General features: G+C 36.1%; 52 protein-coding genes, 2 pseudogenes and 1 other annotated feature (2 of these 55 running past the window's edge). Of the genes and pseudogenes, 10 read left to right on the top strand and 44 right to left on the bottom strand.

Features of this window, described 5'->3' with window-relative positions:
• The 21 genes and pseudogenes from MOC86_RS14735 to MOC86_RS14635 form a co-directional block, all read right to left on the bottom strand.
• Positions 1 to 130, bottom strand: the start of a protein-coding gene (locus tag MOC86_RS14735) for a LacI family DNA-binding transcriptional regulator (RefSeq protein WP_061805114.1). 887 nt of this gene lie to the left of the window's left edge; only the first 130 of its 1,017 coding nucleotides appear in the window; the start codon lies at positions 128 to 130; the stop codon falls past the left edge of the window.
• A 630-nt stretch (positions 131 to 760) separates the two neighbouring features.
• A complete protein-coding gene (locus MOC86_RS14730; protein ID WP_268584832.1) occupies positions 761 to 1,798 on the bottom strand; it encodes a Gfo/Idh/MocA family protein in 1,038 nt (345 codons plus the stop codon).
• Between the two features lie 35 nt (positions 1,799 to 1,833).
• Positions 1,834 to 3,021, bottom strand: coding sequence for an MFS transporter (locus MOC86_RS14725; protein WP_268584831.1), 1,188 nt, complete (start codon positions 3,019 to 3,021; stop codon positions 1,834 to 1,836).
• Between the two features lie 114 nt (positions 3,022 to 3,135).
• Positions 3,136 to 4,593 carry a CoA-acylating methylmalonate-semialdehyde dehydrogenase gene (locus MOC86_RS14720; RefSeq protein ID WP_268584830.1) on the bottom strand — a complete coding sequence of 486 codons (1,458 nt, stop codon included), beginning with the start codon at positions 4,591 to 4,593 and terminating at the stop codon, positions 3,136 to 3,138.
• A gap of 40 nt (positions 4,594 to 4,633) precedes the next feature.
• Complete coding sequence (gene iolC, locus MOC86_RS14715; protein WP_268584829.1) at positions 4,634 to 5,641, bottom strand: 5-dehydro-2-deoxygluconokinase; 1,008 nt, start codon at positions 5,639 to 5,641, stop codon at positions 4,634 to 4,636.
• A 12-nt stretch (positions 5,642 to 5,653) separates the two neighbouring features.
• The gene (gene iolB, locus MOC86_RS14710) at positions 5,654 to 6,472 is read right to left on the bottom strand and encodes a 5-deoxy-glucuronate isomerase (RefSeq protein ID WP_019395393.1); all 819 of its coding nucleotides are present in this window, start codon (positions 6,470 to 6,472) and stop codon (positions 5,654 to 5,656) included.
• A 39-nt stretch (positions 6,473 to 6,511) separates the two neighbouring features.
• Positions 6,512 to 8,446, bottom strand: coding sequence for a 3D-(3,5/4)-trihydroxycyclohexane-1,2-dione acylhydrolase (decyclizing) (gene iolD / locus MOC86_RS14705; protein WP_268584828.1), 1,935 nt, complete (start codon positions 8,444 to 8,446; stop codon positions 6,512 to 6,514).
• A 496-nt stretch (positions 8,447 to 8,942) separates the two neighbouring features.
• A complete protein-coding gene (locus MOC86_RS14700) occupies positions 8,943 to 9,704 on the bottom strand; it encodes a DeoR/GlpR family DNA-binding transcription regulator (protein WP_268584827.1) in 762 nt (253 codons plus the stop codon).
• A gap of 54 nt (positions 9,705 to 9,758) precedes the next feature.
• Positions 9,759 to 10,628 carry a class II fructose-1,6-bisphosphate aldolase gene (fba, locus tag MOC86_RS14695; protein WP_268584826.1) on the bottom strand — a complete coding sequence of 290 codons (870 nt, stop codon included), beginning with the start codon at positions 10,626 to 10,628 and terminating at the stop codon, positions 9,759 to 9,761.
• A gap of 287 nt (positions 10,629 to 10,915) precedes the next feature.
• Positions 10,916 to 11,251: a hypothetical protein gene (locus MOC86_RS14690; protein WP_268584825.1), complete on the bottom strand. Its 336-nt coding sequence runs from the start codon at positions 11,249 to 11,251 to the stop codon at positions 10,916 to 10,918.
• A 12-nt stretch (positions 11,252 to 11,263) separates the two neighbouring features.
• Positions 11,264 to 11,395 carry a hypothetical protein gene (locus MOC86_RS14685; RefSeq protein ID WP_268584824.1) on the bottom strand — a complete coding sequence of 44 codons (132 nt, stop codon included), beginning with the start codon at positions 11,393 to 11,395 and terminating at the stop codon, positions 11,264 to 11,266.
• On the bottom strand, positions 11,392 to 11,523 hold the full coding sequence (locus MOC86_RS14680) for a hypothetical protein (protein ID WP_268584823.1): 132 nt from the start codon (positions 11,521 to 11,523) through the stop codon (positions 11,392 to 11,394). Before MOC86_RS14680 ends, MOC86_RS14685 begins: the two co-directional genes overlap by 4 nt.
• A gap of 263 nt (positions 11,524 to 11,786) precedes the next feature.
• Positions 11,787 to 13,193: a sugar porter family MFS transporter gene (locus tag MOC86_RS14675; protein WP_268584822.1), complete on the bottom strand. Its 1,407-nt coding sequence runs from the start codon at positions 13,191 to 13,193 to the stop codon at positions 11,787 to 11,789.
• 11 nt (positions 13,194 to 13,204) lie between these two features.
• Positions 13,205 to 14,104 (bottom strand): myo-inosose-2 dehydratase, encoded by a 900-nt coding sequence (gene iolE / locus MOC86_RS14670; RefSeq protein ID WP_268584821.1) that lies wholly within the window; start codon positions 14,102 to 14,104, stop codon positions 13,205 to 13,207.
• 615 nt (positions 14,105 to 14,719) lie between these two features.
• Positions 14,720 to 15,643 (bottom strand): TIM barrel protein, encoded by a 924-nt coding sequence (locus MOC86_RS14665; protein ID WP_268584820.1) that lies wholly within the window; start codon positions 15,641 to 15,643, stop codon positions 14,720 to 14,722.
• A gap of 782 nt (positions 15,644 to 16,425) precedes the next feature.
• Positions 16,426 to 17,286, bottom strand: a complete 861-nt coding sequence (locus MOC86_RS14660; protein ID WP_268584819.1) for an AraC family transcriptional regulator — start codon at positions 17,284 to 17,286, stop codon at positions 16,426 to 16,428.
• Positions 17,287 to 17,408: 122 nt separating this feature from the next.
• A complete protein-coding gene (locus MOC86_RS14655) occupies positions 17,409 to 18,362 on the bottom strand; it encodes a siderophore ABC transporter substrate-binding protein (RefSeq protein WP_268584818.1) in 954 nt (317 codons plus the stop codon).
• Between the two features lie 87 nt (positions 18,363 to 18,449).
• Positions 18,450 to 19,211 carry an ABC transporter ATP-binding protein gene (locus MOC86_RS14650; RefSeq protein ID WP_268584817.1) on the bottom strand — a complete coding sequence of 254 codons (762 nt, stop codon included), beginning with the start codon at positions 19,209 to 19,211 and terminating at the stop codon, positions 18,450 to 18,452.
• Positions 19,208 to 20,158 (bottom strand): iron chelate uptake ABC transporter family permease subunit, encoded by a 951-nt coding sequence (locus MOC86_RS14645; RefSeq protein WP_268584816.1) that lies wholly within the window; start codon positions 20,156 to 20,158, stop codon positions 19,208 to 19,210. Before MOC86_RS14645 ends, MOC86_RS14650 begins: the two co-directional genes overlap by 4 nt.
• Complete coding sequence (locus MOC86_RS14640) at positions 20,151 to 21,101, bottom strand: ABC transporter permease (RefSeq protein ID WP_019395381.1); 951 nt, start codon at positions 21,099 to 21,101, stop codon at positions 20,151 to 20,153. Before MOC86_RS14640 ends, MOC86_RS14645 begins: the two co-directional genes overlap by 8 nt.
• 481 nt (positions 21,102 to 21,582) lie before the next feature.
• Positions 21,583 to 22,448, bottom strand: a pseudogene (locus MOC86_RS14635) (MFS transporter); the annotation flags it as partial.
• Between the two features lie 472 nt (positions 22,449 to 22,920).
• Between MOC86_RS14635 and MOC86_RS14630 the strand changes: the two are divergent.
• The gene (locus MOC86_RS14630) at positions 22,921 to 23,121 is read left to right on the top strand and encodes a cold-shock protein (RefSeq protein ID WP_019395379.1); all 201 of its coding nucleotides are present in this window, start codon (positions 22,921 to 22,923) and stop codon (positions 23,119 to 23,121) included.
• A gap of 174 nt (positions 23,122 to 23,295) precedes the next feature.
• Here MOC86_RS14630 and MOC86_RS14625 read toward each other — a convergent pair whose 3' ends face one another.
• Entirely contained in the window at positions 23,296 to 23,589 is a 294-nt protein-coding gene (locus MOC86_RS14625) for a hypothetical protein (RefSeq protein WP_268584815.1), read from the bottom strand.
• Between the two features lie 127 nt (positions 23,590 to 23,716).
• Here MOC86_RS14625 and MOC86_RS14620 point away from each other — a divergent pair, with 127 nt between their 5' ends.
• On the top strand, positions 23,717 to 24,157 hold the full coding sequence (locus MOC86_RS14620) for a DMT family transporter (protein WP_040057914.1): 441 nt from the start codon (positions 23,717 to 23,719) through the stop codon (positions 24,155 to 24,157).
• Positions 24,158 to 24,178: 21 nt separating this feature from the next.
• Here MOC86_RS14620 and thrS read toward each other — a convergent pair whose 3' ends face one another.
• Positions 24,179 to 25,375 (bottom strand): threonine--tRNA ligase, encoded by a 1,197-nt coding sequence (gene thrS / locus MOC86_RS14615; RefSeq protein WP_268584814.1) that lies wholly within the window; start codon positions 25,373 to 25,375, stop codon positions 24,179 to 24,181.
• A gap of 43 nt (positions 25,376 to 25,418) precedes the next feature.
• Positions 25,419 to 25,650, bottom strand: a binding site (T-box leader).
• A gap of 416 nt (positions 25,651 to 26,066) precedes the next feature.
• Here thrS and MOC86_RS14610 point away from each other — a divergent pair.
• Positions 26,067 to 26,579, top strand: a complete 513-nt coding sequence (locus MOC86_RS14610; RefSeq protein WP_268584813.1) for a hypothetical protein — start codon at positions 26,067 to 26,069, stop codon at positions 26,577 to 26,579.
• Between the two features lie 242 nt (positions 26,580 to 26,821).
• On the opposite strand, the gene MOC86_RS14605 is transcribed toward MOC86_RS14610, so the two are convergent.
• Positions 26,822 to 27,604 (bottom strand): hypothetical protein, encoded by a 783-nt coding sequence (locus MOC86_RS14605; protein ID WP_268584812.1) that lies wholly within the window; start codon positions 27,602 to 27,604, stop codon positions 26,822 to 26,824.
• 340 nt (positions 27,605 to 27,944) lie between these two features.
• On the opposite strand from MOC86_RS14605, the gene MOC86_RS14600 reads away from it, so the two are divergent.
• Positions 27,945 to 29,141, top strand: coding sequence for a macrolide family glycosyltransferase (locus MOC86_RS14600; RefSeq protein WP_268584811.1), 1,197 nt, complete (start codon positions 27,945 to 27,947; stop codon positions 29,139 to 29,141).
• Between the two features lie 37 nt (positions 29,142 to 29,178).
• Here MOC86_RS14600 and MOC86_RS14595 read toward each other — a convergent pair whose 3' ends face one another.
• The 5 genes from MOC86_RS14595 to MOC86_RS14575 form a co-directional block, all read right to left on the bottom strand.
• Positions 29,179 to 30,351 (bottom strand): iron-containing alcohol dehydrogenase, encoded by a 1,173-nt coding sequence (locus tag MOC86_RS14595; protein ID WP_268584810.1) that lies wholly within the window; start codon positions 30,349 to 30,351, stop codon positions 29,179 to 29,181.
• Positions 30,352 to 30,521: 170 nt separating this feature from the next.
• Positions 30,522 to 31,853 (bottom strand): D-serine ammonia-lyase, encoded by a 1,332-nt coding sequence (locus tag MOC86_RS14590; RefSeq protein WP_268584809.1) that lies wholly within the window; start codon positions 31,851 to 31,853, stop codon positions 30,522 to 30,524.
• 30 nt (positions 31,854 to 31,883) lie between these two features.
• The gene (menC, locus tag MOC86_RS14585) at positions 31,884 to 32,996 is read right to left on the bottom strand and encodes an o-succinylbenzoate synthase (RefSeq protein WP_268584808.1); all 1,113 of its coding nucleotides are present in this window, start codon (positions 32,994 to 32,996) and stop codon (positions 31,884 to 31,886) included.
• 78 nt (positions 32,997 to 33,074) lie between these two features.
• On the bottom strand, positions 33,075 to 34,316 hold the full coding sequence (locus MOC86_RS14580; RefSeq protein ID WP_268584807.1) for an MFS transporter: 1,242 nt from the start codon (positions 34,314 to 34,316) through the stop codon (positions 33,075 to 33,077).
• Entirely contained in the window at positions 34,316 to 35,719 is a 1,404-nt protein-coding gene (locus MOC86_RS14575) for a M20/M25/M40 family metallo-hydrolase (RefSeq protein WP_268584806.1), read from the bottom strand. Before MOC86_RS14575 ends, MOC86_RS14580 begins: the two co-directional genes overlap by 1 nt.
• Before the next feature lie 272 nt (positions 35,720 to 35,991).
• Here MOC86_RS14575 and MOC86_RS14570 point away from each other — a divergent pair, with 272 nt between their 5' ends.
• On the top strand, positions 35,992 to 37,284 hold the full coding sequence (locus tag MOC86_RS14570; RefSeq protein WP_268584805.1) for a transcriptional regulator: 1,293 nt from the start codon (positions 35,992 to 35,994) through the stop codon (positions 37,282 to 37,284).
• A 73-nt stretch (positions 37,285 to 37,357) separates the two neighbouring features.
• Here MOC86_RS14570 and MOC86_RS14565 read toward each other — a convergent pair whose 3' ends face one another.
• On the bottom strand, positions 37,358 to 38,797 hold the full coding sequence (locus tag MOC86_RS14565; protein ID WP_268584804.1) for an aldehyde dehydrogenase family protein: 1,440 nt from the start codon (positions 38,795 to 38,797) through the stop codon (positions 37,358 to 37,360).
• Between the two features lie 196 nt (positions 38,798 to 38,993).
• Entirely contained in the window at positions 38,994 to 39,296 is a 303-nt protein-coding gene (locus tag MOC86_RS14560) for a hypothetical protein (RefSeq protein WP_268584803.1), read from the bottom strand.
• A gap of 182 nt (positions 39,297 to 39,478) precedes the next feature.
• Between MOC86_RS14560 and MOC86_RS14555 the strand changes: the two genes are divergently transcribed.
• A complete protein-coding gene (locus MOC86_RS14555; protein ID WP_268584802.1) occupies positions 39,479 to 41,056 on the top strand; it encodes a PTS sugar transporter in 1,578 nt (525 codons plus the stop codon).
• A 16-nt stretch (positions 41,057 to 41,072) separates the two neighbouring features.
• Here the strand turns inward: MOC86_RS14555 and MOC86_RS14550 are convergent, their stop codons facing one another.
• Complete coding sequence (locus MOC86_RS14550) at positions 41,073 to 41,513, bottom strand: Lrp/AsnC family transcriptional regulator (RefSeq protein WP_243511461.1); 441 nt, start codon at positions 41,511 to 41,513, stop codon at positions 41,073 to 41,075.
• A gap of 177 nt (positions 41,514 to 41,690) precedes the next feature.
• Between MOC86_RS14550 and MOC86_RS14545 the strand changes: the two genes are divergently transcribed.
• On the top strand, positions 41,691 to 42,317 hold the full coding sequence (locus tag MOC86_RS14545) for a YitT family protein (RefSeq protein ID WP_268584801.1): 627 nt from the start codon (positions 41,691 to 41,693) through the stop codon (positions 42,315 to 42,317).
• 33 nt (positions 42,318 to 42,350) lie between these two features.
• On the opposite strand, the gene MOC86_RS14540 is transcribed toward MOC86_RS14545, so the two are convergent.
• On the bottom strand, positions 42,351 to 42,722 hold the full coding sequence (locus MOC86_RS14540; RefSeq protein ID WP_268584800.1) for a hypothetical protein: 372 nt from the start codon (positions 42,720 to 42,722) through the stop codon (positions 42,351 to 42,353).
• Positions 42,723 to 43,031: 309 nt separating this feature from the next.
• Complete coding sequence (gene cspD / locus MOC86_RS14535) at positions 43,032 to 43,232, bottom strand: cold-shock protein CspD (RefSeq protein WP_019395360.1); 201 nt, start codon at positions 43,230 to 43,232, stop codon at positions 43,032 to 43,034.
• A 322-nt stretch (positions 43,233 to 43,554) separates the two neighbouring features.
• Here cspD and MOC86_RS14530 point away from each other — a divergent pair, with 322 nt between their 5' ends.
• Complete coding sequence (locus tag MOC86_RS14530) at positions 43,555 to 43,983, top strand: cell wall hydrolase (RefSeq protein ID WP_268584799.1); 429 nt, start codon at positions 43,555 to 43,557, stop codon at positions 43,981 to 43,983.
• A 52-nt stretch (positions 43,984 to 44,035) separates the two neighbouring features.
• Here MOC86_RS14530 and helD read toward each other — a convergent pair whose 3' ends face one another.
• The gene (helD, locus tag MOC86_RS14525) at positions 44,036 to 46,351 is read right to left on the bottom strand and encodes an RNA polymerase recycling motor HelD (RefSeq protein WP_268584798.1); all 2,316 of its coding nucleotides are present in this window, start codon (positions 46,349 to 46,351) and stop codon (positions 44,036 to 44,038) included.
• A gap of 551 nt (positions 46,352 to 46,902) precedes the next feature.
• Between helD and MOC86_RS14520 the strand changes: the two genes are divergently transcribed.
• A complete protein-coding gene (locus MOC86_RS14520; protein ID WP_268584797.1) occupies positions 46,903 to 48,201 on the top strand; it encodes an MFS transporter in 1,299 nt (432 codons plus the stop codon).
• A 41-nt stretch (positions 48,202 to 48,242) separates the two neighbouring features.
• On the opposite strand, the pseudogene MOC86_RS14515 reads toward MOC86_RS14520, so the two are convergent.
• A pseudogene (locus MOC86_RS14515) lies at positions 48,243 to 48,867 on the bottom strand (pyridoxamine 5'-phosphate oxidase family protein).
• A gap of 64 nt (positions 48,868 to 48,931) precedes the next feature.
• Positions 48,932 to 49,681, bottom strand: a complete 750-nt coding sequence (map, locus tag MOC86_RS14510; RefSeq protein WP_019395355.1) for a type I methionyl aminopeptidase — start codon at positions 49,679 to 49,681, stop codon at positions 48,932 to 48,934.
• A gap of 334 nt (positions 49,682 to 50,015) precedes the next feature.
• Here map and MOC86_RS14505 point away from each other — a divergent pair, with 334 nt between their 5' ends.
• On the top strand, positions 50,016 to 51,068 hold the full coding sequence (locus MOC86_RS14505; protein WP_268584796.1) for a sulfotransferase: 1,053 nt from the start codon (positions 50,016 to 50,018) through the stop codon (positions 51,066 to 51,068).
• A 41-nt stretch (positions 51,069 to 51,109) separates the two neighbouring features.
• Here MOC86_RS14505 and MOC86_RS14500 read toward each other — a convergent pair whose 3' ends face one another.
• The 7 genes from MOC86_RS14500 to MOC86_RS14470 form a co-directional block, all read right to left on the bottom strand.
• Positions 51,110 to 51,907: a transporter substrate-binding domain-containing protein gene (locus tag MOC86_RS14500; protein WP_268584795.1), complete on the bottom strand. Its 798-nt coding sequence runs from the start codon at positions 51,905 to 51,907 to the stop codon at positions 51,110 to 51,112.
• Positions 51,908 to 51,987: 80 nt separating this feature from the next.
• The gene (locus tag MOC86_RS14495; protein ID WP_268584794.1) at positions 51,988 to 53,331 is read right to left on the bottom strand and encodes an MmgE/PrpD family protein; all 1,344 of its coding nucleotides are present in this window, start codon (positions 53,329 to 53,331) and stop codon (positions 51,988 to 51,990) included.
• Positions 53,322 to 54,488, bottom strand: coding sequence for a M20 peptidase aminoacylase family protein (locus MOC86_RS14490; protein ID WP_268584793.1), 1,167 nt, complete (start codon positions 54,486 to 54,488; stop codon positions 53,322 to 53,324). The genes MOC86_RS14495 and MOC86_RS14490 overlap by 10 nt, the downstream gene beginning before the upstream one ends.
• 15 nt (positions 54,489 to 54,503) lie before the next feature.
• Positions 54,504 to 55,241, bottom strand: a complete 738-nt coding sequence (locus MOC86_RS14485) for an amino acid ABC transporter ATP-binding protein (protein ID WP_268584792.1) — start codon at positions 55,239 to 55,241, stop codon at positions 54,504 to 54,506.
• Positions 55,242 to 55,253: 12 nt separating this feature from the next.
• Positions 55,254 to 55,925: an amino acid ABC transporter permease gene (locus MOC86_RS14480; RefSeq protein WP_268584791.1), complete on the bottom strand. Its 672-nt coding sequence runs from the start codon at positions 55,923 to 55,925 to the stop codon at positions 55,254 to 55,256.
• A 58-nt stretch (positions 55,926 to 55,983) separates the two neighbouring features.
• Entirely contained in the window at positions 55,984 to 56,481 is a 498-nt protein-coding gene (locus tag MOC86_RS14475; RefSeq protein WP_243511545.1) for a GNAT family N-acetyltransferase, read from the bottom strand.
• A gap of 25 nt (positions 56,482 to 56,506) precedes the next feature.
• A protein-coding gene (locus MOC86_RS14470; RefSeq protein ID WP_268584790.1) for an LLM class flavin-dependent oxidoreductase crosses the window boundary here: on the bottom strand, positions 56,507 to 57,671 show its 3' portion. It continues 161 nt past the right edge of the window; 1,165 of the gene's 1,326 nt are visible here — the last part of the coding sequence; its start codon lies beyond the right edge, outside the window; the stop codon is at positions 56,507 to 56,509.

The raw sequence follows: 57,671 nt of genomic DNA, 5'->3' as shown, positions 1-57,671 counted from the left end.
TTAGCTCGTGGATTGCCTTTTGAACTTTCTCTCTTGTTTCATCACTCACTAAATGTGGGTGTCTTAAAACGCGGGAAACAGTCGCAGGCGCTACTTTAGCTAGCTTGGCCACATCGCTCATTTTCGTCATACGTTCACTCACCTTTGTATTTGTAGCACATAGTTTTTTATAATGTTCACGTTCACTTTCAACTATTCTATTTTAGCACGTTCATCAAGGACAAAAAACAAGGAAAGCTTTCTTTTCCCCAAAGATGCATGACGGATTAATGGCTTTTGGCTCTATATCCCTCTTCTTATTTTCAACAGAGAAAAGCTATTTTGATATAAAAATTGGTGTGAAACATTATTCAAAAAACGTTTCACACCAGCTGCTTTTAAAGATTAACTATTTGAACTAAACGCTAGCTCTTCTGAAGCTCTTTCAAGCATATAGCGACTAGATTCATCTGCTCGATCTTCTTCAATATGGCTACTGTTGTGATGCCGTCAAACTCCATTTTACGAACCTTTGAGAAAAGAATGTTCTCATAGATCTCTTCTTTGCCAATCTTCATACGCTGACGAAAGTATTAGCAAAAGAATATGTGTAAGCTTTCATGTTATAGTAGAAATATCTAATAAGATCTTTACAAGGATCATTATAAGTTACCATATCATTTTTACGCTATTAAAACTTAGTATATACATAGCCTTGTTATTTTATCTTTCTTCAAAATAGGTGGATGATACGGATACAAATCTAGCACATATTATATGCTTATGCTTCTCCTACGATGCTTAAATTACCCTTATAAAATTCAGGAATATCACCTGTTGCAATTGAAACAATTTCTCCTGAATTTCTTGCTTCAACACAAGCATCTGATACAACTGCGACAACATAACCATCCCATGCTGTTGGACCACTTACAATGCCTTTTTTCGTAGAATTAATCCAGTCTTGAAGCTCTATGTCATAAGACTCAATGAAGCGATCTTTCCAGTCTACTAAAATTTCCGTTGAAAGCTTAGCTTCGCTTCGCATAATGACGCTAGAAGGCTCAGGTAAATTAGCTGTGCCTGTTTCTCCCACAACTTGGCACTGAATATCGTAACCAAATTGGCAATTCACAAATACTTCAACATCAATTCGAATCCCTTTTTTCGTTTCTAATAGAACCATAATAGGATCTTTTAATCCGTTTTTAGCAAGAGACGAAGTTCTTGGGGTAACAATTTGCACAGAAGCATAGTCGTCATTTAGCAACCAGCGTAGAACATCGATTTCATGAACAAGCGTATCTGTAATCGCCATGTCACCGATGTATGTATCAGGAACCGTTGGATTGCGGTGTGCGCAGTGAACCATTAGCGGTTCTCCAATTTTTTGATAATCAAGCACATTTTTTAGCGCCTGATATCCTTTGTCATAGCGACGCATATACCCAACTTGAACAAGTGGTTTTCCGTAAGCCATTTCTGTATCTACAATCTTTTTGCATCCTTCTGCTGTTGTTGCAAGAGGTTTTTCACAGAAAACCGGCTTTCCTGCCTTAATCGCAGCAAGCACGAACTCTTCATGTGTTGGTCCCCATGATGTTACAATGATAGCATCAACATCTTCTGACTGAATAAGCGCATGACCGTCCTCGTATACTTTAGCATTTAACTTTTCTACTTCTACAATTTGTTTCGCTTGTTCTTGATTTACATCTGTTACAGCAACGATTTCTCCCCCGGATAAAACGTTCGTAATTCTGCGAATATGATCTTGTCCAATTGCTCCTGTCCCAATTACACCAATTTTCAACGTCATATTTTTTCCTCCTTTAAGATAAAGCGCCCTCTGCTTTATTTGGCTCTAGAAACTTCATATGAAGATGTTTTCTTTCTCCATAAAACAACGGCTAATGTAGCCACTATCCCTAAACTTCCTGCAAAGTAAAACCCTGCTTCAATCCCTAGATGCGAATTTAACAAGCCTGCAAAAAAAGGGCCTGCAAAGATTCCTATTGCATATAGAGCTTGATACGCTCCCATTGCTGTTGCTTTTTTCTGTTCTGGAATGGACTTAACACTCATTCCAAGCATAAGTGGAAAAATGATTCCTAATGAAAAACCGTTAACACTTTGAATAATACACAACAAAAGCTTCGTATCAGTGAACGGAATAAGACATGTAAAGCATCCAGCGGTAAGGAAAGCTAGCTTTAAAACTGTCCATTCTCTAAACCTTGAAAGAAATACCTTTTCAATAACAAGCGGCGCAATAGCATGTGGAATCATAAAAGAAAAAACAATAAAAGTGAGTTCGTTTTCTGTTAGACCTATATTCAGCGCATAGTTTGGAGTGAAACCAAACATAGTTGAGAAGATAATGCTATGTGCCAAAATTGATAAAAATGATATTTTCAACAAAGTAGGATTTCGCATAACTGAAAGAAGTTCTTTCATTTTAATTGGTTCTCTTTCACTGCCCTGTTTATCTTCAAAAAGCATGAAAGACAACAGAAGTCCAATCAAACTTGAAACACTTCCAATCCAAAACGGTCCATGCCAGCCTAAATGACTTACAACATAGCCGCTCAGCATCATTCCTAACAGCTGTGCTAGCACAACGATAAAGGAAATGCTGTTCATCGCTCTATTTGATTTTTCTCCTTTAAAGTAGCTCCCATAAAGAATGGTAAATGCCACCCATGTTGCAGCCCCGAACCCAGCTAAACAGCGTGAAATGAAAACGAGAGTTAAGCTATCTGTAAAAGTGAACAAAAGACAGCTTGTTGAACTTGCCAACATTCCCAAAATAATAAACGGTTTTCTTACACGCGTAAGATCTGAAAAAATTCCAAGCGGAAGCCGGAAAAACAGCTGCATCAGACCATAGCTACTTAAAACAAGCCCAATAAAAGCATAGTTTCCACCTAATGAGCTCATATAAGGAGAAAATATAGGAACATAGATAAATTGTGAAAACCAAAAAAGAAAAGATACAACAGCAAAAATGCCGATATCTCTGACACTATGAAAAGCTTTCAATCAATCACTTCCAATTATCTATTCACAGGTTTTATAAAGGTAACCTATGTTTGTAATCGATTTCATTTTAGTTTTTATTAAACCAGGAAAGGTTTCCCCTTCCTGGCTTTTATTTTAGTAGCGAGCTGTAACCATTTTCTTTCTTGTATAGAACTCAACACCATCTGTACCATTTGCATGTAGATCACCATAGAAAGAGTCTTTCCAGCCAGAGAATGGGAAGAATGCCATTGGAGCTGGAACTCCTACATTAATACCTAACATGCCTGATTCAATCGTTTCGCGGAATGTACGAACGCTTGATGCACTGTCTGTGTATAGGCAAGCACCGTTTGCAAAACGAGAGTTGTTTGCAATTTCAATTCCTTCTTCAAGCGTTTTAACACGGATGATAGAAAGTACAGGAGCAAAAATTTCATCCTGCCAAATTTTCATTTCTTGTGTTACGTTATCAAAGATTGTCGGTCCAACAAAATATCCGTTGCCTTCTACAGCTTCATCGTTACGACCATCGCGAACAAGTTTTGCACCTTCTTCAACACCATTTTGGATGTAGCCAAGCGTACGCTCTTTATGGTTTTCACGGATTACTGGTCCTAGGAATACATTTTCATCTAGTCCATTTCCGATTACCATATTATTAGATTCTTCTACAAGTTTAGCGATAAGCTCGTCTGCTACGTCTTCTTGAACCGTTACAACAGATGCAGCCATGCAACGCTCGCCAGCAGAACCAAAAGCAGCACCAATGATTTGTTTTGTTGCACTATCAAGATCTGCATCATTTAACACGATAGAATGGTTTTTCGCACCAGCTAGTGCTTGAACGCGTTTTAAGTTTTCTGTTCCTTTTTTGTATACATATTCAGCAACTGGCTGAGAACCTACGAATGAAATAGCTTTTACATCTTTATGCTCAAGAAGTCCGTTTACAACATCATGTGCACCGTTTACGATATTTAAAACGCCTTTTGGAAGACCAGCTTCTTCAAATAGCTCTACAAGACGAGCTGCTAAAAGCGGTGTTCTTTCAGATGGTTTTAACACGAATGTATTTCCGCAAGCAATTGCAAGTGGGAACATCCAGCATGGTACCATCATTGGGAAGTTAAACGGTGTAATTCCGCCAATAACTCCGATTGGATAACGATACATACCAGATTCAATATTTGTTGCGATATCTGGAAGTTGTTTTCCCATCATAAGTGTTGGAGCGCCTGCAGCAAACTCTACGCATTCGATTCCGCGCTGTACTTCACCACGAGCTTCGTTAAAGCTTTTTCCGTTTTCAATTGTAACAAGCTTTGCAAGCTCATCCCAGTTATCAACAAGAAGCTGCTGATATTTAAATAGAATACGAGCGCGTTTTGGAACCGCTGTTTTTGACCATGTTTTGAAAGCTTCGTTTGCTACTTGAACCGCTTGATCGACGTCTGATTTTGTAGAAAGAGGTACTTCTGCGATTACTTCGCCTGTTGCTGGATTGTAAACAGATTCTGTAAGTGTTGTAGATGATGCTACCCATTGTCCACCAATATAGTTTTGAACTTCTTTTACTGTTGTTTGTGCCATGAATATTCTCCCCTTTGAGTTGTTTTATACTTCGTGATTTTTATGCTTTTTGCAATACTTCTTCAGCCGTCTCCATAAATCCTTTAATTTCTTCTATGGTTGGCATTGCATCTGAGCTACTGTGCTTAGAAATTACAATAGATGCGGAAGCTCCTCCAAAGCGCATCGCTTCTGCAACAGAGTAATCATGCATGAGTCCATAAATGAAAGCTGAAGCATATGAGTCACCAGCACCGAATGTTTTCAGCACTTTTGTTTTAAAGATGCCCCCGCGGTGAGATTTCCCGTCATTTGTATACGCAATAGATCCATCTCCACCATGTTTAATTACGACAATTTTGGCATTGTGGGAGAACCAACGCTCTGCTGTTACTTGATCATTTGACTCTTCTAGATTTAACAGTTTTTCCATCATGTCAAATTCTTCTCGTGTTCCAATAATTACATCTGATTTTTCCGCAGCTAAGTTGTAGTAAACAGCTGTTTCGGCTTCAGATGTCCATGTATATGGACGATAGTCAATATCAAAGAAAACTGGAACATTATTTTTTCGTGCATATTCAAGTGCCATAAACACTGCTTCACGCGAAGGGCTTTTAGCAAGTGCTGTTCCAGAGATTAGAAGAGATTTTGATTGTTTAATATACTCTTCAGATACTTCTGTTGGTTCTAATTTTAAATCTGCTACATTGTCTCGATACATTAGGATACTGCATTCTTCAGGACTTTTGATTTCTGTAAAAGCAAGCCCTGTTACAGCTCCTGTTTTATCTGTAATAACGCTATCTGTATTAATCTCGTGCTTTTCTAGGTAGCTTGTAATAAAGCGGCCCATTTGGTCGTCGGCAATTTTACCAATAAAACCTGTTTTCATTCCTAAACGAGATAAGCCGATCGCGATATTTGCAGGAGAACCTCCAACATATTTTGTAAACGTCATTGTTTCTTCCATTGGACGATTGATTTCATTTGCATTCAAGTCGACACAAAGTCTGCCAATAGCCACTAAATCAAATTTCTTTTCAGAATCGAATGTTAAATAGCTCATGTTATCCTCCCTTTACTTTAGCGCTAGCTTATCTTCCATAATCCACTCATGGTCTTTGCTATTGTTAAATTTCCATGTGCGAACAGGTCCAGCCATAACGTTTAAATAATATACTTCATATCCTGGAGGAGCTGATACAGGATGATAGCCTTTTGGAACTAATACAGCATCTCCATCTTTAATAACCATTGTTTCATCAAGAGATTTGTCGTCTGTGTAGACGCGCTGTACGGCAAATCCATGACCAGGATTCACGCGGTGGTAGTATGTTTCTTCCAAGTATGACTCGTGCGGCAAGTTATTTTGATCATGCTTGTGAGGAGGATAGCTTGACCAGTTTCCTTCAGGTGTAAAAACTTCTACGACAAGAAGGCTATCAGCTGGCTTTTGTTCTGGAAGAATGTTTTGCACTTTTCTTGAAATATTGCCAGCTCCTCTATCTTCAACACCTACATCCTCTGGGCCGATTAAGCGAGCTTCGTATGTACCTTTACCAGGCGCTGCACATACGGCAATTTCTAAATCTGTTAGAGCCTCAACTTCATACTCATCCTCATTTGGAATGTAAACAGAGTATGGAGGAATTTTTTCAAAAACACTCATTCTCTCTCCGATATTTTCAAATGTTTCTTTTTTAGTAGACACGTTCGCTTTACCTGTTAGTAACACAACGCATACTTCTTGATTTCCTGTTTCTTTTTTAAGTTTTTTTCCTTTTTCTAAAGCGTACACTTCAAATCCGATATATTCCCATCCTGCTGATTCTGGTGTAATACTTAATACTTTTCCTTCTTCATCAGGTGTTTGACTTGGTACAATTAAATCTGCCATACTTTGTCACGCTCCTAGTTAAGAATTTTAACGCTATGCTTAATACTTTCTAGCCGTTTGTAATACGCTTTCTTTTCTTTCATAAGCATCTTGAATTGATTGTTTCTTAGACGTTTCTGCAACGCCAATGTTCCACCATGATTCAAAATCTCTTGTCATTGTTTTTGGCAATACTTTAATATCTAAAAGCGTTGAAACTTCTTGTTTTTTAGAATCTTCAAGCGCTTCTTTCAACTGTTCCATTGTTGTTACTTGATACGTTTTCACTCCGTATCCTTCAGCACTTTTTGCAAAGTCAATTTTGATAAGATCGCCATCCATCTTGCCTGTTTCTTCATTGCGGTAGCGGAACTCTGTACCAAAGCTTCCCATTCCATTGTTCATTTGTAAGTTATTAATGCACCCAAATGCCGCATTGTCGATAAGAACAATATTGATTTTTTTGCGCTCTTGAATACTTGTCACAAGTTCAGAGTGAAGCATAAGGTAACTTCCGTCTCCTGTCATTACATATACTTCTTTTTCAGGCTCAGCCAGCTTAACACCAAGCGCTCCTGAAACTTCATAACCCATACAAGAATAGCCATACTCCATGTGATACGTATTTGGTGTGCGCGACTTCCACATTCTTTGTAAGTCACTTGGAAGACTTCCTGCAGCACCGACAACAATTGCATCATCTGCTACATGTTCATTTATAAATTCAAGCACTTCTGTTTGTGTAATCGTTGAGCCAAATTGCTCAGCAAACTCAGGTAATACGTGTGGAAGATGATCTCCTGCTTCTGGAATAAATTGATTTTCATCATATCGAATGCTGTATAAACGATCCACTTCTTTATTCCATGCTTCTTTCGCTCTTTGAATTTCATCACTATAGCTTGACTTGTAATCGATGTTTGAAAGTTCTTCTTCAAGTTTTTGTAGAGCTAACTTCGCATCACCAACAACTTTTGTTGCATCAAGTTTGTAAGCATGATATTCAGATGTATTAATAGATAAGAACTGAACATTTTCGTTTTGGAAAAGCTGTTTAGATCCTGTTGTGAAATCTGAGTAGCGAGTTCCAACACCAATCACAAGGTCAGCTTCTTTTGCCATTAGGTTAGAAGCGAGTGTTCCTGTGATTCCAATTCCCCCTAAGTTGTGAGAGTGAGAGCTTTCAACGGCGCTTTTTCCAGCTTGTGTTTCTCCATAAGGGATATTAAATTTCTCTGAAAAGCTTTTAAGAGCTTCAGCAGCTTCTGAGTAACGTACCCCGCCACCACAAACGATAATTGGCTTTTTCTTTTCTTTAATAAGAGCCACCGCTTCTTTGATATCACTTTCTGTTGGAACACGGCGATCAATACGATGAACGCGTTTCTTAAAGAAGTATTCTGGAAACTCATATGCTTCACCTTGCACATCTTGTGGAAGACAAACTGTAACAGCTCCAGTATTTGCAGGATCTGTTAACACGCGCATCGCGTTAATCATCGCTGTCATTAAATGTTCTGGACGAGTTACGCGGTCCCAATATTTACTTACCGCACGAAACGCGTCATTTGTTGTTACCGTTAAGTTATGATAATGCTCAACTTGCTGCAGAACTGGATCTGGTTGACGTGTTGCAAATGTGTCTCCTGGAAGAAGCAAAAGCGGAATATTATTTGCTGAAGCTGTTCCAGCTGCTGTTACCATATTCGCTGCTCCTGGCCCTACTGATGATGTACAAGCAATGATCTTTTTGCGATGATTTTGCTTGGCATAAGCTGTTGCAGCAAGAGCCATTCCTTGTTCATTTCTCCCTTGATAAACTCTTAGATCGCCAGCATCTTCTTCAAGTGCTTGTCCTAGACCTAATACGTTTCCATGTCCGAAGATTGTAAAAACTCCTTGTACAAACTTCTCTTCTTTACCATCAAACTCTACATATTGTTGATTCAAAAACTTTACTAATGCTTGAGCTGTTGTTAAACGAATTGTTTTCATAGCATTCCTACCTTATCTTTGTAGATTGCTGATCCCATCCTATATAAAATGCGATGGAATCGATTTCATTTAAACTTAAAAAAATATTAATCTCTTTTCTTTTAATATACTATAAATCTTTATTATTAAGCTCTTTTTCATTCGAAAAGAAAACTAACAGATGAAATATTATCCTCTTTTTTAAGAAATCGATTTCATTTAATGCTTCTTTTATCCTTTGTTCTACTCTTACCTTGTCACTTTTCAGCATTTTTTGTTGAATGTTGTCGTATAAGTAACTTCACAACTTATAGAAAACTTGAAAGCTTCAGAGATAGAGTAGAAACCTCCTGAAATCGATTTCATTCACTTAATAATAAAACGTTTTCTTCTATGGTCTTAGTGTATAATATGAAAACGCTTTTGTAAACCTTTTTTAAAAAAATTTTTAATATTAAAATATACTTTTTATGATCGAGCATCCATAAGAAATGGATGCCCTTTTTCATATCATCCTCTAATCGTTTTGAGCAACTACAATATTTATATTATTTCTTTCTGCGTAGTTTCCATAGCTTTCATTTGGCGAAGCATCTGTAATTAAATAATCTAACTCCGCTAATTCACAATACGTAATAAGCGCATACTTATCAAACTTTGTATGATCAATAAGTAAAAACACTTCAACACTTCTCCTTACAACAGCTTGTTTAATTTCACTTTCAACAGGAGACGAGTTTGTAACCCCGTTGGAAATGGAAACACCTGTTGAAGCCATGAAAGCTTTGTTCACGTTATACGTTTTTAATAAGTCCATGTTCTTAAAACTTGAAAATGATTTTGTTTCACGTTCAAGTGCCCCACCCGTTGAAATGACTTTTAAATTCTCATAAGGAAGAGCATATACAATGAAATCAAGATTGTTTGTAATAACGGTTATATTTTTATTTTTCACAAACTCCAACATTTCAAGCGTTGTTGTACCTGAGTCGATGAAAATAACGTCTCCGTCTTCTACATAATTTGCCGCTTCTTTAGCAATTGCTTGCTTTGCAAGCTGGTTGCGGGTTTTTCGATCGTTAAATGACTCAAGTTGAGCATGATCAACCGCAACTCCACCATATACTTTTTTTACTACCCCTTGATCAACGAGCATTTGTACATCTCTTCGAATAGTATTTTTAGAAACGTCAAATACGGTTACAAGCTCATCTAAAGAGACGGACTGATGTTCAAGAACGTAGTCTTGAATTTGTTGAATTCGTTTAGCTTTTAACATTTCTATCTTCCTATTCTTTTATAATATTGAGTTCATAAACGTATACTTTCCCTTTTATGCTTTGCCGCTTGTTTTAAATTCTTTCATTTTTTCTTTTACTGTATTCATAACAGCTTCTTTTCCAGGAATTAAGAAATCATGTGGATTATACGTTTCTGTATTTTGTTCAAGAGCGTTACGAACGGCTTTTGTCCATGACATGAGACATTCTGTATTTACATTGATTTTAGCATGACCATAGTCAATAGCCTTTTGAATTTGATAATTTGGAATTCCAGAACCACCATGTAATACAAGGGGAACGTTCGTTAAGTTTGAAATGACCTTCATTTCTTCAAATCCAAGCTTTGGCTCTCCTTTATATTGACCATGAACAGAGCCAAGCGCAGCAGCCAACGCATCTACTCCTGTCTCTTGTACAAGACGCAAACATTCTTGAGGGTCTGCATACACTATATTACCAAAAAGTCCATCTTCCATACCACCAACAGTTCCCACTTCCGCTTCAACCGAAACTCCTCTTGCATGAGCATACTCGACCACTTTTTTAGTAACGGCAATATTTTCATCAATTGGAGAATGAGAACCATCAAACATAACAGAGCTAAATCCTGCATCAATAGCTTCTTTACACCGTTCAAAACTACTTCCATGATCAAGATGTAAAACAACAGGAACAGTAATATTCATCTCTTCAACAAGGGAACTCACCATTGCTGAGATTGTTTTAAATCCACCGAGATAATCTACTAGACGATCTGATGCAGCTGCAATAACAGGGGCTTTTTCTTCCTCTGCCGCCTGTAAAATAGCTTGTATCCATTGCAAACTATTAATGTTATATTGTCCAACCGCATATTTTTCTTCTTTCGCTTTTACTAGTATTTCTTTCATTGAAATTAGTTTCGTTTGCACTACCGTCATTATACAGCACCTCTTCTATTAAAGTATCAAATTTAACCCTACATAAAAACAAATAACTTGTAAGCACTTTCATTAAAACTTTTAAAAATAAGAATCAGCTTTCAAGATTATCACTTTATTATTAATTCTTGGTTATGTTTTGGTTATATCTATTCCTATCATAAGTATAAAAGCGTTATCAGTCAATATTTTTTTCCTTTCGAGCAAAGAACTATCCTCTTTTAGCTAAGTTTATAGGGAGAAAATAAACAAAAAAAACTCTCCTATTTGGAAAGAAAGTTCTCCTTTTATCCTTTTTTGTTTCTGTTGATATGCCACAGTTGCCAAAATTTTTGTTGTAGATAGCTATTGTCTACAATTCCTGCTAATCGAAAAGCTGGAGTTTCTCCTGGAACATTAGATTTCAACGTGTTACTTGCTCTTCCATTACTAATTAAAACGAGACAGCTTGGTCTAAATTCATTATCACGAAGGTCTTGATCTAATAGTTTTTCAAGACTATATTTTGAAGCAAGCTTTTGACTAATAACAATCACTTTCATATGATAGCTTATAATAAGCGTATCGTTTTCTAATGAAACGTTTCTCCCTATTTCGTGAATAGAGTTTCCTGTTTCACTCACATTAATATAAGACTACTGAACATCTGAATTATGACCTATTTCTTCTTGAAGCAAGTCAACGTCTATTTCGCGCTTGTTTTTGCTAGCTTCTCTTTGTTGCTTCTTATTCTCCGTCTTTTTACCTTTCTGTTGTTGAGCTTTCATACTTCATCATCTTCTTCACGCTGAATCCATTCAAACATCTTATAAATACCGTATGGAACAATAAAGACAATAAATGCTTGAACAAAAGTCGTCCATTCTGGAATATAATTCACTACTGTTTTCCACATGCTCATCACCTTACAAATTGCTAGTTACATCCTTACTAGTTTCAATTAATATAAGAAGCGAACGTACCTCTTATACAAAGCTATTCATTTTTCAATCTAAACAAAGCAAAAAGGTTTTCTGGAAGTTTCCAGAAAACCTTTTTGCTTATATTCCTCATTACTTCTTTTGAGAGACTTTATGATGATCGATTTCGCAATGAAATTAGAACTTTCAACATTCTTATTCATTTCTCAAGATTAAAAATGATAGAATCTTCAGCTATTTATTTTGAGATAACTTCTTTGTCTGCTATAGCAGGAGCTTGTTTATAGTTTCTGAAGTTTTCCTCAATTTGCTCCAGTGTCAGACCTTTTGTCTCAGGAAGAGCTTTTTTCACAAATGTAATAGCTACAATTCCTAATACAACAAAAACGAAGAACGTTGTAGAAAGTCCAATAGCAGCAAGCAAAATTGGGAAAGTTAAGCCAACAAGGAAGTTGGCAATCCATAGACAAAATACGGTAATTCCCATTCCCATTCCACGCATACGAAGCGGGAAAATTTCTGAAAGCATGAGCCATGTTACAGGTGAAACAGCTCCTTGTTGGAACGCTAGAAACGTAACTGTTAACGTTAGTACAATATACGGAAGAGCCGGTGACCCTTCAAGCGTTAAGGAAAGAATTCCAATTAAAAGAAGTGCTGATGTTGTACCAATAAGGCCTGTAATAAGCATTGGCCGACGCCCAACTTTACCAAGCAGCCAAATTCCGACAAATGTGGCTAGAACGGAGATGACACCATTGGCAATGTTCCCAACAAGAGCTGCCTCTGTTCCAAACCCTGAATCTTTTAAAATTTCAGTTCCATAGTACATAATTGAGTTAACACCTGTGATTTGCTGAACAACCCCAATCCCAATCCCGATAAAAATAAGACGGCGAATCCATGGAACAGAAAGATCCTTTAAAGTTGCTTTCTTCATGTTCTCTTCTTGTTTAAACGCTGTTTCAATTTCTAATACTTCTTCTTTAGCTCGTTTTTTCTCACGCATTTTTTCTAAAACGGTTAATGCTTCTTGACTTCTTCCTTTTGAAACAAGCCATCTTGGACTTTCAGGAACTTTTAACATACCGAAGAAAAGAATAACAGCTGGAACCGCAGCAATTGGAAGCATATAGCGCCAAACTTCTGGATTATGTCCAAGTGTTGTACCGAGAATAGCATTAAAGGTAAATGCTAAAAGCTGACCAGTTACAATCATAAGTTCATTTTGGGTTACGATTCGACCTCTTCTTTCAGATGGAGACACTTCTGCTAAATAGGCAGGAACGGTTACAGAAGCTCCCCCTACAGCAAGTCCTAATATAAAGCGAGAAATAATCATGACAGTAGCGTTTGGAGCAAATGTACATCCTAATGTTGAAATAAAGAATAAAACAGCAAGATATAAAATGTTTGTACGCCTACCATGATGATCTGAAAGCCTTCCACCAAAAATGGCACCAAATGCAGCACCAAAGAGTAGGGCACTTGTTACAAGACCTTGTGTAACAGAATTTAAATCAAGTTGGCCTTTTTCTGACATATAAGGCAATGCACCGTTAATAACTCCTGTATCATAACCAAAAAGAAGACCGCCAAACGTTGAAATAATAATGACCATACTCAATGAGGAATTTCGATTCATATCAACCTCTCCTATCTTTTTACAAGTGGATTGAGCTTCTCGTTAATATACTTTCTAGCTATTAAAGCATATTCTAAAGGATGTGCAACTGATGGATCTTGTTCTGCTTCAACAACAATCCATCCTTTGTAGTTGTATTCAAGGAGGGTTTGATAAACTTCGGTAAAATCAACGTATCCATCTCCAGGTACTGTAAACATCCCCATTAGAAACGACTGTTGAAACGATTTTCCTTCTTTTCTGCATCTCTCCATTATTTCTTTTCTTGCATCTTTAAAGTGAACATGTCGAATACGGTTGATATGCTTATGCAAAAGCGTCATATAATCTCCATCTGATACGTAAATATGACCTGTATCATAAAGAAGATGAACGACATTTGGATTCGTATTTTCCATTAAGCGATCAATCTCACTTAACGTTTGAACTCCTGTTCCCATATGATGATGATAAACAAGCTTTAACCCATACTCACAAGAGATTTCACCTAATCTATTTAATCCAGAGCATAAAACATCCCACTCTTCATCTGTAAAATACGGTTTTTCATCAAAAACATTTTTATCTGTACCTTGAACACTATATGTTTGTTCTGATACAACAGCAACATCTGCTCGCACCTCTTGAAGGAATTTGCAATATTGATGAAAATCTTGTTCTACCTTCTCGATTCCATCACGAATAATGAAGCTGCTGAACCATTGACCCGCTATTTTTAAATTACGAAGTTCAAGCTCTTTATTTAGAATTTTGGCTTCAGGAAAAAAACCGCCAACTTCCGTACCTTGAAACCCCGCTACGACAATATCACTTAACAAGTGTTGCAATGTATTTTCTGCGCCAATTTCAGGAATATCATCATTTCTCCAACCTATTGGAGCAATCCCCCATAAAATATCCTCTGTTTTCATCTTTTCTCCCTCTTTCATGTAACATGTTTTCATTTCTCTTTCTAACCTGAATACGCTTTCAGAGTTAACAAAAAAGACAAATACTAACTTTTTGTTATCTCTTTGTCACCTATTGGTTAACTTGTTTTTAATTTTAATATTAAAAGCGCTTTCAGTCAACAAAAAAATCAGGATTTTTCCAGCAACTCCTATTTCCTTACACACCTATGAAATGTTAAATTTCATTAAATTTCTTTTCCTAAAAGTTTTCTAATCTACTAAAAAAGAAAAAGCTTGTTCATCTCCTGAACAAGCTTTTTCTCTTTCATCCTTTGTATATTGTTATTGATACTCTACCTATATTGCCCCTTTGTTAGCTGAACGAACGCAATTTTCAACCTATTGAATTCCTTCAACACCTGATTTAATTCGAGAATACCAAATATCCTTTTATTCTCCTTCTGTCATCTGCTGCTTCCATTGCCTGCGCAAAGTGTGTATAAGACCATGCTTTAAACACTCCTTCAAGATCTCCTCTACCAATTCGCTCTCACGTTCTCCTTCTACCATTGCCAAGCGCATTGGCTGTTTAACTATTAATCATCCGTATTTCCTCTTTTGTTAACTTTCCTTATATTAATAACCAATGCTTGTTAAATAATCAACGCTTTGCTTTACATCTCGTAAACTTGTACTATAGTTTCTCGGATCTCGTTCTTGTTCAATTGTGATATATCCGTGATAATCGATTTCTTTTAATAATTCATGAATTGATGAGTAATTAATGATTCCTTGTCCAATAGGGCACATGACGCCTTTTTTGCAAGCATCAAAAAAGCGAATTTTTTCGTTCATCACTTCTTTATATATGTCTAAATTAATATCTTTGAAGTGAACGTAATCTAAGCGATCAGCACAGTTTTTGATCCATAAATAAGGATCCATTTTAGAATAATATAAGTGTCCCGTATCTAAACATAAGCCAGCTGTTTCATAAGGAATATCTTGCATAAGTTTTGTTATTTCATCTTCAAACTCAATGTATCCACCAGCATGAGGATGTATAACAGGACGGACACCATACTTGTCTCGCGCATATTCAGAAAGGGTTCTAATGTTTTTCATCATGCCAGCCCATCTCCCTTCCGATAACCGTTCTGCTTTGTCAGAATGTCCTGCGCTATAATCTCTTTCATCATGTCCCCAATCAATAATGACAAGATAGGGGGTTTTGAAATGCTGACCTTGTACTTGTGGCAATTGTGGTAATTGGGTAATAAGTGAACATATATCATCTACTTGATGCAATAAGTTTTCTACATTTTCTTTATCAACTAAATTATCAAAAATAGTTCCGGCAATAATCGTTAAATTATGTTTTGCAAGTTCTTCTTTGACTTGCTTAATGTTCATTGGAATATATCCATAAGGTCCAAGCTCAATTCCTTTATATCCAGCTTGTGATGCTTCTTCTAAAACAAGCTCCCATGGAGGCAAGTATGGATTTTTAGGATCATCAACACCCCAACAACAAGGTGCTCCAGCTATTTTAATAGTCATATAAATTCCCTCCTCACATTATTATTTTGAAATAAAGTTATTTTGATTAACTTTTGGTTGACTTTCCAGCATTTCTTCCTATGTTTTTAAAAATATTATGAAAACTTTCCTTAATGGATAAAGGGTTGCAAATGTATAAATCACCATAAAAGGAGCAACAAACACGTTTAATCCAGAATCTAATATATAAACAGAGGCTAATATTTTAAGTTCAGCCTGATATGTAATCAAAACAACAAAAGAATAGGAAAAAAGGAAATATCCACACTCTTGTAATATGTAAGTAATTAGCATAACTGAATCATTAAGCTACGCTACGTCAAGCATGACAAATGAAATGGATGCAAGAATAAATAGAATAAAACTAAATTATATAGTTTTATGAATTCCTCCAATGTGAGCTGTTACATCAGAAATCCATGCTGCAATCCCAACAGCAAGTCCCTACGTCGACTGTGTAGCAGGCATTCTCTGTTCAGCAAGATAAGACGAAAGCCATCCTTGTTCTAATCCATCTCCAATCATAAAGATAACTATTCCTAAGTATTCCTACTTTACTCCAAACCCCTTCTCTAAAAGAAAGCGTATACAAACAATGGTCAAAAAAAGCGATTTACTCACTTTTTTATCTACTTATTTCGCTTATATTTAGTATAAAGATAGGGAAACTTTAAATCCTTCACATTATTGCTAACATTCATTGAAAAAACCCCTTATTTTGAACTTATGCTTGCAAAAAAGTTTACTATCTTGCTCTATAATGAAATTTCTATATACATCAATTAAGAGTGACTGATGCTCCAAAACTGACGATATTTTTTGGGTGACATTCCGACTATTTTAGAAAAAAGGGTTGTAAAGTAGTTTGGATTATCATATCCAACTATGCCAGCAATCATCGTTACATTGTAATCAGTATTCATAAGCAATGATTGAGCTTCTCCAATTCTCCGTCGCATAATGTATTGAATAGGTGAAAATCCTGTTTCTTTCTTGAATAAATGAGCTAAATAATAGGAACTTATGGAAAGGTCTTTAGCAATGGATGCTAGCGTAAGCTCCTCTCTATAATATTTATCAATGTAACTTTTAATTTGACTAAATAAAATAGACTCTTCTTCTCTCGGCAAAGAAGCATTTTCTTGAGGAATTTGCAAAATGATTGAAATCAAAGCACTTAGCAGGTAATGACATGTTTCTTCATAGCCATCTTCACCTTTTTGAACTTGAGAAAACATAATTTGAAGAAGATTATCGATTTCTTCTCTCTTTTCTCCACTGCTTAATACATACGATTGATTTTGAGATACAAGGTGATTTGCAGGCAATCCTTCTATATGTAAATTCGAAATTCCACAGCAGTAAACACTCATATTTTGATCCTGATTCGTATATTCGTCGTGAAGAACATTGCTATTATAAATTAATATATCCCCTTTACGTACAGAATACTGCTTTTCTCCGATAAGATGGCATCCGCTTCCTTCTTTGATAAATACGATTTCCATTATATCTTCATGCATATGCAATACCCGAGGCCACATCGTATGTTTCGTTTCTACGTTGCACATATGTACAAGCTGAGGAGTTGCTCCATTTTTAAAATGCGATTTACTCATCGAATTAATAAAATACTGACCCATCTTTATTGCCCCCAGTTTTTCATTATATAAAGTTACTATAAGTTTAAAAGGTTCTTTAATAGATGAAAAGGTTAAAATGGCAAAAAAATAGTGCCTCGCTTATGAAGCGAGGCACCCGTTTTTTATTTTAATCCTTCTTCTACTTCCTTAGCCATTTCAGGCACTGAAAGCAGTCCTCCACCTGATAAGTACCAGTAGTTTGGATTAAGATAAATAATATGGTCTTCTTTATATGCATTTGTTTTCTTTACAAGATCATTTTCAATCGTCTTTTTAGCTGAAACTTCTCCGCCTACTACAGCACTGCGATCAATCACAAATAAGTAGTCTGGATTCTTTTCTAGAATATACTCAAATGAAACACTTTGTCCATGTGTAGAAGCTTTAATATTAGGATCAGCAGGTTTTACGCCTAGCTCATCATGAATAATACCAAAACGAGAGTTTGGACCATAAGCGCTAATTTTACCTTCGTTTGCTAATACAATTAATCCTGTTTTATTCGATTTCTCAGCTTTTTCTTTCACTTCACTCATTGTTGCTTTTACATCAGCAATTTTCTTTTCTACTTCTTTCTCTTTACCAAAGATTTTTCCTAATGTTTCTTGATTTTGCTCAAATGAATCCATATATTTTGTTGTATCAAGCTCAAGATCAATTGTTGGAGCGATTTTTGAAAATTCATCGTATTGACTTGCTTGACGACCTGAAATAATAATTAAATCTGGATTAATTTCGCTGATTTTCTCGAAGTCTGGCTCTTTCAAGCCTCCAACATTCTCATACTTTTTATCTTCGTATTTTGATAAGTACGTTGGAATGCCGTCCTGTGGCACTCCTGCTACGTCCACACCTAGCTCATCTAAAGAATCTAGAGCACCAAAGTCAAATACAACAACTTTTTCAGGGTTTTTCGTAACTTTTGTTTCTCCAAGCTTATGTTTAACAGTAATTTCCTCTGTATTACTGCTTTTTTCTTCGTCCGCTTTACTTGACGAACTTTCATTGTTTGAGCCACAAGCTGCAACTACTAGTGCAACAAGAGCTACTAAAAACATAGATAGAAACTTTCTCATGTCTTTCACCTCTAAAAAATTTTATATGAATAGCTGAGATAACCTTTTTATGAAAATCACCTCAACCATTTTCCTCATGATGAAATATTAGGCTGAAAAATAAACGCCAATTTTATTACCATTAATGGTTTGTATTGGAATATGCATATCATAAATGTCTTCCAATACGTCTTCAGAAATGATTGCAGATGTTGCTCCTTCTTCGACAACTTTTCCATCTTTCAAAGCTACAATATAGTCAGAATAGCAAGAAGCAAAGTTAATGTCGTGAATAACGATAATCACCGTTTTTCCAAGTTCATCAACAAGTCTTCTTAATACTTTCATGATTTGAACAGAATGCTTCATATCAAGGTTATTTAGCGGTTCATCAAGCAAAATATATTCAGTATTTTGAGCAATTACCATTGCAATATAAGCGCGCTGGCGCTGTCCACCGCTCAGTTGATCAATATATTTGTGCTGAATATTCTCAAGCTCCATATATTGAATTGCTTCATCTACATACTTCCAATCTTCTTTTGTGAGTTTTCCTTGGGAATAAGGAAATCTTCCAAAGGAAACAAGCTCCCGGATTGTAAGCCGCATTGTCAGATGATTGGTTTGCTTCAAAATAGAAATCTTTTTAGCAAGCTCAGTGCTCTTCCACTCGCTCACTTCTTTTCCATCAATCTCAATCTCTCCTTCTTCTTTAGAAAGAATGCGGCTAATCATTGATAGAAGCGTACTTTTACCGGCTCCATTCGGACCAATAAAAGACGTAATCTTTCCTTTTTCAACGTTAATCGAAACGCTTTCTACGACTTTTTTTGAACCATATGTTTTAGAGACATTTTTCACTTCAATCATGATTTACTCCCCTTTAATAAAAGATAAAGAAAATAGGTTCCACCAATAAAGTTAATAATAACGCTTAGCGTTGTGGAAAATGTAAATACTCGTTCAACAAGCAACAATCCTCCGATGAGAACTACAATACTAATCAATGAAGAACCAGCAAGTAAATATGAATGTTTGTATGTTTTAAACATTTCATAAGCGATATTTACAACAAGCAACCCTAAAAATGTAATAGGCCCCACAAGTGCTGTAGCAATAGAGATAAAAATCGCTACAACGATAAGAAGTTGCTTCACAACACGATCGTAAGGAACCCCTAAATTGACTGCTTCGTCTCTTCCTAACCCAAGTACATCTAAATACTTAAAGAAACGGAATAGATAGAGAGAAAGTAAGATAACGAGAACACCTGCGAAAACAAGAAGCTCGACTTGCACATTATTAAAACTTGCAAACATCTTATCTTGAACAATTAAAAACTCGTTCGGATCAATTAATACTTGCATGAAAGAAGAAATACTCTGGAAAAACGTGCCGAAAATTAATCCAACAAGAAGCAGAAAATAGATATTGTTATTTCCTTCTTTTTTGAACAATATCTTATAAAGGATGCTTGTAAAAAGCATCATAAAGACAATGGAAAGAATAAAATTAATGTTTGGGTTCATCACTGCGACGTGAATAGAACCAAAAATAAAGATAATTACCGTTTGTACAAGAAGATAAAGCGAATCTAACCCTAAAATACTTGGTGTTAAAATTCTATTATTTGTAATAGTTTGAAAGATAACGGTAGAAACCGCTATAGAATAACCGGTTAAAATAATCGCTAAGATCTTGGTAATCCTTCTTGGTAAAATATAATCCCAATTTCCACCTGTTTGATAAAATAAGAAAATAGAAATTAGTGTAATAGCTGCTATAGATAAAATAAGAAGTTTATTTCGATTACTCATATGCCTTTCTCCTAATTAACATGTACAGAAAAATTCCGCTTCCAATAACCCCTACCATTAAACCGATTGAAATCTCGTATGGATAAATGATGACTCTTCCTAAAATATCGCATAGGAGAACAAAAATGGCTCCAACTAATGCTGTATGAGAAAGTGTCTTTTTTAAGTTATCTCCAGCATAAATTGACACAATATTTGGAACAATAAGTCCTAAGAAAGGAATCATTCCAACCGTTAGTAAAACAACGGATGAGATTAAAGCAACGAGAATAAGACCAATGTTCACGACTTTTTTATAATTTAAGCCTAAATTAACTGCAAAATCTTCACCCATTCCGGCGATTGTAAACTTATTTGCATAAATGTAGGCTAAGATCATAACAGGAACACTTATGTAGATGAGTTCATATTGACCTGTAATAATGGTAGAAAAATCTCCTTGAAGCCATGATGCAATGTTTTGAATAAGATCATTTTTATAAGCGAAAAACGTTGTAATAGAGCTCACAATATTTCCAAACATAAGACCAACAAGTGGGATGAAAATTTTGTCTTTAAATTTTATTCTGTCTAAGATTTTCATAAAAATAAATGTGCCTAACAAAGCAAATAAAAAAGACACAAGCATTTTTACCATTGGGCCTGCTGTTGAAAACAGCATAAGAGAAATTAGAATACCAAAGCGAGCCGAGTCCATTGTCCCTGCTGTTGTTGGTGATACGAACTTATTTCGCGTAAGCTGCTGCATAATAAGTCCAGCAATACTCAAACTTACTCCCGCAATGATAATGCTTATAAGCCGTGGTACTCGACTAATAAGGAGAATTTCTATTTCGTCTTTTGTCCAACTTTTAATATCAAAAGGGCTAATGTTTGTAACCCCAACAAAAAGGGACACAAGAGATAGTACGATTAGTGCTGCAACGAGATACCTTTTCTTCACTGTCCAAACTCTTCCTTTATTTATGTTATTTTTTCAAAAATAATGTTTTCAATAAAGAGAATCATTCTCAATTGATGTTAAAAAATAAAATAATTCGTTTGAATTATTTTGGATGTTCTTCATCAAAACGGGACATTATCCCTACTCTGGAAGAAGACTTATAAAGTTCAACTATGAATTTATATTATCGGAATTATCGGCTTTATGCAAGTGATTATTTACAAAATAGTGTTTTTTTTATTCTCAAACCTAGCAAAACCATATTACTAGATCATGAAAATTTTCTTTATTATTTCTTCATTTAACAGAACTTGTTTCCTATAGCATTCTTCCCTTTGTTTTAGGGAGCTAACTAATTCTTATACTATGATCATAGCATAAATGTAATTAAACAATTTACATACATTCACTTTTAGAGTGTAAATTTCAGTTAGAAAAAGTTTATTAGAATAAACATAATCAAGAAAAAGCAGCTCTTATTAAGAGCTGCTTCAGTACCTAATCCAGAATCTTTTAAGATTTCTGTTCCATAATACATAATCGAGTTGGCACCTGTAATTTGTTGAATAACAGCAATTCCGATTCCAATCAAAATTAGACGACGAATCCACGTAATTTTTAAATCTTTAAAAGATGCCTTTTTAATTTCTGATTCACGATTTATAGCCATTTCAATATCATGAAGTTCTGTTTTTGCATTATCATTTGTGCGCATCTTTTCTAAGACAGATAGCGCTTTTTCTCTTTTTCCTTTTGCTACAAGCCATCTCGGGCTTTCTGGAAGCCTTAGTCCTCCAAAGAATAAGATAACAGCTGGAATAGCAGCAATCGGCAACATAAAACGCCAAATATTTGGATATTGTCCAAGTGTATTACCAATAATGGCGTTAAACGTAAAAGCAAAAAGCTGACCACTTACAATCATTAATTCGTTTTGGGTCACAATTCCGCCCCTGCGTTCAGCTGGAGAAACTTCTGCTAAGTATGTTGGTACAATTGTTGAAACTGCTCCAACAGCAAGACCTAATAAGAAGCGGAAAGTAATCATAACAGCCGAGTTTGGAGCAAACGTGCATCCAAGCGTTGTAATAAAAAATAAAATAGCACTATATAAAAGGGTTGTACGACGTCCTTCCCGCTAATTACGGCTCCAAACGCTGCACCTAAGAGTAAAGCACTTGTTACAAGTCCTTCAGTTAGTGAGGTAAGATTCAATTGATCTTCCCTAGACATGTAGGGTAAGGCTCCATTTACTACTCCTGTATCATAGCCATATAGAAGCCCACCGAACGTAGCAACGAGGATAATCATCCTCAGCGCTGATTTTTCATTTCCATTGTTACTCATGTTCACTGCTCCTATCTTTTTAATATCGACTAGTAAAATGTGTATCTTGTGTTTTTTACTATACCCACAAAATTTGATAGGAAAACAAAACATGTGAAAAGAATGCAATTTATAAGAAGTAGAGTATGATTTTTCGTAAAAATCACTTGTTACTGTAATAATGATTCACTTCCCAAAAAGATTTTAACATTTCACAAACTCTCTTAAAGAAAGCGTTTTATCCCCTTCTAATATAATATTTTTCTTCAATTTCAAATCATATCTTAGAGAATAAAATCCCTTAAATTTTTAAAAATATAAATTTATTTTACTTTTATCTCTTTTCTTTCCTTGTAATTCCTCTTTCTTTCTGTTAAAGTTAAGAAGAATTATTTTTGTTCGGAAACAATCTAGAAGTTGAGTAATTTTCGTCTTAAGATTTGGACAAGGATAGTATTAACGTATGTGCACAATGCACAAGGAGGCAACAACTATGGAACAAGGTAAAGTAAAATGGTTTAATGCAGAAAAAGGTTTTGGATTCATCGAGCGTGAAGGTGGAGACGACGTATTCGTACACTTCTCTGCAATCCAAAGCGAAGGTTTCAAATCTTTAGACGAAGGTCAAGACGTAACGTTTGAAGTAGAACAAGGCCAACGTGGACCACAAGCAACTAACGTTGTAAAAGCATAATTGTAAAAGCAGACTCCTCTGAGTCTGCTTTTTTTGTACATTCATTCAAGTAAAAAACCCTATTCATAGTGAATAGGGTTCGTTAAAGCAAAAATAGTAATGTGTAAAGCAAATGGTATGCTTAAGTATAGCACAAAAATTTACGCTGGTGTTTTATTTTATAGATTTTATTTTTCACATATGTCCTTTTATAAAAGGTGCCACAATGACATAGAGAGAGAACACAACTACAATCCAAAACATAGCAGACTTGATGAGCGTATTCCGCTTTTGAAATATTTGTCGAACTGCCGTATAAAGACAAAATAAAAGCAAAGAAACGCCAAGCCACACAACTCCCTCATGACCTCTATAAGAAATCCCTTCACTTTCATATATGTTTTTCAACATAGTTGTTGTTAGTAACCATCCAACAATAAGACAAAGAACAAGTTCAAAAATAGCTCTTATATACATTTTTTTGCGCATCAGCCAAAACCTCCTCTTACAAATTTACCATAAATGTTCGCTCCTTTCCTAATGAAGCAAACACTCTCTATTTTTCAGGGGAAAAATGCTGTACGATAAAGAGGATGTGAAAAGGAGATGAAACGTTTTGGCTCTTATCTTAATTTTATTTGCTCTTATTGCTGGGATGGCTTTACCAACGCAGTTTAGCATCAATGCTCAGCTTCGTCATGTTGTTGGGTCCCCTGTTGTTGCTTCCACAATTTCTTTTATTGTCGGAGCTCTAGCGCTGCTCATCATTTCCATAAGTGGAAAAGGGCTGCAAGCTAAAAAAGAATGGCTACATGCACCATGGTGGGTATGGACTGGAGGACTTCTTGGCGCTTTTTACGTTGTAGCAACCGTTATTCTTATTCCGCGAATTGGAGCAACTGCTACTGTTGCTTACATTTTAGGCGGGCAGATGATTGCTTCTGTACTTATTGATCATTATGGACTTCTTGGTGTTCATACTCATCAGTTAAGCCTTCCTCGGTTAGCAGGTGTAGGGCTCGTTGCTCTAGGGGTTATTATTATTCAAAAGTTTTAGGACAGGAAGAACTCTAAATATTTAGAGTTCTTCTCCGATTAGCTTTATAGCTTCTTCTACTTTCATCATTCCTTTATTTTCATTGCCACGTTTTCTTACAGCGACAGCATTCTCATTCTTTTCTTTCTCTCCGATTACAAACATATACGGAATTTTCTTCATTTCCCCTTCTCTAATCTTTAGACCTATTTTTTCAACGCGGTCATCTATTTCAACTCTGTATCCTAATCCTTCTAGCTTTTCTTTTACCTTTTCTCCGTACTGAAGTTGAGCATCATTAATAAGTAAAATCTTCACTTGAACAGGCGCGAGCCAAAATGGAAAAGCACCGTTATAATGTTCAATTAAAATGGCCATAAAGCGTTCGATAGAACCGTAAATTGCTCTGTGGATCATAACAGGATGATAAGATTTGTTATCTTCCCCAATATATGTGCATTGAAATTTCTCAGGCATTTGAAAATCAAGTTGAACTGTTCCACACTGCCAGCTTCGGCCTAAAGAATCTAAAATATGAAAATCAATTTTAGGACCGTAAAAAGCTCCATCTCCTTCATTTACGCTATATGACACGCCTTTTTCTTTGAGTACACTCTCTAATGTTTCTTCTGCTTTTTCCCACATATTGATTTCGCCCATAAAATCTTCTGGTCTTGTTGAAAGTTCAACTTTGTATTGAAAACCAAAATGAGTATAAAACTGATGAATCAAAGTTAAAATATCAGCTACTTCACGATGAATTCCCTCTTCTGCTACAAAGATATGTGCATCATCTTGTGTGAAAGAGCGTACGCGTAAAAGGCCATTAAGCGAGCCTGACAGCTCATGTCGATGTACAAGTCCAAGTTCTGCATAGCGAAGCGGTAGTTCACGATAACTTTTTCTTTTATGATTAAATGTTAACACTGCTCCTGGACAGCTCATTGGCTTAATCGCGTAATTTTGCTCATCAACACAAGTAAAATACATATTTTCTCCGTAGTGGTCCCAATGTCCTGATTTTTCCCACATTTCTTGTTTCATCATAATAGGTGTTTTAATTTCTTGATAACCTGCTTTGTAATGTGCTTTTTTCCAATAATCCTCAAGCTCATTACGTACAATCATCCCATGTGGTAAAAAGAACGGCATCCCTGGTGCTTCTTCCATTGTTGTAAAAAGATCAAGCTCCATTCCTAGCTTTTGGTGATTTTTTCTTTCCTTTGCTTGTTGTTCCATCTCTATTCCTCCTTAAAAATAAAAAGACCGCACTCATCCCAATATAAGGGACGAGTGCGGTCGTGGTTCCACCCTAAGTTCCATAAAGCCAAAACGGCTTTATGCTCAAAGATTTGATAACGGTTTATTCCGTTTGCAGATACTCTAATCATTTATTTCCCCGCAAAAGCTCAAAGGTGGTAAATTGTTTTTCTTTCTTAAAGGCTCTCAGCCAAAGGCCCTTTTCTCTGAAAAAGAAAGGTCAAAACAATTCATGTCCTTTTCATCGCTAAATCATTATTCGACGTTATGTTGTAGTGATTATAGCGAACATCTTTTTAAAAAGTCAAGTTTTTTTAGAATCAGTTACATCTTTTTATAAAGAAATGAGTTTCAATACAACTTTCCTTTCTTATCTTACCTACTAGTTAGGATATGAAACCCCTTTTGTCATGATAAGACGTATTACCATCTAGGAGAAATTATTCAAATATTTCACTATTCAAAAGAAGATTTTATGGTACAATATGTCTAAAATGCTATGAAATGTATTATATATACTTTTTAAAAGGAAGAATGGTGACTCTTTATTTTTTATCATCTTCTCTTCTAGGAAAATTTATGCCTTTCTTTTTCCTAGTATATTTTATGTTGTTCTCTTCAAAAAGCAAGCTAAAAAATAAAAAAATGAGAAAGAAATGGAGAATATAAGATGGCAACTATTTCATTAGCTGAAGCTGTAAAATTAAAAAGCGTTCTATCTTCACGTATTCATGAACTAGAGGAAGAAATGGATCGTGTCGCTTTTGTAGAAATTGAAAAAGATCAAAAGCCACCTAAACAGTCTCGTACGCTAGAACACGTTGAAAATGATGTAGAAGAAGTAAGAAGAGATTTACGTTTACTTGATCGCCTTATGTATGAAGCAAACGTACAAAATAAAGTTATGTTTGATAAAACTTCACTGACAATTGTAGAAGCAATTGAGCTCGCTACTCAACTTAGAGCCAAAGCACGTAAATATAAAACATATGCTTCATCTTCTATTGAAGAATACCAATACTATGGAGATGGAGTACAAATTGTTAAGCTTGCAATGTTTAATCCAGAACAATATCGCCTAAAAGCTTTGGAAGCAGAAAAAAGGGCTAATCGTTTATCAAACAGCATTAATGCTAAAAATTACGCTGTTTATCTTCCATTTGATGGCGATAAGTATTTTTAAACCTTGAAGCGGTGAGACTCCCTTCAAGGCATAGAAGGAGAAACCTCCCAAAATAAGTTTGGTTCATGTGATGGATTTAGCAAAACCAATGACTATTGACCAATCACACTTTTACCTTTTACAAATAACCAACTTTTGCAATTGTGGTCGATGACCGTTCCTTTTCGTTTTATCTCCTTCTATGAGAAAGAACTCCCCTTCCTTTGAAGGTGGAGTTCTTTTATAAAACAGGCGAAATCTTGTTAACGTAAAACTTTGAATGTCTCTTTCCCTGTCTTAGGAGAAATTATAAATTGCATTTTTTCATCTTCCTGCCCTTTTCCTTGGAGAATAATCGTCGCTCGATAATCACCTTCCCATATGACAAGTACATTGCGTGAGGAAAGCGCATTTCCATCGTTGAAAACAGGACGTTTTATATAAACTAAAGAATGACCTCTAGCCTCTATCATTGAAGGACCAATAAACGCAGGCTTTCCCCTCTCAAAAACTTCTATTTTATTTATATTCCTTGGAGAATGACTTTCTACAATCAGTGTTTCTTGCAAATAATATTGATGTGAATAATAGCCTGTGAAAAGAATAAACGGAAGAAAGGTGAGAATACAGAAAAGAACGAGCACTTTTCTTTTCCTATTAACTCTCGCTTGATCTTTATCTCTCTTGTCATTGACCTCTTTAAAACGATTTTCTATGTATTTTCTTATCCACCATACAAGCGAGTAAATGAACCAAAAAAATAAGTATATATAAGCAAACATAAGCGTATATCCTAACAAAGAATGATCGTAAATATGATCTATGAGTCTTCCTATCTCTATGTGACCTTTCTCTAATGCTCCTCTATCATGGCCAATCTTAATAAATATAGCTGTCAAAACAGTCAAGAATGATGTTTTAACTCGGACTTTAAAAAAGAGTTGGATAAGGGCTATAACAAGAGAAAGCAACGGAAGAATTTGAATGGATAGCATCATTACAGCAATCGATCCAAAGTAGGCCACAGAGCTGATATAATCTAACATTAAAAACGACCTCCCAAAATTTATGAGCGTTGAATATGTTCCTATACTAGTTTTTTAATTTAGCTCATCACTTTGGAATAAAACAAAATGGATTTCCGCTCCTTATTAGAATAGAAATCTATATCAATCTACATTTTTATTAGAAATGGCTTTTATTTAATATTTAAATTTTAACACAGTGAAATCCATTTCAACAAAGAATATTAGGTTAAACTATCCTTTTTTGTAAATATTTTTTTGTTGACATCGTATTATAAGAGCGTTACGTCTATCCTTTTCAGTTGTAAAAGTAAACAGAGTTCGTTACGATAAAAGAGAACAAAGAAACGGAGTGAATATAATGGCAAATATTTTAATGGTGAATTTTCCTGCTGAAGGACACGTAAATCCAACCCTTGGTATCGTAGAAGCTTTCAAAAAGCGAGGAGATAACGTCCATTATGTTACAACCGAACGCTTTAGAACTCGTCTTGAAGGAGTCGGCGCTTCTGTACATACACATCCTGATTTAGTAACAGGTGTCTCGATTAAACCTTTCACACCTGAAGGTCTTAACGCATTTTTAAATATTCAAGTTAAAACATGCCTTCATGTTCTTGAAATTGTTAGTACTTTAAAACAAAATATTCAATTTGACTTTGTTTTTTATGATAAGTTTGGTGCTGGCGAACTTGTACGTGATTATTTGAACATTCCTGGAGTTGTATCTTCTGCATCCTTCCTAATGCCTGAAGAGCGTTTAGAAGCCATCCCTCTTCATCCAAATAACGCTGCTAACTTTCTTCCTAGCGAGGAAGTTCAAAGCAATATTGATAAATTTGAGAGTGAATATGGCGTAAAACTAAAAAGCCTTCTTCAGCTGATGAACAATCAAGGAGAACTAACCGTTGTGTATACAAGCGAATTTTTCCAACCTACGAGAGAACTGTTTGACAGCACATGTCACTTTATCGGACCAAGCTTCCCTAATCGAAATGTAGAACATTCTTTTCCACTTTGGAAGCTTGAAAATGAAAAAGTGATCTATATCTCAATGGGCACTGTATTAGATGATATTGAAGGATTTTTCAACAAGTGCATTGAAGCTTTTTCAGATTTCGATGGAAAAGTGGTCATCGCAGCTGGTGAAAGAACAGACTTTTCAAAACTAAAAGAAGCACCTGAAAACTTTCTTATTTTCAGCTACGTGCCACAGCTTGATGTTTTGAAAAAAGCAGATGTTTTTATTACACACGGAGGAATGAATAGTGTTAATGAAGGCATTCATTTCGAAGTACCACTTGTTGTAATGCCTTTTGACAAAGATCAGCCAATGGTCGCACAGCGCCTTGTCGAACTTGAGGCAGGATATCGAATCGAAAAAGAAACGGTCACTTCAGCTGTTTTAAAAAATGCTGTTGAAGAAGTATTACAAGATGAAAAGTATAAAAAAGGAATTGAGGCTATCAAGCGCAGTTTTGAAAAAGCCCCAGGTCCTGTTAGAGAAGCAGAAAGAATTATTGGTTATATGGAAGGAAAACTTTCTGTTTCATCCTAAATAATAAAAACCTCCAGCTGGGCTGGAGGTTTTTTTATTATAATGATGCGCGAAGAATCGAAAGCACGTCTTCTTTTGTCAGCTTTTTAAAGTTTCCAAATCCACCATGGTCCATTTCACGAGCTGCAATTTCAGCAATTTCTTCTAGTCGGTCATCGCCAATATTGTAGTCTGCTAATCGAGATGGCGCTCCTAGACTTGACCAAAATGCACTGAGCTTATCAATTCCTTCTAGTACAATTTCTTTATCTGTTTTTCCTTCTGTTTCCATTTCAAACATATTTGTCATAAGACGTTTCATACGGTAGACGTCTTGATCAATCGTATGTCTCATCCAGTTCGGGAATAGAATAGCAAGTCCACCTGCATGTGGAATATCATATACAGCAGATACCGCATGCTCAATTGTATGAGAAGCCCAATCTCCGAAGTACCCCATTTGAAGCGTACCGTTTAAAGCAATTGTGCCTGAGTATAAAATCGTTTCGCGATGCTCATAATTTTCAAGATCTTCAAGCAATTTTGGAGCTGTTTCAATAACCGTTTGCAGTACAGAATAGCACATACGGTCTTGTAGCTTTGTATTTTTGACATTGTGGAAATATTGTTCAAAAACATGACTCATCATATCTACCATGCCATACACTGTTTGGTCACGAGGAACAGAGAACGTGTTAACAGGGTCTAAAATAGAAAACTTTGGATGCGTTACTTCACTACCCCATACGTATTTCTCATTTGTTTCCCAATTTGTGATAACAGAGTCTGGATTCATCTCAGAACCTGTTGCTGCTAAAGTTAGCACAGTGCCAAATGGCAATGCTTTTGTAGCTGTTACTTTCTTATTGATAATATCCCATACGTCACCATCATATACAGCTCCTGCTGCAATCGCTTTGGTGCAGTCAATTACGCTTCCTCCCCCAACAGCAAGCATGAAATCAATTTTCTCATTTTGACAGATTTCAATTCCTTTTCTTACTGTCGATAAACGTGGGTTTGGTTCTACTCCAGCAAGTTCAAATATGCTAGCTTCCGCGTCATTTAGAAGGCTAATCACTTTGTCATATAAGCTATTTCTCTTAATACTGCCGCCTCCATAAACAAGCAAAACATTTTTTCCGTAGTTTTTTAGTTCCTTTGGTAAAACGTTAAGCTGATCTTTTCCGAAAATCAATTTTGTTGGGTTATGATACATGAAATTTTCCATATGCATAATCTTCTCCATTTTATAAATTTGCAAGCACTGTTATAAATTGTGCACAGGTGTGCTATTATAAACATTCTACTGCAAGAATTCAAGGATATTGTTTGAAGTTGTACAAAACTTACATAACTAAAAAATAAGAAGGCTATTTTTGATAGCCTTCTCGGATAAAACTATTTATGGGTTATGACTTTTCCTTTTTCATAGTAAGAGTACCAAATATCCTCTGGTACCATGTTACCTCCCGTACTCCACGCAATATGGGTTGCTTTTTCTAACTGACCGGTAACAAGATGGTTTCCCTTATTCCTATGTAAAACGACCGGACCAGCTATTCCAGCTGCTGCAGATGGTTCTACTTTAATCGCTTCTTTATCTTTTAAGAGATGCAACAAAGAAAACAACTCATTATCTGATATTGTATACACACCACAAATGAGATGTTCTAAAAACTCTCCAATAAACCGAGAAGGCCTACCAACTGCAAGACCATCTGCCTCTGTTTGGTTATCTAATCCAAAGTCTTGTACACATATATCACTATGCTGCTTCGTCATAAGTCCAAGTAACATACATGGAGAATGAGTAGGCTCAACAAAGAAACAATGAACACTATGCCCAAATACGGTCTTCAAACCAAATGTAATACCTCCAGGAGCGCCTCCTACTCCACAAGGTAAATAAACAAAAAGCGGATTTTCTTTATTAACTGTTATACCTTTTTCCTTTAACTGCTCTTTTAATCGTAATGCAGCAACAGCATATCCTAAAAATAAGTTTCTTGAATTTTCATCATCAACAAAATAGCTTTTCTTATCTTGAAGAGCCTGTTTTCTCCCTACTTCTACTGCTTTGCTATAATCATCACTATGTTCTACTACCTTCGCACCTTTACTTCTTAATAAATCTTTTTTCCACTGTTTGGCGTCTTTAGACATATGGATAACCACATTAAATCCTAATACAGCTCCCATAATTCCTATACTTAATCCTAAATTCCCTGTTGATCCACAGACAATAGAATAATTGGAAAAGAAAGATTTAAATTGAGAGTGAGAAAACCTCGTATAGTCATCATCATGCTGAATCATATTATTTTTTATTGCCAAATCTTCGGCTAGTTTTAAAACTTCATAAATACCGCCTCTCGCTTTTACTGAACCTGATATGGGAAGTTTATTATCTTCCTTTAAAAACATCCCACCATGTATAGACACGTTATATCGCCTTTCTAGTTCTTCTTTCATAGAAACTATATTCGTTAAGGGAGATTCAATCATTCCGCCCTTCTCTTCTGTTTCTGGAAACACTTTTGCAATGTATGGAGCAAAACGTTCTAGCCGCTGTTCAGCTTCTAGAATATCCTTTTCACTTAAAGATAGATTCATTGTTGCTTCATCATTCATAAAATAATCGCCATTTAGCCATAACACTTCTTTATAATTCATAATTTGCTGTACAAGGAGATTTTTTCTCCAAGTCTCGGCTATATTTGTTGATGACATCTTGCTCACTCCTTTCTACATATAAAACAATTATCTTACAAACTCTTTCTTTTCATAAGTGAATTCCTCATACAAAGATGAAATGGGTTGAAAACCTATTCCCTGCCCTTTTGGCACTTCAATCATACTATTTTGATTAATAACAACTTCAGGAGAAACAAAGTCTTTTTCCCAGTAACGGTTTGATGCAGGAATGTCACCTGGAAACTTAAAATTTGGTAGAGTTGCGACAGCAATATTATGAGCGCGACTAATACCTGTATCTAGCATTCCTCCACACCATACAGGAATGTTATGATCAGCACACAAGTCGTGAATTTTTTTTGTCTCTGTTAATCCCCCTACACGTGCTACTTTAATATTAATAGTCTTTGTGCCTCCTAACTCAATAGCTTTTTTTGCATCTTCTACAGAATGAATACTTTCGTCTAAGCAAATTCTTGTTTTCATTTCTTTTTGTAGTTTTGCATGGTCCACAATATCATCATGTGCTAAAGGTTGTTCAATCATTAATAAGTTTAAATCATCTAGCCGTTTTAGTAGCTCTATATCCTTTAAAGAATAGGCAGAATTCGCGTCTGCCATTAACATAATATTTCCAAACTGTTTACGAACCTCTTCTAAATAGGAAAAATCTTGACCTGGCTTAATTTTAACTTTTATACGGCGATACCCTTCTTCTAAGTGACCTTCTATAACGCGTAAGAGGTCATTTGGAGTTTGTTGTATTCCAATACTCACTCCTGTTTCAACTTGCAAACGCTCCCCACCTAGAGCTTTCCATAATGGTATATTGTTTTCTTTAGCATACAAATCCCATACGGCACAATCTAAGGCTGATTTTGCCATCTGATTTCGCCGGATATGAGAGAATAGTTTATTAATTTCCTCCGGATGATCAATCGTTCGCTTTTCAAAAAGAATAGGAATAAGATAGTCTTTAAGAATGTGCCAAGCCGTTTGATTTGTTTCTTCATTATAAAAAGGAAAAGGGAGAGCTGAACAGTCACCATATCCTACATAGTTTCCAGAATAAACTTCTGCCACAATAAAGTCTCTTTCTTTTATAACTGCAAAGCTAACCTTAAACGGCTTTTTCAATCTCATTTTCATTTTTCGCAAGACTACTTTTTCAATTTCCATCTTCGTCCTCCTAATGTTCATATCCTCTATCTGTTACTAAAAATAAACGTTTCTCTTATCGCAGAGAAAGTTTGACTATTACGAAACAGTAGGCGTTGGAGCATCGTCTATCTCGGTTGCCTTTCGCGCTTTTTGAATCGTTAAACCTGAGATAATGGAGAGTCCTGCTGACGCAATAAGAAACCAAAAAGCTGCGTCATATGAGCCATTAAATGTGCTAATTAAAATTCCAATCATAAGCGGTGAGACAAATCCAGCAGATTGACCGCCAAGATTGATCATTCCGCTTGCTGAACCGATAATATCTTTTGAAAACATTTTCTGAGGGAGAGCTGTAACTGTTGCAAAAACGAAAGATTTGAAGAAATAAACAAGAGCTTGAAAGGTGATAACCATTGCAACAGAAGAAGCATTATACATGAGGTATAGAAAGATAGCTGTTAAAGATGCGCTAGAAATCAACAAATATTTTTCCTTGCCGCTAAAATATTTGTCCATAATCCATCCACCCATTGTCATAGCAATTCCTGCTGCAACAAAAGGGAGCGGAGTTAAAATCCCAATTGCTTTCAAATCTAAATTACGTACATTCATTAAATACGTTGGCATCCAAGAATCTAGGCCCTTATTGACCATACTTAATCCAAACCAAGCAATAACGAGTTGCCACATAAGCGGCATTTTTAATAGTTGTTTTAAAGACGTTTTCTCTACTGTTTTTTTACTTTGTTTTTCTTCTTTCTGTACAGGGGACTTTATGAAAAGCCAATAAAATATCACGAAAACAATCCCTGCTGCTCCAATAACGAAAAATGTTTCTCTCCATCCTAACAATAAAATCATCGGAGCAATAATAAGGGGAGCAAAAGCACTTCCAACATAGTTAGAGGACATCAAAATAGAAGCCATTCTAGGTCTCTCTTTTTTAGGGAACGTTTCTGCGATTCCCTTTAAGCTAGCAGATGGATAAGCTCCTTCACCAATTCCAAATAAGAAGCGTATAACAACTAGTGAAGCTAATGACCAAGACAGTCCAGTGAATATTGTAAAAACAGACCAAATTAAAATAGCACTGATAATAATCTTTTTTGAACCGAATTTATCAGCAAGCCATCCGCCTGGTAGCTGCATAATGGCATAACCAATAAAGAAACTGCTTAATACTACTCCAAGCACCGTTGTACTTAAATTAAACTCACTGCCAATGGCGGCAATCCCGATGTTAATTGCAGCTCGATCAATATAAGAAATACACCAACCAAGAAATAAAAAAGCTAAAACCGAGTATTTGCCGGACGATTTGGCAGGTAAGTTAGGCATTAAGACATTCCCCCTTTATCTATTGAAATTGCGCCTTCCTTTTTAAGGTCTTTTTCATAATCTCCTAGCTTCTGAATGACGTAGCATGTAGATTTTATCCCATTAAGAAAATAATCAATTTCAATATTCTCATTTGGCGAATGATTTCCTTGATCGAAATTTGCATATGGAACAAGGATAGATGGCAATTGCAAAACCTCTGTCCATACATGGTCTGGCAAGCTCCCTCCAAGACTTGGCTGTATAATAGGCTCTTCATTATAAGCCTCTCGCAATGCTTCTGTTACAACTTCAACACATTTCAATTCTGCTGACGTTCGAGAAGGTTTAAAAGAGCCAACTCTCTTAACATTAATATCTGGAGCATATTTTTTTACATGAGTGCAAAATTTCTTATAGATATCATCAGGACTTTGATCAACAACAAGACGAATATCCATCTTTAATGTCGCTTTAGAAGGAATGATTGTTTTAGCTCCCTCTCCTGTATGCCCACTGTGAATACCACATATGTTAAACGTTGGTTCCATTGTTAATTTACGATAGTACGTCTCTCCATCCATTTTCAAATTAGGATAACCGATTTTTTTCCCTATTTCCTCTTGATTATAGGGAATAGATTTTAGTAGCTCTGTCTCTTTTGGAGATAGAGGTAAAATATTATCGTAAAATCCTTCAATTAATACTCGTCCAGAAGAATCTCTCATCGTTGATAACAAATCGAAAAGTTTCCAGACTGGATTCGGTACAATATTCCCTTTGTTACCTGAATGATTATCCCACTCTCCTCCCTTAGCTGTAAGTTCGAGATAAAGCATTCCTCTCACACCAAGCAACATAAGCGGCGCATCACTTTCGTGAGAAGAGCCATCAGAACTATATACAAGATCTGCTTTTAAAAGTTTTTTATTCTCTTCTACAAATGAAGGAAGATTGACGCTCCCATTCTCTTCCTCTCCCTCAAAAACAAATTTAATATTAATCGGCAATTCCCCTACAGCATCTAAATATGTTTTAACAGCTAGCACCTGAGCCATTAGTTGTCCTTTATTATCTCCTGCACCGCGACAATAAATTTTCCCATCTCTAACTGTCGGCTCAAATGGAGGAGAAATCCATTCATCAAGCGGGTCTGGAGGCTGGACATCATAATGTCCATAAATTAAGAGAGTAAAATTATTTTTACTGTTCATTAGCTCTCCATATACAACAGGATGACCGTCTGTTTCAATAAGACGTGTATCAATGCCTATTTCATTCATCATTCCTTTAAGTAAAACTGCACAATCCCTTATTCCTATATTTTGAGCACTTATACTTTTTTGGCGAAGTAAAGTAAACAATTGATTTAAATATTCTTCTTTTCTTTCTTTAATCATTGCTGAAACGTTTTTTAAGGTCATCACACATCTCCCCTTTTTTCGTTAAATGTAAAGTTTTCAATCAACCTTTAAGAGATCGGAACTAACAACCCTTGATTTTATGAATATAAAACCGTTAATTTGACGTTATATTGTCGTTAAATAATCCGATAAAAGTATTATAAATAATTTTCAGAATATTTACAATATTATTTTTAAGTATGTTATTCGTAACGCTTTTATTTTTCTTCCAAAATTTTATAATTTGTTTTATGATGACATTATTACATACTAACGTTGAGAAGGGGAAAATAATGATACGTATTGCTGTTATTGGTTCTGAACAACTTATAAGACATGTGTTAAAGACTAAAAAAGATGATATTGAACTCGTACCATGCATATATAAAACTCCTGAGGAAGCCCCTGCTCTCGTCAAAGAAATAAAGAACGATATTCATGTGTTGTTTTTCGCAGGTCCCATTCCTTACTTTTTATCTCAGCAAGAAATTCAAAAAAGTGGTCTTCCCTCTGTATATATTCCATCAGATGAATATAGCATTATTTTATCCTTGTATCATATTCGTTATATTTTACAAGAAGAAACAAAGAGAATTTCTATTGATATATCAGACCAAGATTATGTATATAACGTGTTTGATGAGCTAGATATAAGTAAAGACTCATTATTTGTTAAAGAATATGAAGGAAACTATAACCTCGACTCACTTGTAGCCTTTCATTACAACCTTTGGAAACAAGGAAAAGTTGACTTTGTTCTTACAAGTGTTGAAGCTGTATATGTGAAATTAAACGAACTTGGCGTAAAAAGTATGCACATTATTAAACCCCAAAAAAACATTTCTGATGCTCTAGATCGCGCTATTGATCAAGGAAAAATTAGAAATAGTAAGAAAGCACAAATTGTTGTAGGTCTTGTTACAATTGAAGATTCTTCGTATTCTCTTCATAACGCTGAAAGTGAGCTTCATCATCCCCCATCGATGAAAGCCTACCAAATATTAAAAGAATTCGTAAAAAAGATCAATGCATCCCTTTTACAATTAGAGGAGAATCAATTTATTCTTTATGCAACAAGGGGCGCTATAGAGAGCATAACAAATGGTTATAGTGAGCTTCCTATCGCAGCTGAAATGGAAAAAAGCCTAGAGGTTTCAGTTAGCTTAGGGTTTGGACTTGGATTAACAACAAAGGAAGCGCAGGAAAATGCCAATATTGCTCTTTATCATTCAAAAAATTCAGTACAAGGAAAAGCTTATATTGTGACAGATAAAAAAGTAGTCATTGGTCCTTTAGACAGTCAACCTCAGCAATATGCCTTAAGAAGCATGGATGAAGATATTCTTTCAATCTCTAAAAAAACAGGGATAAGCGTATCAAACGTAAGCAAAATTGTAGAGTTTCTAAATTTCCATAACTTTAATCATTTCTCAGCAAATGACCTTTCTGATTATTTACATTTAAGCAAAAGAAGTGCTGAACGGATGCTTAAAAAACTTCTGGATCATCATTTAGCTCAAGTTGTAGGAGAAGAACAACCTTACCAAAAAGGAAGACCTCGCTCCATCTATAAAGTAAATTTTTAAATAAAATTCTTGTAAACTCTAATTTTCATTGCAAAAAAAAGGAAGGAGAAAATCTCCTTCCTTTTTTCTATTCTTATGCTTTTGCAGGTACTTTAACACCAAATACAGATTTTGGCTCAAGGTATTCTTCAACTCCAAATACTCCCCATTCTCGACCAATACCAGATTGTTTAAAACCTCCAAATGGTGCGCTGCGATCTTGTTCAGCATCATTTACAACAATTTGACCTGCGCGAATGTTTTTAGCCACATAATCAAGAGTTTCCTGATCTTTACCAACTACATAGCCTGCTAGACCATATACAGTATCATTCGCAATTTCTAATGCTTCATCAAGGTCTTTATACGTGATCACTGCTGTTACAGGTCCAAAAATCTCTTCTTGGGCAATAACCATGTCGTTTGATACATCTGTAAAGATTGTTGGTTTCACATAATAACCTTTTTCTAATCCATCAGGTTTTCCTGTACCACCTGTAAGAAGCGTTGCTCCTTCATCAATTCCTTTTTCAATATAAGATTGAACACGATCCCATTGCTTTTTAGCTACAAGAGGACCTGTTACAACATTTTTGTCTAATGGATCTCCGACTGGGAATGACGGAATAGCTTTTTTCATTGCTTCCTCAAAATCTTTCTTCATAGATTCCGGGATGATAATACGAGTTGCTGCTGTACAAACTTGGCCAGAGTTCAATGAAATATGAGACACGGCAATTTTTGCAGCTTCTTCAATATCAGCGTCATCCAGTACGATTAATGGAGATTTACCGCCAAGTTCTAATGCTACTTTTTTAATTGTTTTCGCTGCATTTTGCATAATTTTTTCACCAACACCCGCAGAACCTGTAAAGGATACAAAGTCAATATCAGGGTGTGAGCTAATGCCGTCTCCGATTGTGCTGCCTGTACCATTTACAAGGTTAAACGCTCCTTTTGGTACCCCAGCTTCATCGATAATCTCAGCAAGGATCATTGCCGCAAATGGTGTAAGCTCAGCAGGTTTTAATACCATTGGACTTCCTGCTGCGATGGCGCTCGCAATTTTTGTAGACGTTTGGTTTGTTGGAAAGTTCCATGGTGTAATAAGACCGCTAACACTGATTGTTTCTTTAATTAATTTGTAATTCCCACGATCTTCTTCAAATTTATAGTCTTTTAAAGCTTCCGCCGTTTTCTTGAAATGTGCAAGACCCATTTCATAGTGAACTTCCCTAGAAATTTTAAGCGGAGCGCCAAGCTCGTCCGTCATTACTTGTACAAGCTCATCTTTACGTTTCTCGTATCCTTTTGCAATATTTTCAAGCATTTTAATTCGTTCTTCTCTTGATGTTTTTGAGAACGTTGGAAGAGCCGCTTTTGCTGCTTGAACAGCTTTATCTAAATCCTCTTTTGTTCCTTGGCTAATTTGACCAATCGATTCCTCTGTTGCTGGATTGATGACATCTTCCGTTTCGTTACCTGTTGATTCTATCCATTCACCGTTAATAAAATGTTTTAAGTTTGTATACATAAGTTCATCTCTCCCTTTTCAATTTACTCTTTTCTATTTTTAAATGTTATCCTGTTATAATATTGTCTAGTCTTTGTTTACCCGTCTTTATACATTTAAAACAAGAAAATTAGAAAAGAACTGTTTGATGTGCTCTTATGCTAAGGCTAGTATTCTTTTAATAATAGGACGTGAAAGACAAAATATCCCCTATTGTTTAGAAGTTTGATATTTGATCTACAATTATAAAAATGCCTAGGAATAAGACATTAAGAACTACTAAAGTTCCATAAAAACCACCTAAATTCGAAAGAAATAAAGATAGAGTAATAAAAACAATGGTTTCGATACCAAACAACATTACAAGAGCTCCTACCCTCTTTGCAAGTTTTTTTTCGTTTCGAGGTTTGAAGATGGCGTTATAGCCTGCAATGAAATCAACCTTTTCTCGTTTCCCAATTTTAACTCCTACATAAATGATAAAAAGGCTCATAAGAATAACGAAAAACAGCCTAATCATAAAAAAAAGTACCCTCCTTATTCTTTAATTTTCATTTTAATCTTTATACGATTGTTCTCTTCTTTTTGTTTCCCCTTCTTTAACTTTCTTTTCCATTTAAATTTTTCAGAAATAACTTTCATTTTATACTTTATCATAGTAAACTATTAGAGTGATAAAACAATAAAGGTTGGATAACAAATATGAAAAAAATTTTTGTAATGGCAAGCAGTGGGGGCAATTTATATCATCTAGGTGGCAGCAGTCCAGATCAATTGATGAAAGAATTAAATACACAAGTAAAAGAAGCTGGTTTTGTAATTGAAGGGGCTCAATTTATCGCAACAGATGCTTCTATGGATGCCCTAAAAAAGAATACAAGAGCACGACTACTCGAGTGGAATCAAGAAAGTGAACAATTGACGCTCGTTTTAGAAGATAGTTTAGAAGCTGTTAATGAAAAGGCCAAAGAAATAGATCAAAAAGTTGCTAAAAACATTTATGCGGGAAATATTGACGGTGTTATCGCGATGAGTGCTGATCCAAAAGGGGCAAACAAATTGGCTGCTAAAGCGACAGCTGAAAAAAAGATTCCTCTTGTTGGAACAGGAGGAACATCAATGGCAGCCTTCGGATCACTCGGAGCTCGCATTATTTCCCAGTCAGGTACAACAGGTACTTCAAACAAGACAAGAGCAATTGGCTTTGTTACGTCCCTTTCTAAACATTGGGGTGTAAAATATCGACCAGTGCTAAACGAAAAACAAAATAAGAATGATTTATCTTCTAGAAGCAAAAAGGTGAATTTTAGAAGCATTATGACCTCTTCACTTCCCGCTTTTATCTCTTTAGCTATTATTTTAGCATTAAGTAAAATTCCAGGACTTGAGAAAGTTGAAGATATTTTTGACTTATTAATTGCAGCTCTTCCTGTTGTAATTGCGGTTATTGCAGCTCGCCAAATAGCTGACTTAGATGAAATATCAATTGTGGCTGGTGTTGTGGCCGGAGTGATGGCAACAGATAGCGGCATCTTAGGTGGGTTACTTGCAGGAATTTGTGCAGGTTATCTTGTGCCAGCTCTGTTCTCGCTTTGTACAAAATGGCGCTTTCCTACCACAACTGTTAATATTGTCGCAGGTGGATTAGGAGGACTATTGCCTGGTCTTGCTGTCTACTTTATTCTTGGTCCTATTGCTCTCAAAGCCGGCAATCTTATTCGAAACACAATTGAAAGTATGATTGATTTTAATCCAATCGTAGCTGGAACTCTAGCAGGATTGCTCATTTGGCCGGCTATTTTAGCTGGTATCTATCATGCCGCTATTTTACCTATTGTTATTTTAGAAATGGAGAAAACAGGAAACAGTTTTTTGGGATCTGTCGATATGGTCGGACTCGTTATGGTTGCAGCTGGTATTAATCTTGCGAATATTATCTTCCCTAAAAAACGCGGAGAATCCGCAGCAGCAGCTCCCTCATTCCTTATCAACATTGGATTTGGAACGTTTGTCGAGTCTGCTTATCCATTTATGTTCGCAAGCAAACTAGTCTTTATCGGAGCACTCCTTTCGTCAGGAATTGGAGGGATGATTGTTGGGCTTTATGACTTACGTGGTACAGCTTACGTTCCTTCCGTTATTGCTCCATTCCTATCCAATCATACATCAGGATTTATTATTGCTATGATTGTTTCTTTACTCGCTTCCTTTATTTTTACAGCAACTGCAAATAAGCTAGAAACTACACAATCAAATAAAAAAGCTAGCGCGTTTTTTTAAAAATGCGCTAGCTTTTTTAGTCTACTTCTATTTTCAAGTGACGGTGAGGTACGGGAGAAGCTAGAATAACGGACGTTGTTAACATTCCAAACGGCATAAGTCGATCAATTAACATCCTCATTTTTGCCATATCCGGAACAGCGGCTTTTATAATATAGCCTGACGTACCTGTTACGCGATGAGCTTCGATAATTCCCTCCTCTTTTTCAATAAACTTTTCAATCTCGGCTGGAGACTTTTTTAAATCCCCTATTTGGATAAAAAGTTGAATATCTAAACCAACCTTACTTAATGAAATGCGCGCACTAAATTCTTCAATAATTCCGCTATGTTGTAAGCGATGAAGACGCTCTGAAACGCTCGGTCTGCTAAGAGCTAACCTTTTGGAAAGTTCACTAACGGTCATGCGACTATTTCGCTGCAAAAGTTCTAAGAGTTTTACATCAATTATATCCATATGAACAACTCCTTCAAAATAAAAACAAAAATTCAAAATATATTTCAAAAGAGAAAGTATATACTTTTATTCCCTTCCTTTTGATATGTAATTCTTCTCTCTGTCATCATATCATTAAATTGTGAAGTATCAAACTATTCTTTTTGAAATAAAGAAAGCTTTTGAATGGAGGATATGATGAAAAGACTTTTTAACATTTTACTCGCTTGCCTTCTTACAGGAACAGGCGTTATTATTTTAAATCATTCACATGTTGTAACAGGAGGAACTGCAGGTTTGTCGTTGAGCTTGGCGTATCTTTCCGACGCTCCTTTTACGATTTTATTTTTTCTTATTAACATTCCCTTTTACATTTTTTCCTTTTTTAAAATGGGCATGAAGTTTACAGTTACAACGATTTGTGCTGTAACACTGTTATCTTTGATAACAGCTGTTAATCCCTTTCTCCCTTCTTTTGAAATTCCAAGCATCCTTGGGGCTGTAATTGGTGGAGCAGTAATTGGCCTCGGATTATCTTTTCTTTTTATAAACGGCGCTTCTCTTGGTGGATTTAATATTGTAACTCTTTATTTTCAAAAGCGATTTCAACTAAATCCAGGAAAAGTAAATTTTTCGCTTGATTTTGCTGTTGTTTTATTGAGTATATATAGCATTGGAATTTTCAAAGGGCTATGTTCCGTTGTTTCTATTGCTGTAACCTCTTTTATCATAGGCTATTTCAAACGTCAAATCGCAGCTAGCAGCAAAGAACAAACTATACAACCTTCGATAAAAATGCCTTTTCAACATAAAGCAGAAGCTTAAAAAACCGAGCACAAAATCCGGCTCGGTTTTTTCTTATTTTTCGCAATATTTATGATAGCTTTCCTCAAACTGCTTGAGCTCTTTCTCGTTGAAAATGCGCTGCACATATAAATTCAAAAGTTCTTCATCTGTTAAGGGAGCATGAGATGATTTGGTGATTTGTTCTCCTGAATACTCATAGGAATGTGTTTTCCCTTCATATTCAAAAAGATCCCATCCTGTTCTCGTTGCGTATAACTCCCGATTTTTTGTTAATACATCAAAACCACCGCGAATTTTCCCTTCTTCAACTTCCGCTTTAATCATAGGAACGCCAGCATAATCTTCATGATATGTTGTAGATAGCGAAGCAAAATTCTCTTGAACAGTTTCTCTCAATTTTTTTATATCTTGCAATTCTAACATGTCTTATCACCTCTGTTAAAGCGTTTCCCCTATTACATTTAACTTGAAACCTCGCAATGCGCTAGAGTTACTTTGCAAGACTTCTCTTCCATGTAACAATGACTCTTAGAAGAAAACAGTTCTATATCAATAAGGTGAAGCTTTAAAAATGAGTTCTTTTATTCTGAAGAAGTAAATTAGAAGTATTATCGGGTAAGGGGGTAAGATTATACTGTTTTTCATATCGGAGAATCAAAATAAAAATGTCTCTATAATAAATAAAAGCGAAGGAAACGTATTTCCTTCGCTTTTAACCATAATTTTATAAAATTATGCTTTAACTACGTTAGTAGCTTGAGGTCCGCGGTTGCCTTCTTCAACGTCGAAAGTAACTTCTTGACCTTCTTCTAAAGTTTTGAAACCTTCGCCTTGGATAGCTGAGAAATGTACGAATACATCGTCTCCACCTTCAACTTCGATGAATCCAAAACCTTTGTCTGCGTTAAACCATTTTACTTTACCGTTTTGCATGAAAAAATCCTCCTAAATAACTGTACCTATATGTACAATATCCTATTATAACCATCTACTTATAATCATAGTCAATTAAAAAAGCTGCAACAGAATCTGGAGATTTAACCTTGCTATCCCCTCTTCAGTTACAGCTTATTTAAATCTCTATATTATTAAAAGTAAAATGGTTTAGATAAACTATAACACGTTAACCAAAAAAAAGCAAAAAATATCGCAAACTTTTTTTAAAATTGTAGAATTGTGCCTGTTTCCCTAAAAGTTCATGAGACAATCGTTCAAAAACATAAAATAGAATGAACAAGATCACGGAGGTGAATACATGGGTGTTGTAAAAGCAACAAATGCACATATTGATCTTCTCGCCCGCTTGCTTAGAGCAGAAGCGGAAGGTGAAGGACAACAAGGAATGATTCTCGTTGGAAATGTCGGTATTAATCGAATTCGTGCAAACTGCTCTGATTTTAAAGGGATTCGGACAATTCCTCAAATGATTTATCAGCCACATGCTTTTGAAGCTGTGACACATGGCTATTTTTATCAAAGAGCACGTGAAAAAGAAAGGCGATTAGCCCGTCGCGTTATCGGTGGAGAATATCTATGGCCTGCTCGTTACAGCCTCTGGTATTTCCGCCCTGAAGGAGATTGTCCTGCAACATGGTACGATCAGCCGCTTGTTGCTCGTTTTAAGCTTCACTGCTTTTATCAGCCAACAGCTGAAACATGTGCGAATGTGTATAGTACATTTTAAAAATAAACTAAAAAGCTCAAGCTGCTGTATTTGAGCTTTTTAGTTTTCTTCACTATTCTTCTCTATATGTTTCTTGATTTGCTTGTTGAATAAATGAGCTAGCAGGACCTCTTGAGCAAATACAAAGCTCGTGCATTGCCCTTGTACAAGCCGTATAAAACAGATTTCTCTCAAACTCTTTCTCGTACTTATGAGAAGATGCATCATAAACAATCACAGCATCAAATTCAATTCCTTTTGCTAAATAGACAGGTAAGATAATCGTTCCTTTTTGAAAAGAATAGGTTTCCTCATCCATAAGCTGAACATGAAATAGACTTTCTAATTTTTCATAAGCTTCGCGACTTTCCCGAGCTGTTTTACAAATAATCGCGATGGTTTTATGCCCCTTATCAATAAACCCCTTCACATAATCAGCAATCTTCCTATGATGAGAAGAATCGTCAACTTCGCTAACAACAGGTTTTGGTCCCCTTCTGTTAAAAGGTTCTATCTTCTCTCCTTCTTGGATTAACGGCTTTGTAAATTCCACAATTTCTCTTGTTGATCTATAGCTTTTTAAAAGCGTCATTTCTTCTCTTTCTTCCTCATTATAAAGAGTCGGTGACAGCAATGTTTCTCCATTCATCGCATGAGCATAAATCGCCTGATTCTTATCTCCTAAAATCGTCATTTGGCAGCGCGGAAAAAGCTTTTGAAACAGCATAAGCTGAAATGGCGAGTAGTCTTGTGCTTCATCAATGAACAAATGTTGAACAAGAAGGTTGCGCCTTTGGCCTTGAAGCTTTCCGAGGAAATATATATACGGAGCTGTATCTTCATACGGAAGATGCTTTTTACGCAAGTTTTTTAAAGTATAAGCTTTTATTTTCTCCCATTCATCTGGAACAGGAAGACCATTCACTTTGAATAGTTGTTTATAAAGAGCAACATCATCAATAAATTTTAATTTTTTCACTGCCGCTCTTATCGGTTTGAAATACTTTTTAACAATCTTTCGAGAAAGTCTCTTTTGCTCTCGTTCAAAATCATTAAACGTATTTTCTGAGAACTCCGCTTCTCTTTGAAGCTGATCATAGACATTCACGTAATCTTCTGTTTCTAAAAGTTCACTTTCCTCTAGTGCCCATTCTTCTTCCCTTTCTTCTCTTTCTTTCTTTGAAAGCTCTGTTAAAAGCCACTCGACAACAAGGTTAATTCGATTTGGAATAGATATTGAGGAATCAAGAGAATAAAAGTAAGCTTTTATTTTAACAGCATGAATGAGCATTCTACCGCGAAAACGAATATGTTTAAAAATCATATCTTGTTCTTTAAGATGATCAATGTAAGCATCAATAAGCTTTTGAAAAGAAAGCGTTGCTTTATATTGAATACCTGCTAACTTTGCTTCATAAAAATCAGTTTCCTCATATGATAAAACATATTCAAGCTGTTTGAATGGATTTTCTATTTTAAAACGACCGCCAATCTCTTTTTCAACATACTCCCGATATGTTGTTTGTTTAACATTATCTTCCCCAAGCTCTGGAAGCACTGTACCAACATAGCTGCTAAAAAGCGGATTTGGGGAAAAGAGCATAAGATTTTCAGCTGTTAAATGATGAAGATGACGATATAATAAATAAGCTACACGTTGAAGAGCAGCTGATGTTTTCCCGCTTCCCGCTGCACCTTGAACAATTAAATAGCGACTTTTTTCATTTCGAATGAGCGCATTCTGCTCTTTTTGAATCGTAGCTACAATCGTCTTCATATGTGTTGAAGCATTGTTTCCAAGTACTTCTTTCAATAATTCGTCCCCTATTGTTACTCCTGTATCAAACATACTTGTAATTCTACCGTTTTTTGTAATGAATTGTCGTTTCAACAACATAGAGCCTTCAATACTTCCCTCAACTGTTTCATACTTAGCATAGCCTGGTGAATAATCATAATAAAGACTTGAAATAGGAGCTCTCCAATCATAAATAAGAAAATTTTCTTGCTTTTCATCCATTAAAGAAGAAATGCCAAGATACACAATATCTTTGTCTTTCTCCCCATCTTCTCGAAAATCAATTCGACCAAAATACGGAGCATCTTTTAATCTTGACAGAGTTTTAAATCTTTTATGTAACTGACCGTGAGTGCGCTCCCGCTCTGAAAGCATTTCAGCCTGTTGCTTTATACTTGCTAACGTTTCAACAGCATCTTCATCATTCTCAATGTTTACTGTTACATCGTCCCAAAACGTTTTGCGCAAATGGACCACATCTGTTTTTAAATCTCCTGAATAAGAAGTAATCGTATTAAGCTGACGTTCAATTTCCTTTTTTACTTTCTCTATTCTCTTTTCTTCAAATTTACGTTCTTCACTTTTCTCCATTTTGTTCTCACGCCCTTAAAAAGTTTGACATTTAGATAAACTTATTATATAATTAATTTGGATAAGTTTATCTTTTTTATTTTGGTATATCCTTACCTATGATAACCTATTTAGACTATATTAACAATAAGCAAATGGCAGAACAGCGCTGTTCTGCCATTTTGATTTTCTCCTACTAAATAATAAACTTGCGAATTAGTTTCTTATTTCCTCTTAATCTTCACATTATTTCCTCGCTTTCACCTAATGTAATCCCTAATACAGAAACTTTATCATCTTTAACTTAAAAATCTCGATTACTTGTTCAAACTCAAAGCCAACATCTTGTAACCAAATCTTTTGCTATTGCTGCTAGCATCCCCTGATATTGAAGCATCTCTAATATCTTCCTCTCTTTTTAACTATTCTCTTATAGAAAGACTCTAGGCTCCTTTTAATTCCCCAACTTTTAAAAAAAGATACCGATACAGTCCCTTAAATGGTAAAATGTTGTGTAATAATAACGAAAATTCTAAAAAGTCGTTATTATCATTTTAGAAAGGAGCGTAGCAATGAATCCATCCGAAAATATGTCAACAAAACGTATCACAAGCAATATTTTTAAAGGCTCTGTCGGGAACTTAATTGAATGGTATGACTGGTATGTTTACTCAGCTTTTGCTATTTATTTTTCTTCTCAATTTTTCCCTCAAGGTAGCTCGACAAGTCAACTCTTAAACACAGCAGCTATTTTTGCTGTTGGGTTCCTTATGCGTCCGCTTGGAAGTTTAATTTTTGGACGCTATGCAGACAAGTATGGGAGACGAGCTGCATTAACACTTTCCATCACAATTATGGCAAGTGGATCTTTGATTATCGCGTGTACACCGAGCTATGAAAGTATTGGAATATTTTCTCCTATTATTTTAGTATTGGCTCGTCTTCTTCAAGGGCTTTCACTTGGAGGAGAGTATGGAACATCTGCCACATATCTCTCTGAGATGGCAAGCAGCGGACGCCGTGGCTTCTATTCAAGTTTTCAATATGTAACTCTTGTTGGTGGGCAAATGACCGCACTTGGCGTGCAAATTATTCTTCAAAATACGCTTTCTGAAAGCGATATGCTTGCTTTTGGATGGCGAATTCCGTTCGTTATTGGTGCTATTGGTGCACTGAGTGTTCTTTGGCTCCGCCGGACAATGGACGAATCTGAACAGTTCACTAAAACAAAAGAGAAATCAAAACATCCTAAAGAAGCAGGAACGTTAAAACAACTAATGAAACATCCTAAAGCAGTCTTAACAGTTGTTGGACTAACGCTTGGTGGGACAGTTGCTTTTTATACGTATACAACATACTTACAAAAATTCATGATCAACACAACAGGATTAGAAAAAGATGTTGTTAGTATTATTAACTTTGTTGCTCTTCTCGTTTTCATGATTTTACAGCCGCTCGCGGGAGCACTCTCTGACAAAATTGGACGTCGCCCTCTACTTATGTTTTTTGGAATCGCAGGAACAATTTTAACAGTACCGCTTTTCTTTCTTCTCCAAAAGACAAACAGTCCTATCATAGCTTTTCTACTTATGATGGGAGGACTGATAATGGTCACAGGCTACACGTCCATTAATGCCATTGTAAAAGCGGAACTTTTCCCAACAGAAATCCGTGCATTAGGAGTTGGCTTTCCGTACGGGGTCACAGTTGCCGTCTTTGGTGGAACAGCAGAATTCATTGCACTTGGATTAAAAAATGTTGGAGTTGAATCCCTTTTCTTCTTTTATGTTGCAGGATGTATCGCTATTAGTTTTCTTGTTTACTGGCGAATGGGTGAATCCTCTAAAACCTCCTACATCGAAAAAGAATGAACATAAAAAAGCTTTGAGCTCAATAGCTCAAAGCTTTTTTGCTAATACAGTCGCTTTTCATAGCCTTCTTGAAGGCTTTTTTGAATGCTTTCTTCTGTTGTATTAGGAAGCTTAACATGATGTGCTAATATTTTAGCTGCTGATGGATATTTTTTAGGCCAATGTTCAGGTTCCCAAAGAAAAGATCTCTTAAAGGCTTTCGCACAATGAATAAAACATTCTTCAACTTCAACTAAAATACCGATAAGCGGGACTTTTCCTTCCACCTCTAGTTGTTTAAGTAATTCTTCATCTTTTACTAAAGTTGCTTTTCCGTTTACACGTAGCGTTTCTCCCATTCCTGGGATAAGGAACAGGAGGCCAACGTAAGGGTTTTTTAAAATGTTGCGAAGCGAATCCATTCGTTTATTTCCTCTTCGTTCAGGAATTAATAAATGGTTGTTATCTAAAAACAGAAACAAACCCAGGTGCATCACCTCGTGGAGAAGCGTCACAACAACTCCCATTTGAAGAAGATAAGATAAGAAACGGTGACTGCGCAATAAAATCACGACAGTGTTGATCAATGCAATTAATCACTTTCTTACGAGCCATTTCATTTTGTTCACCAATAAGAGCTAAAAGCTCTCCTTCTGTTTTAACTTTTTGCGAAAAAAGTAACGTCACAAACACTCCCCCTTCACTTCCTCATTTCAACAAAAAAAGACCCTAAAAATTAGGATCTTTTTTGTTAATCTTGATTTGTTAATAAGATAGGACCTTCTTTTGTAATAGCAATGGTATGTTCATATTGAGCAGATAGCTTGCCATCTACAGTTCGCGCTGTCCAACCATTATCGTCCATTTTCGCTTGCCATGTTCCTTCATTAATCATTGGCTCGATTGTAATAACCATGCCTTCTTTTAAGCGCGGACCTTTTCCTTTTGGACCGTAGTGAGCAACGTGAGGTGGTTCGTGAATTGTTGGCCCAATGCCATGACCTGTGAAATCTCTTACAACAGAAAAGCCTTCTCCCTCTGCATAAGACTGAATAGCATGGCCAATATCACCTAAACGATTCCCTGCTTGTGCTACTTCAATTCCTTTATATAAAGACTCTTTCGCAACTTCTAAAAGATGTTTTGTTTTTTCATCTGTATTTCCAACTTCATATGTCCAAGCAGAATCCGCTAGACTTCCGTTTAAGTTTACAACCATATCAATTGTAACAATATCACCATCTTTTAATGGTTGTTTTCGTGGAAAACCGTGACAAATCTCATCATTAATAGATGCGCATGTTGCATATTTATAACCTTTGTAGCCTTTTTGTTCAGCTGTTGCACCATGCTTTTTTAAGAACCCTTCAACAAAACGTTCAATTTCTAACGTTGTTACGCCCGGTTTGATCATTTTTGCAATTTCTTTATGACAAGAAGCCAACAGCTTTCCCGCTTCATGCATTAAGTTGATTTCTCTTGCTGATTTTAAAGTAATCATTCTCATAACTCCTAACTCATGAATTAAATTCACATTTCTTTTGTAGCATTGCCTTACTTCATTCGTCCGTACGCAAAGATACATCTTTACTATATTAACATATGCTTTACAGAAACATAATACGTGAAGCCTTATATTTTGAGATTTTGTTTTTCTGTGCTTTTTTGGTCTTTTATAGTATGAGTTAGAAAAAGAGACCGCAACCATTTATTTTGTTCTTTTTTAATACAGTTCAAAATTGAAGTGAATTAAGTAAAGTTGTTAAAATATACATATAAAAGCAAATATGAAAATTTCTTCAATTGAACTCTAAATAACAAAGGAGATGGAGAGCATGAGTGAGAAAACGTTCATTATTTCAGCTGGAAGAAGTGGGTCAACAGCTCTTTCTAATTGTATTAACATGCATCCCCACCTTTTAAGCTTATCAGAATTTTTTATGTCGCTTCATTTTCATGGAAGTCAAGAAGATAAGTGGATTGGACTTTCAGATAAGGTATGGGATGGAAAAGAATTTTGGGCCTTTTTATCCGAAAAAGCACCGAGCCTTATTCCTTTCTATATGAAGAAAGGTGTTTCATTCAAAGAATTTCTGTACAACATAACCGAAACGTCAAAATTCAACGAAAAAACAGGCATACCTGGGATTATGTCAATGCCATTGCCACATATTACAAATGATCCTGATTCTCTTTTTGAGGAAATGGATACCGTTGTTAAGCATTTTCCTAAAGATCATCTTTCAAATCAATATAACCGGTTATTTTCTTGGCTTTTAAACAAATTTCAAAAAGAGGTTTGGGTTGAACGCTCTGGTTTATCCATTCTCTTTGTAGATCGACTTCTTAAAATGTTTCCAGATGCAAAGTTTGTTTTTCTGTATCGAGACGTCAGAGAAAATATTATGGCATTTAATCGTTTTCAAGGATTTAAGCTTGGCATGGCATTTAAACAAGCTTATGAAAAAACAGGCTTAAAGCCGTCAGATCATAACACCCGACCTGAGGATTTCGGGGACCTTTCATGGCTTCATCCAGATCAGTTTAGTGTTGAAAAATTAAATGAATTTGAGATTCCTTTTCAAACGTTCGGTGCTGAGCTCGCTTCTGCTGTTCTTCACACAGAGGAAACACTTGCTAAGCTCCCTTCCCACCAAGTGCATCACCTGTGCTACGAAAAACTTGTAAAAAATCCTAAAGACAACTTAAAACAACTTATTACATTTATAAATAACGGCTGGGATGAGAAAACAGACGATATTTGGGTCGAAAAAGCAGCACTAACATTCCGCGCCAAGCCTGATACATGGCCAACTCTATCAGAAGAAAAGAAAAAAGAACTACAAAATATTTGTGAACCAGCGTTAAAAAAACTCAACTATACGTAAATAAAAAGAACTCCTACACATGTTGTGTAAGAGTTCTCTTTTTATTTTGTTTGACTTTCAACAGTGTTGGTACCAAAATATTTTTGAGAAAGTTTTTCTAATGTGCCATCTTCTTTAAGTTTTTGGAGCTCTTTGTTTACTTTTTCTCTTAACTCATCGTTATCTTTTTGGAAAGGAAATGCAGTTGCATCCTCATCAATTGGCTTTCCAACAAGCTTTGCTTTGAAATCATGTTTATTAATTTCAGCTGAAAGAACAGAACCTGAATTTACATATCCGTCAATACGGCCTAATTCAACATCGTTCATTGCCCCTTCACGTGTTTCATACGTTTTGATGTTAAGGTTCATTTTATTTTTCGTATTATACTCTTGAAGCTTTTCAACATGGTTAGAACCTAAAACACCAGCAACTGTTTTTCCTTTTAAATCTTCAATTTGATTTACGTTCTTATTATCTTTGCTTGTAACAATCTGTGTTCCGATATAAGAGTATGGATCAGTAAATTTATACATTTTTTCACGTTCAGCTGTTACTGCTACCGCATTTGCAACAGTATCAATTCGACCTGAGTTCAGCTGTCCCATTAGACCACTAAAATCTGTTGTTGTCCATTCTACTTTGTATCCAAGATTTTTAGCAATTGTGTTCATTACCTCTACATCATAACCAACAAGCTTGCCATCTTCTTGATATGCGTTTGGAAAACTTTGACCTGTTGCTCCAACTTTAATTACTTTTTCATCTGAACCTTTACTTTTCTCATCTGAAGAATTTCCGCATGCAGCAAGTGCAACAGATAAGAGAACTACAGTAACAAGCGTTAATAACTTTTTCATTTAATGAACTCCCTTCTTTCACCTAAAATACCCTTTTAAATTTTTTTGATCTCTTCATACTATGTGCTCTTTTTTTCTTTTTATAATATGTCAAGAAGCTTCCCCATTGTTTGGCTTCTCTCAAGCTGTTGAATTTCATTCACTATTTTCACCGTTTTTGGTTCATCTTGCAAAGCACTGGACATCTTCTTGTGTAGTTCTTCAAAAGATAATCCATTTCCAGGGGCTCCTTTAGGAAGATCAACACGTTCTGTGAAAGTAGCACCGTTTGCTTCAACTTCAACAATCGTAAAGCGACCTTTTGGAACTGCAGTTGGCGAAGGCACTATGTCCTCTCTGTACACTCTCTCAATAAGAGGTAAAAAAGCATTGATGCTAGAATCAATGCGTTTATTTTTAAAATTTTCTAGTCCAAGTGCTTTTTTATGTAAAGCAAGTGCCACAACGTACTCAACACTAAAGCGACCTTGTTCACCAGTTTGTGGATTTTGTTCTACAAGTGCAGCATCTCCTCCTTTCGGAAAAGAAATTTTAACGTTTGTCACATCTTCTACACGAAATTCATTTTTATGTGAAAGCTTAACAGCAGCATCTGCTGCATGATGAGCAGCAGAACAAAACGGATAAATCTTAAACCAAAGACCTGGTGAATAAATTTTCCACTCTTCGCCCCAACGTGAGAAGAGAAGAGCTGATGGAGCAGGATCTTCTCCATAGAGAGCGAAGAAACCGTTATCGCCATCTAATACGCTTTTTGTTCCTCCAAAATTGATTTCTGCAAGTTTTAAAGCTTGCAAAGCGTTACGTGCTGCAAACCCTGCATGAAGGGGCTTTGTTTCTGTTCCAAACTGAGCCCTCATTCCCCCAGTCTGCGTTGCTGCAAAGCCGATCATTTTTTGAAGTGTTTCTATGGAAACATTTTTTAAATATCCACATGCTATACTTGCCGCAATTGTTCCAAGCGTTGCTGTATTATGCCACCCTTTAATATAGTGATCACTGCCAATAGCTTGTCCTAATCTCGCCATAACTTCTACACCTATCACATAAGCACTCAAGAAACGTTCCCCACTTACATTTTCATAAGAGGAAAGAGAGAAAAGCGCTGGTAAGATAACAGTGCTTGGGTGCCCTCTTACATCTGAATGAACATCGTCGTAATCAAGCGCATGACCGAGAAAACCATTTATTAAAGCACTTTGCAAAAAGTTTGCTTTTTTGTTCTGGCCAATAATGGGGACGTTCTGATAACCGCCCTCTTCTTCAATGATTTTTAATAACTTTTGAACGCCTTCGTCATCTCGGGCTGCAAAGCTTGAAGCAAGATAGTCAATTACCCCAAGCTTCGCCATTTCTAGCGCTCTTTTATCTTTAAGCGGGTGTGAAGAATATACAAGCTCGGATAGTTTTTTTGTTATTTCCATGTTTCTAGCACTTTCAACGCTAAATTGGCAAAATAGGAAGAGGCAACTTCAAGCGCACCTTCTTCTAATGTAAAGGCTGGATGGTGCCATTCTTGGGTACCATTTGTACCCATCCATACAAAGAAACCTGGAATTTTCGTTTGATATACAGCGAAGTCTTCTCCACCTGGGCTTTTTTCTGCTTCCACTGCTTCATACCCTAATTCAATCGCTGCCTCTTTTGCAACTTCAGCAAAGCGAGCATCATTCTGAACAGAAGGTAAATATGGGTACCAACGAAATTCAGCTTTTGCTCCATATCCTGCTGCAACTCCTTCAACTGTTCGCTTCATAAACTCTGGGATTTTCGCCCGCGCATCGTCTTGGAATGTTCTTACAGTTCCTTCAAGCTTCACTTTATCAGGGAGAACGTTCCATGAACTTCCTCCATGAATATTGCAAATACTTACAACCGCATTTTGCAACGAGCTTACGTTTCGGCTTACAACAGATTGCAAACTTGTCACAATAGAGCTTGCTGTCACAATCGAATCAATACTGCTATTCGGGATACCAGCATGTCCGCCAACACCAATGACGTCAATTTCAAAGCGATCAACACTTGCCATTAAGGACCCTTCGCGTATGCCTACTGTTCCAACTGGAAGATCTGGTTTGTTATGCATACCAAAGATAGCTTCCACTCCTTCAAGCGCTCCTGCTTCAATGACTTTCTTGGCACCAGCAGCTATTTCTTCTGCTGGTTGAAAAATAAAACGCACAGTCCCTTGTAGTTGATCTCTCTTTTCTTTTAGGAGAAGAGCTGTTCCGATAATTGAAGCTGTATGAAAATCATGGCCGCAAGCATGCATTACTCCATCTACTTTAGATGAGAATGGAAGGTTTGTTTCTTCTTTTATAGGTAATGCATCAATGTCTGCGCGAATCGCAATCGTTGGTCCTGGCTTTGCACCTTTAATTTCTGCGATAACCCCAACTTCAAGGTTTTCAAAAGGAAGAATATCAATATCGCCTTCTTCTAACCAGCGACGAATTCGTTTTGTTGTCTCAATTTCCATCATAGAAAGCTCAGGATATTCATGAAGTTCACGACGCATGTTTGTAAGCTTTTCTAAAAGCTTTTCATTTCCTTTTTGAGATGAAGTCACGTTCTTCATTCCTTTCCTTTTTGTTTATTGACTACCAACTTGCTGTAAGAATTTTTTTGTACGTTCATGTTTTGGGAAGTCAAAGATTTCCTCTGGTGTTCCTTGCTCGACAATATGGCCATCCGCCATAAAAATAACCTTGTCTGCTACTTCACGCGCAAAGTCCATTTCATGAGTTACAATTAGCATTGTTGTTTGTCTTTCTGCGATTTCTTTAATAACCGCAAGCACTCCAGATACAAGTTCAGGGTCAAGTGCTGATGTAGGTTCATCAAACAAAAGAGCATAGGGATCAATAGCAAGTGCTCTTGCTATTCCAATTCGCTGTTGCTGTCCACCAGAAAGCGTGATAGGGTAGCTGTCTGCTTTATGAGCAAGATCAACTTGCTCTAAAAGATTCATTCCAATCTCATTCGCTTCTTTTGGTTTCATTTTTTTCGTTACAATAAGTGCCTCTGTTACATTTTGAAGCACTGTTTTGTTTTTAAAAAGATTGTAATGCTGAAAAACCATCGCTGTTTGCCTTGTTAAAGCATGCGCTTCTTTGCGACTATATCTCTCTGCATTTAGCTTAACATCCCCAATTTGAATTTCTCCCTTATTAGGAGTCTCAAGCAAGTTCAAGCAGCGGAGAAATGTTGATTTACCAGAACCAGAAGGACCGATAATTGCAACAACTTCCCCTCGCTCAACTTCTAGACTTATTCCATCTAGAACTGTTAAATCTTTGAATTTTTTCACCAAATCTTTTACAACGATCAATTGTTACACCTCCTAGTTTCGGTACGGTTTCCCAATGATTTTTTCGATTATAGATTGAATAATGCTATAAATAATTGTTAATAACCAGTATAAAATAGCAATTGCTAAATATGTTTCAAGGTAACGAGCAGATGCAGATGCTAAAATTTTACCTTGTGCAAAAAGTTCTGTTAGCCCTAGCGTAAATGCAAGAGACGTTTCTTTTAACAATCCAATAAACGTATTTCCTGTTGCAGGAATTGCATTTCTGGCTGCTTGTGGTAAAATCACTCTTCGATATGCTTGGAACTTTGTCATTCCAACAGATGTACATGCCTCAAGCTGCCCTTTATCAACAGAATCTAATCCTGCACGGAAGATTTCAGCTAAATATGCGGAGTTCTTCACACTTAGACCAATAATGGCAGCTGTTAGAGCTTGCATTGCCTGAAGTCCCGGAAAAATCTGTGGAAGTCCATAATAAATTAAGAAAAGTTGCACAAGCGTTGGTACCGCTCTAAAGAATGATATATATAAGCCTGCTAACTGATGCAAAACAGGGATTTTACTCTTTGTAATAAGAGCGAGTACAAGTCCTACGATAATCGCAACAATCATCGCAACTACGGCCATTAACAATGTAACCGGAATATACGGGATAACGTCCGGAAAAACGTTAACGAAATAATTAAAATCAAAATTCATATTCCACACCACCTTGCTTCTCTAAATAATTTTTTTATTTTTATCCTCTATGAAAGATTTACTGAAAATCTTCACGAAGCTTCTTAACTAAATATACGGTAATATGTCCTTTTCCTAAGTCCTGTGACCCTGCCTTTTCATATCCTTTGCGCTCATACATTTCAATAAGCCAAGGATGTTTGTCAGCCGTTCCTAAAGAAACTGCTGGACATTTTAAGGTTTCACTTAGTACCGTATTTTCTAACCATTCCATCATTAAGCTTCCAATGCCTTTTTTACCATAGCTTGGATCTACTGCAAACCACCAAATATGCGGATATTCAAAGGGTCCTGGCTGAGGACCCCAAGGCATCCTAAGTGAAGCTGTTGCAATAATGTTTCCATCCTCTTCTAACACATAACACATATTATTTCGAACGTTTTTCTTCACGAATGCAAGGTCTGCTGTTGCTGCCGCAAAGTTAATTCCTAGCTCTCGAATTGGCTCATATGCTCGAAGTGTTAAGTCTAAAAGCTTCTCTGCATCTTCTTCAGTTGCTAGTCGATAGTTTCTCATTTTGTCACCTCAGCATCTTTTAAAATCAATTAGAAGCATAGCGATTTTTAGGTTCTTTTAACCCAAGATGATCACGAAGTGTTTTCCCTTCGTACTCTTTTCGATATACGCCTCTCTCTTGAAGAATCGGAACGACTTTTTCAACAAAGGTTTCTAAGCCTTCAGGAAGAAGTGGCGGCATGAGGTTAAAACCATCACAAGCTTCTCCTTCAACCCATTCTTCCATTTTATCTGCAAGTTGTTCTGGTGTACCAATAAAGATATGATGTCCACGTGAACCTGCTACAGACTTATATAATTGTTCTAATGTAAGATCATCTTTTTCAGCCATTTTCTTAATAAGCTCATAGCGACTTTGGACTCCGTCTACTTTTTCAATATTCAAGTCAGAAAAACGACTTTGGAGTGGATATTGAGTTAAATCAATACCACCTAAGTAATTGGATAAAATGCTTAAGCCAAGCTCAACAGGAATTAGATCTTGAAGTTCTTGATATTTGGCGTGTGCTTCTTCTTCCGTATCACCAATAATCGGAAAAATCCCAGGCATAACAAGAACTTCATCAGGATTTCTACCAAAAGAACGCACTTGCTCTTTAATTCCCTTGTAGAATTTTTTAGCGTCTTCGATATTGCTTTGTGCTGTAAAAATCACTTCAGCAATTTGCGCTGCAAGAGCCTGTCCTGCCGGCGATGAACCTGCTTGAATAATAACTGGATAACCTTGAGGAGCACGGGCAATATTTAAAGGACCTTGAACAGAGAAAAATTCACCTTTATGTCCAAGCTCGTGCATTTTATCTTCATTAATGAATTCGCCGTCTTCTTTATTACGAATAAAGGCCGATTCTTCCCATGAATCCCAAAGACCTTTTACAATTTCCACAAATTCTTCTGCACGCTCATAGCGCTTGTCATGTTCAAGGTGCTCGGTTTTACTAAAGTTTAGACCTGTTTGAGGGATAGAGGACGTTACAACATTCCATCCAGCACGTCCACTGCTTAAATGATCTAAAGAAGCGAACTGTCTTGCAATGTGAAAAGGTTCGCTATACGTTGTAGAAGCTGTTGCAGCTAAGCCAATATGCTTTGTTGCCCCTGCTACAGCTGTTAAAAGGGTAAGCGGTTCAAAGCGTGTAATAATATTTGGATGAGAATTTTTGTTAACAGATAAGCTATCCGCTAAAAAG

Origin of the sequence: Priestia endophytica (assembly GCF_026790145.1) — a bacterium.
In the GTDB taxonomy this organism is placed as follows: domain Bacteria; phylum Bacillota; class Bacilli; order Bacillales; family Bacillaceae_H; genus Bacillus_I; species Bacillus_I endophytica_A.
Note: the sequence above shows the minus strand (reverse complement) of the source record. Positions and strands in the feature narration are given on the sequence as shown.

Excerpts from the sequence above, each read along its gene's own strand:
- MOC86_RS14730 (WP_268584832.1), bottom strand. The coding sequence starts at position 1,798 with ATGACGTTGAAAATTGGTGTAATTGGGACAGGAGCAATTGGACAAGAT.
- MOC86_RS14720 (WP_268584830.1), bottom strand. The coding sequence starts at position 4,593 with ATGGCACAAACAACAGTAAAAGAAGTTCAAAACTATATTGGTGGACAA.
- iolC (WP_268584829.1), bottom strand. The coding sequence starts at position 5,641 with ATGAGCTATTTAACATTCGATTCTGAAAAGAAATTTGATTTAGTGGCT.
- iolB (WP_019395393.1), bottom strand. The coding sequence starts at position 6,472 with ATGGCAGATTTAATTGTACCAAGTCAAACACCTGATGAAGAAGGAAAA.
- iolD (WP_268584828.1), bottom strand. The coding sequence starts at position 8,446 with ATGAAAACAATTCGTTTAACAACAGCTCAAGCATTAGTAAAGTTTTTG.
- MOC86_RS14700 (WP_268584827.1), bottom strand. The coding sequence starts at position 9,704 with ATGTTAAAAGCTAAACGAATTCAACAAATTCAAGACTACGTTCTTGAA.
- fba (WP_268584826.1), bottom strand. The coding sequence starts at position 10,628 with ATGACGGTAGTGCAAACGAAACTAATTTCAATGAAAGAAATACTAGTA.
- MOC86_RS14685 (WP_268584824.1), bottom strand. The coding sequence starts at position 11,395 with ATGAAAGCTCAACAACAGAAAGGTAAAAAGACGGAGAATAAGAAGCAA.
- MOC86_RS14680 (WP_268584823.1), bottom strand. The coding sequence starts at position 11,523 with ATGTGGAAAACAGTAGTGAATTATATTCCAGAATGGACGACTTTTGTT.
- MOC86_RS14675 (WP_268584822.1), bottom strand. The coding sequence starts at position 13,193 with ATGAATCGAAATTCCTCATTGAGTATGGTCATTATTATTTCAACGTTT.
- iolE (WP_268584821.1), bottom strand. The coding sequence starts at position 14,104 with ATGAAAACAGAGGATATTTTATGGGGGATTGCTCCAATAGGTTGGAGA.
- MOC86_RS14665 (WP_268584820.1), bottom strand. The coding sequence starts at position 15,643 with ATGACTATTAAAATAGCTGGAGCACCTTGTTGTTGGGGTGTTGATGAT.
- MOC86_RS14660 (WP_268584819.1), bottom strand. The coding sequence starts at position 17,286 with ATGGGTCAGTATTTTATTAATTCGATGAGTAAATCGCATTTTAAAAAT.
- MOC86_RS14655 (WP_268584818.1), bottom strand. The coding sequence starts at position 18,362 with ATGAGAAAGTTTCTATCTATGTTTTTAGTAGCTCTTGTTGCACTAGTA.
- MOC86_RS14650 (WP_268584817.1), bottom strand. The coding sequence starts at position 19,211 with ATGATTGAAGTGAAAAATGTCTCTAAAACATATGGTTCAAAAAAAGTC.
- MOC86_RS14645 (WP_268584816.1), bottom strand. The coding sequence starts at position 20,158 with ATGAGTAATCGAAATAAACTTCTTATTTTATCTATAGCAGCTATTACA.
- MOC86_RS14630 (WP_019395379.1), top strand. The coding sequence starts at position 22,921 with ATGGAACAAGGTAAAGTAAAATGGTTTAATGCAGAAAAAGGTTTTGGA.
- MOC86_RS14625 (WP_268584815.1), bottom strand. The coding sequence starts at position 23,589 with ATGCGCAAAAAAATGTATATAAGAGCTATTTTTGAACTTGTTCTTTGT.
- thrS (WP_268584814.1), bottom strand. The coding sequence starts at position 25,375 with ATGGAACAACAAGCAAAGGAAAGAAAAAATCACCAAAAGCTAGGAATG.
- MOC86_RS14610 (WP_268584813.1), top strand. The coding sequence starts at position 26,067 with ATGGCAACTATTTCATTAGCTGAAGCTGTAAAATTAAAAAGCGTTCTA.
- MOC86_RS14605 (WP_268584812.1), bottom strand. The coding sequence starts at position 27,604 with ATGTTAGATTATATCAGCTCTGTGGCCTACTTTGGATCGATTGCTGTA.
- MOC86_RS14600 (WP_268584811.1), top strand. The coding sequence starts at position 27,945 with ATGGCAAATATTTTAATGGTGAATTTTCCTGCTGAAGGACACGTAAAT.
- MOC86_RS14595 (WP_268584810.1), bottom strand. The coding sequence starts at position 30,351 with ATGGAAAATTTCATGTATCATAACCCAACAAAATTGATTTTCGGAAAA.
- MOC86_RS14590 (WP_268584809.1), bottom strand. The coding sequence starts at position 31,853 with ATGTCATCAACAAATATAGCCGAGACTTGGAGAAAAAATCTCCTTGTA.
- menC (WP_268584808.1), bottom strand. The coding sequence starts at position 32,996 with ATGGAAATTGAAAAAGTAGTCTTGCGAAAAATGAAAATGAGATTGAAA.
- MOC86_RS14580 (WP_268584807.1), bottom strand. The coding sequence starts at position 34,316 with ATGCCTAACTTACCTGCCAAATCGTCCGGCAAATACTCGGTTTTAGCT.
- MOC86_RS14575 (WP_268584806.1), bottom strand. The coding sequence starts at position 35,719 with ATGACCTTAAAAAACGTTTCAGCAATGATTAAAGAAAGAAAAGAAGAA.
- MOC86_RS14570 (WP_268584805.1), top strand. The coding sequence starts at position 35,992 with ATGATACGTATTGCTGTTATTGGTTCTGAACAACTTATAAGACATGTG.
- MOC86_RS14565 (WP_268584804.1), bottom strand. The coding sequence starts at position 38,797 with ATGTATACAAACTTAAAACATTTTATTAACGGTGAATGGATAGAATCA.
- MOC86_RS14560 (WP_268584803.1), bottom strand. The coding sequence starts at position 39,296 with ATGATTAGGCTGTTTTTCGTTATTCTTATGAGCCTTTTTATCATTTAT.
- MOC86_RS14555 (WP_268584802.1), top strand. The coding sequence starts at position 39,479 with ATGAAAAAAATTTTTGTAATGGCAAGCAGTGGGGGCAATTTATATCAT.
- MOC86_RS14550 (WP_243511461.1), bottom strand. The coding sequence starts at position 41,513 with ATGGATATAATTGATGTAAAACTCTTAGAACTTTTGCAGCGAAATAGT.
- MOC86_RS14545 (WP_268584801.1), top strand. The coding sequence starts at position 41,691 with ATGAAAAGACTTTTTAACATTTTACTCGCTTGCCTTCTTACAGGAACA.
- MOC86_RS14540 (WP_268584800.1), bottom strand. The coding sequence starts at position 42,722 with ATGTTAGAATTGCAAGATATAAAAAAATTGAGAGAAACTGTTCAAGAG.
- cspD (WP_019395360.1), bottom strand. The coding sequence starts at position 43,232 with ATGCAAAACGGTAAAGTAAAATGGTTTAACGCAGACAAAGGTTTTGGA.
- MOC86_RS14530 (WP_268584799.1), top strand. The coding sequence starts at position 43,555 with ATGGGTGTTGTAAAAGCAACAAATGCACATATTGATCTTCTCGCCCGC.
- helD (WP_268584798.1), bottom strand. The coding sequence starts at position 46,351 with ATGGAGAAAAGTGAAGAACGTAAATTTGAAGAAAAGAGAATAGAGAAA.
- MOC86_RS14520 (WP_268584797.1), top strand. The coding sequence starts at position 46,903 with ATGAATCCATCCGAAAATATGTCAACAAAACGTATCACAAGCAATATT.
- map (WP_019395355.1), bottom strand. The coding sequence starts at position 49,681 with ATGATTACTTTAAAATCAGCAAGAGAAATCAACTTAATGCATGAAGCG.
- MOC86_RS14505 (WP_268584796.1), top strand. The coding sequence starts at position 50,016 with ATGAGTGAGAAAACGTTCATTATTTCAGCTGGAAGAAGTGGGTCAACA.
- MOC86_RS14500 (WP_268584795.1), bottom strand. The coding sequence starts at position 51,907 with ATGAAAAAGTTATTAACGCTTGTTACTGTAGTTCTCTTATCTGTTGCA.
- MOC86_RS14495 (WP_268584794.1), bottom strand. The coding sequence starts at position 53,331 with ATGGAAATAACAAAAAAACTATCCGAGCTTGTATATTCTTCACACCCG.
- MOC86_RS14490 (WP_268584793.1), bottom strand. The coding sequence starts at position 54,488 with ATGAAGAACGTGACTTCATCTCAAAAAGGAAATGAAAAGCTTTTAGAA.
- MOC86_RS14480 (WP_268584791.1), bottom strand. The coding sequence starts at position 55,925 with ATGAATTTTGATTTTAATTATTTCGTTAACGTTTTTCCGGACGTTATC.
- MOC86_RS14475 (WP_243511545.1), bottom strand. The coding sequence starts at position 56,481 with ATGAGAAACTATCGACTAGCAACTGAAGAAGATGCAGAGAAGCTTTTA.